General features: G+C 69.3%; 53 protein-coding genes and 1 riboswitch (1 of these 54 running past the window's edge). Of the genes, 23 read left to right on the top strand and 30 right to left on the bottom strand.

Features of this window, described 5'->3' with window-relative positions; translation table 11 throughout:
• On the top strand, positions 1-12 hold the final stretch of the coding sequence (locus tag ACFOSH_RS05760; protein ID WP_378237623.1) for a hypothetical protein. The gene continues 186 nt to the left of window position 1, outside the view; 12 of the gene's 198 nt are visible here — the last part of the coding sequence; its start codon lies beyond the left edge, outside the window; its stop codon occupies positions 10-12.
• Between the two features lie 98 nt (positions 13-110).
• The gene (locus tag ACFOSH_RS05755; RefSeq protein ID WP_378237622.1) at positions 111-980 is read left to right on the top strand and encodes a hypothetical protein; all 870 of its coding nucleotides are present in this window, start codon (positions 111-113) and stop codon (positions 978-980) included.
• Here the strand turns inward: ACFOSH_RS05755 and ACFOSH_RS05750 are convergent.
• Both ACFOSH_RS05750 and ACFOSH_RS05745 read right to left on the bottom strand, forming a co-directional pair.
• On the bottom strand, positions 977-1,534 hold the full coding sequence (locus tag ACFOSH_RS05750; RefSeq protein WP_378237621.1) for a hypothetical protein: 558 nt from the start codon (positions 1,532-1,534) through the stop codon (positions 977-979). The genes ACFOSH_RS05755 and ACFOSH_RS05750 overlap by 4 nt on opposite strands.
• 57 nt (positions 1,535-1,591) lie before the next feature.
• Positions 1,592-2,104, bottom strand: a complete 513-nt coding sequence (locus tag ACFOSH_RS05745) for a mycothiol transferase (protein WP_378237620.1) — start codon at positions 2,102-2,104, stop codon at positions 1,592-1,594.
• A 99-nt stretch (positions 2,105-2,203) separates the two neighbouring features.
• Here ACFOSH_RS05745 and ACFOSH_RS05740 point away from each other — a divergent pair, with 99 nt between their 5' ends.
• The 3 genes from ACFOSH_RS05740 to recQ are packed head-to-tail and all read left to right on the top strand — an operon-like array spanning position 2,204 to position 5,275.
• Positions 2,204-2,545, top strand: a complete 342-nt coding sequence (locus tag ACFOSH_RS05740; RefSeq protein WP_378237619.1) for an ArsR/SmtB family transcription factor — start codon at positions 2,204-2,206, stop codon at positions 2,543-2,545.
• A gap of 9 nt (positions 2,546-2,554) precedes the next feature.
• Positions 2,555-3,394 carry an SMI1/KNR4 family protein gene (locus ACFOSH_RS05735; protein WP_378237618.1) on the top strand — a complete coding sequence of 280 codons (840 nt, stop codon included), beginning with the start codon at positions 2,555-2,557 and terminating at the stop codon, positions 3,392-3,394.
• Positions 3,395-3,442: 48 nt separating this feature from the next.
• Positions 3,443-5,275, top strand: coding sequence for a DNA helicase RecQ (recQ, locus tag ACFOSH_RS05730; RefSeq protein ID WP_378237617.1), 1,833 nt, complete (start codon positions 3,443-3,445; stop codon positions 5,273-5,275).
• Here recQ and ACFOSH_RS05725 read toward each other — a convergent pair.
• A complete protein-coding gene (locus tag ACFOSH_RS05725) occupies positions 5,272-5,490 on the bottom strand; it encodes an antitoxin (protein ID WP_378237616.1) in 219 nt (72 codons plus the stop codon). The two genes, recQ and ACFOSH_RS05725, sit on opposite strands and share 4 nt — an antisense overlap.
• 152 nt (positions 5,491-5,642) lie before the next feature.
• Here ACFOSH_RS05725 and add point away from each other — a divergent pair, with 152 nt between their 5' ends.
• A complete protein-coding gene (gene add, locus ACFOSH_RS05720) occupies positions 5,643-6,617 on the top strand; it encodes an adenosine deaminase (protein ID WP_378237614.1) in 975 nt (324 codons plus the stop codon).
• Between the two features lie 69 nt (positions 6,618-6,686).
• Entirely contained in the window at positions 6,687-7,523 is an 837-nt protein-coding gene (locus ACFOSH_RS05715; protein ID WP_378237613.1) for a lytic murein transglycosylase, read from the top strand.
• A gap of 7 nt (positions 7,524-7,530) precedes the next feature.
• On the opposite strand, the gene ACFOSH_RS05710 is transcribed toward ACFOSH_RS05715, so the two are convergent.
• Genes ACFOSH_RS05710 through ACFOSH_RS05700 form a run of 3 tightly spaced genes read right to left on the bottom strand, consistent with a single transcriptional unit; the run spans position 7,531 to position 11,225 of the window.
• Complete coding sequence (locus tag ACFOSH_RS05710) at positions 7,531-8,880, bottom strand: vWA domain-containing protein (protein WP_378237612.1); 1,350 nt, start codon at positions 8,878-8,880, stop codon at positions 7,531-7,533.
• Positions 8,877-9,758, bottom strand: a complete 882-nt coding sequence (locus ACFOSH_RS05705; protein ID WP_378237611.1) for an AAA family ATPase — start codon at positions 9,756-9,758, stop codon at positions 8,877-8,879. Before ACFOSH_RS05705 ends, ACFOSH_RS05710 begins: the two co-directional genes overlap by 4 nt.
• 21 nt (positions 9,759-9,779) lie before the next feature.
• Positions 9,780-11,225 (bottom strand): MFS transporter, encoded by a 1,446-nt coding sequence (locus tag ACFOSH_RS05700; RefSeq protein WP_378237610.1) that lies wholly within the window; start codon positions 11,223-11,225, stop codon positions 9,780-9,782.
• A gap of 62 nt (positions 11,226-11,287) precedes the next feature.
• Between ACFOSH_RS05700 and ACFOSH_RS05695 the strand changes: the two genes are divergently transcribed.
• Positions 11,288-12,244, top strand: a complete 957-nt coding sequence (locus tag ACFOSH_RS05695) for a helix-turn-helix transcriptional regulator (RefSeq protein WP_378237609.1) — start codon at positions 11,288-11,290, stop codon at positions 12,242-12,244.
• 10 nt (positions 12,245-12,254) lie between these two features.
• On the top strand, positions 12,255-13,289 hold the full coding sequence (gene mgrA, locus ACFOSH_RS05690) for an L-glyceraldehyde 3-phosphate reductase (RefSeq protein WP_378237608.1): 1,035 nt from the start codon (positions 12,255-12,257) through the stop codon (positions 13,287-13,289).
• Here the strand turns inward: mgrA and ACFOSH_RS05685 are convergent.
• Positions 13,255-13,491 carry a hypothetical protein gene (locus tag ACFOSH_RS05685; RefSeq protein ID WP_378237607.1) on the bottom strand — a complete coding sequence of 79 codons (237 nt, stop codon included), beginning with the start codon at positions 13,489-13,491 and terminating at the stop codon, positions 13,255-13,257. The two genes, mgrA and ACFOSH_RS05685, sit on opposite strands and share 35 nt — an antisense overlap.
• An 81-nt stretch (positions 13,492-13,572) precedes the next feature.
• Here ACFOSH_RS05685 and ACFOSH_RS05680 point away from each other — a divergent pair, with 81 nt between their 5' ends.
• From ACFOSH_RS05680 to ACFOSH_RS05665, 4 genes are all read left to right on the top strand, one after another.
• Positions 13,573-14,331: a class I SAM-dependent methyltransferase gene (locus tag ACFOSH_RS05680; RefSeq protein ID WP_378237606.1), complete on the top strand. Its 759-nt coding sequence runs from the start codon at positions 13,573-13,575 to the stop codon at positions 14,329-14,331.
• Between the two features lie 133 nt (positions 14,332-14,464).
• Positions 14,465-14,950, top strand: a complete 486-nt coding sequence (locus ACFOSH_RS05675) for a hypothetical protein (protein WP_378237605.1) — start codon at positions 14,465-14,467, stop codon at positions 14,948-14,950.
• Positions 14,951-14,962: 12 nt separating this feature from the next.
• Complete coding sequence (locus tag ACFOSH_RS05670; protein WP_378237604.1) at positions 14,963-15,295, top strand: hypothetical protein; 333 nt, start codon at positions 14,963-14,965, stop codon at positions 15,293-15,295.
• Positions 15,296-15,368: 73 nt separating this feature from the next.
• The gene (locus ACFOSH_RS05665) at positions 15,369-16,247 is read left to right on the top strand and encodes an MFS transporter (protein ID WP_378237603.1); all 879 of its coding nucleotides are present in this window, start codon (positions 15,369-15,371) and stop codon (positions 16,245-16,247) included.
• Positions 16,248-16,280: 33 nt separating this feature from the next.
• Here ACFOSH_RS05665 and ACFOSH_RS05660 read toward each other — a convergent pair whose 3' ends face one another.
• The 4 genes from ACFOSH_RS05660 to sigC form a co-directional block, all read right to left on the bottom strand.
• Positions 16,281-17,522, bottom strand: coding sequence for a PucR family transcriptional regulator (locus ACFOSH_RS05660; RefSeq protein ID WP_378237602.1), 1,242 nt, complete (start codon positions 17,520-17,522; stop codon positions 16,281-16,283).
• A gap of 139 nt (positions 17,523-17,661) precedes the next feature.
• Positions 17,662-18,117 carry a (2Fe-2S)-binding protein gene (locus tag ACFOSH_RS05655; RefSeq protein WP_378237601.1) on the bottom strand — a complete coding sequence of 152 codons (456 nt, stop codon included), beginning with the start codon at positions 18,115-18,117 and terminating at the stop codon, positions 17,662-17,664.
• 26 nt (positions 18,118-18,143) lie between these two features.
• Positions 18,144-20,381, bottom strand: coding sequence for a xanthine dehydrogenase family protein molybdopterin-binding subunit (locus tag ACFOSH_RS05650; RefSeq protein WP_378237600.1), 2,238 nt, complete (start codon positions 20,379-20,381; stop codon positions 18,144-18,146).
• A 179-nt stretch (positions 20,382-20,560) separates the two neighbouring features.
• Positions 20,561-21,130 carry an RNA polymerase sigma factor SigC gene (gene sigC / locus ACFOSH_RS05645; RefSeq protein ID WP_378237599.1) on the bottom strand — a complete coding sequence of 190 codons (570 nt, stop codon included), beginning with the start codon at positions 21,128-21,130 and terminating at the stop codon, positions 20,561-20,563.
• A gap of 58 nt (positions 21,131-21,188) precedes the next feature.
• Between sigC and ACFOSH_RS05640 the strand changes: the two genes are divergently transcribed.
• The 3 genes from ACFOSH_RS05640 (at position 21,189) to ACFOSH_RS05630 (ending at position 23,773) form a co-directional block, all read left to right on the top strand.
• Entirely contained in the window at positions 21,189-21,917 is a 729-nt protein-coding gene (locus ACFOSH_RS05640; RefSeq protein ID WP_378237598.1) for a zf-HC2 domain-containing protein, read from the top strand.
• 230 nt (positions 21,918-22,147) lie between these two features.
• Positions 22,148-23,350, top strand: coding sequence for an ROK family transcriptional regulator (locus ACFOSH_RS05635; RefSeq protein ID WP_378237597.1), 1,203 nt, complete (start codon positions 22,148-22,150; stop codon positions 23,348-23,350).
• Positions 23,351-23,419: 69 nt separating this feature from the next.
• Positions 23,420-23,773: a nuclear transport factor 2 family protein gene (locus tag ACFOSH_RS05630; RefSeq protein ID WP_378237596.1), complete on the top strand. Its 354-nt coding sequence runs from the start codon at positions 23,420-23,422 to the stop codon at positions 23,771-23,773.
• On the opposite strand, the gene ACFOSH_RS05625 is transcribed toward ACFOSH_RS05630, so the two are convergent.
• The gene (locus ACFOSH_RS05625) at positions 23,770-24,276 is read right to left on the bottom strand and encodes a PaaI family thioesterase (protein ID WP_378237595.1); all 507 of its coding nucleotides are present in this window, start codon (positions 24,274-24,276) and stop codon (positions 23,770-23,772) included. The two genes, ACFOSH_RS05630 and ACFOSH_RS05625, sit on opposite strands and share 4 nt — an antisense overlap.
• A gap of 72 nt (positions 24,277-24,348) precedes the next feature.
• Between ACFOSH_RS05625 and ACFOSH_RS05620 the strand changes: the two genes are divergently transcribed.
• The 3 genes from ACFOSH_RS05620 to ACFOSH_RS05610 are packed head-to-tail and all read left to right on the top strand — an operon-like array spanning position 24,349 to position 28,030.
• Positions 24,349-24,927, top strand: a complete 579-nt coding sequence (locus ACFOSH_RS05620) for a TetR/AcrR family transcriptional regulator (protein ID WP_378237594.1) — start codon at positions 24,349-24,351, stop codon at positions 24,925-24,927.
• Positions 24,928-24,938: 11 nt separating this feature from the next.
• Positions 24,939-25,673 carry an HAD family hydrolase gene (locus ACFOSH_RS05615; RefSeq protein WP_378237593.1) on the top strand — a complete coding sequence of 245 codons (735 nt, stop codon included), beginning with the start codon at positions 24,939-24,941 and terminating at the stop codon, positions 25,671-25,673.
• Between the two features lie 56 nt (positions 25,674-25,729).
• Positions 25,730-28,030, top strand: a complete 2,301-nt coding sequence (locus tag ACFOSH_RS05610; RefSeq protein ID WP_378237632.1) for a glycoside hydrolase family 65 protein — start codon at positions 25,730-25,732, stop codon at positions 28,028-28,030.
• A 17-nt stretch (positions 28,031-28,047) separates the two neighbouring features.
• Here ACFOSH_RS05610 and ACFOSH_RS05605 read toward each other — a convergent pair whose 3' ends face one another.
• The 5 genes from ACFOSH_RS05605 to ACFOSH_RS05585 all read right to left on the bottom strand — a co-directional run bounded on the left by ACFOSH_RS05605 (position 28,048) and on the right by ACFOSH_RS05585 (position 34,641).
• Positions 28,048-28,227, bottom strand: a complete 180-nt coding sequence (locus ACFOSH_RS05605; protein WP_378237592.1) for a hypothetical protein — start codon at positions 28,225-28,227, stop codon at positions 28,048-28,050.
• A 39-nt stretch (positions 28,228-28,266) separates the two neighbouring features.
• Positions 28,267-29,223, bottom strand: a complete 957-nt coding sequence (locus tag ACFOSH_RS05600; protein WP_378237591.1) for a Ppx/GppA phosphatase family protein — start codon at positions 29,221-29,223, stop codon at positions 28,267-28,269.
• Between the two features lie 202 nt (positions 29,224-29,425).
• Positions 29,426-30,466 (bottom strand): LLM class F420-dependent oxidoreductase, encoded by a 1,041-nt coding sequence (locus ACFOSH_RS05595; protein WP_378237590.1) that lies wholly within the window; start codon positions 30,464-30,466, stop codon positions 29,426-29,428.
• Between the two features lie 32 nt (positions 30,467-30,498).
• Entirely contained in the window at positions 30,499-31,287 is a 789-nt protein-coding gene (locus ACFOSH_RS05590) for a class I SAM-dependent methyltransferase (protein ID WP_378237589.1), read from the bottom strand.
• Between the two features lie 39 nt (positions 31,288-31,326).
• Positions 31,327-34,641 carry a DUF885 domain-containing protein gene (locus ACFOSH_RS05585; RefSeq protein WP_378237588.1) on the bottom strand — a complete coding sequence of 1,105 codons (3,315 nt, stop codon included), beginning with the start codon at positions 34,639-34,641 and terminating at the stop codon, positions 31,327-31,329.
• 134 nt (positions 34,642-34,775) lie between these two features.
• On the opposite strand from ACFOSH_RS05585, the gene ACFOSH_RS05580 reads away from it, so the two are divergent.
• On the top strand, positions 34,776-35,780 hold the full coding sequence (locus ACFOSH_RS05580) for an AsnC family protein (protein ID WP_378237631.1): 1,005 nt from the start codon (positions 34,776-34,778) through the stop codon (positions 35,778-35,780).
• Positions 35,781-35,827: 47 nt separating this feature from the next.
• Here ACFOSH_RS05580 and ACFOSH_RS05575 read toward each other — a convergent pair whose 3' ends face one another.
• From ACFOSH_RS05575 to ileS, 9 genes are all read right to left on the bottom strand, one after another.
• Positions 35,828-36,754: an RluA family pseudouridine synthase gene (locus ACFOSH_RS05575; protein ID WP_378237587.1), complete on the bottom strand. Its 927-nt coding sequence runs from the start codon at positions 36,752-36,754 to the stop codon at positions 35,828-35,830.
• Positions 36,751-37,359, bottom strand: a complete 609-nt coding sequence (lspA, locus tag ACFOSH_RS05570; protein WP_378237586.1) for a signal peptidase II — start codon at positions 37,357-37,359, stop codon at positions 36,751-36,753. Before lspA ends, ACFOSH_RS05575 begins: the two co-directional genes overlap by 4 nt.
• Positions 37,360-37,383: 24 nt before the next feature.
• Entirely contained in the window at positions 37,384-37,980 is a 597-nt protein-coding gene (locus ACFOSH_RS05565) for a hypothetical protein (RefSeq protein WP_378237585.1), read from the bottom strand.
• A 19-nt stretch (positions 37,981-37,999) separates the two neighbouring features.
• Positions 38,000-39,364 (bottom strand): aminotransferase class V-fold PLP-dependent enzyme, encoded by a 1,365-nt coding sequence (locus ACFOSH_RS05560; protein WP_378237584.1) that lies wholly within the window; start codon positions 39,362-39,364, stop codon positions 38,000-38,002.
• A 33-nt stretch (positions 39,365-39,397) separates the two neighbouring features.
• A riboswitch (SAM riboswitch) is annotated at positions 39,398-39,512 on the bottom strand.
• Between the two features lie 128 nt (positions 39,513-39,640).
• A complete protein-coding gene (locus ACFOSH_RS05555) occupies positions 39,641-40,324 on the bottom strand; it encodes a M23 family metallopeptidase (RefSeq protein WP_378237583.1) in 684 nt (227 codons plus the stop codon).
• Positions 40,325-40,466: 142 nt separating this feature from the next.
• Positions 40,467-41,945 carry a potassium/proton antiporter gene (locus ACFOSH_RS05550; protein ID WP_378237581.1) on the bottom strand — a complete coding sequence of 493 codons (1,479 nt, stop codon included), beginning with the start codon at positions 41,943-41,945 and terminating at the stop codon, positions 40,467-40,469.
• A 111-nt stretch (positions 41,946-42,056) separates the two neighbouring features.
• Entirely contained in the window at positions 42,057-42,740 is a 684-nt protein-coding gene (locus tag ACFOSH_RS05545; RefSeq protein WP_378237580.1) for an ArsR/SmtB family transcription factor, read from the bottom strand.
• Positions 42,741-42,783: 43 nt separating this feature from the next.
• Positions 42,784-44,388 (bottom strand): penicillin-binding transpeptidase domain-containing protein, encoded by a 1,605-nt coding sequence (locus tag ACFOSH_RS05540; RefSeq protein WP_378237579.1) that lies wholly within the window; start codon positions 44,386-44,388, stop codon positions 42,784-42,786.
• A gap of 210 nt (positions 44,389-44,598) precedes the next feature.
• The gene (gene ileS / locus ACFOSH_RS05535) at positions 44,599-47,769 is read right to left on the bottom strand and encodes an isoleucine--tRNA ligase (RefSeq protein ID WP_378237578.1); all 3,171 of its coding nucleotides are present in this window, start codon (positions 47,767-47,769) and stop codon (positions 44,599-44,601) included.
• 334 nt (positions 47,770-48,103) lie between these two features.
• On the opposite strand from ileS, the gene ACFOSH_RS05530 reads away from it, so the two are divergent.
• Positions 48,104-49,831, top strand: a complete 1,728-nt coding sequence (locus tag ACFOSH_RS05530) for a hypothetical protein (RefSeq protein ID WP_378237577.1) — start codon at positions 48,104-48,106, stop codon at positions 49,829-49,831.
• A gap of 161 nt (positions 49,832-49,992) precedes the next feature.
• On the opposite strand, the gene ACFOSH_RS05525 is transcribed toward ACFOSH_RS05530, so the two are convergent.
• From ACFOSH_RS05525 to ACFOSH_RS05515, 3 genes are all read right to left on the bottom strand, one after another.
• The gene (locus tag ACFOSH_RS05525) at positions 49,993-50,244 is read right to left on the bottom strand and encodes a hypothetical protein (RefSeq protein ID WP_378237576.1); all 252 of its coding nucleotides are present in this window, start codon (positions 50,242-50,244) and stop codon (positions 49,993-49,995) included.
• The gene (locus ACFOSH_RS05520; RefSeq protein ID WP_378237575.1) at positions 50,235-50,693 is read right to left on the bottom strand and encodes a transposase; all 459 of its coding nucleotides are present in this window, start codon (positions 50,691-50,693) and stop codon (positions 50,235-50,237) included. The genes ACFOSH_RS05525 and ACFOSH_RS05520 overlap by 10 nt, the downstream gene beginning before the upstream one ends.
• Positions 50,694-50,957: 264 nt before the next feature.
• Positions 50,958-51,764 carry an SDR family oxidoreductase gene (locus ACFOSH_RS05515; protein ID WP_378237574.1) on the bottom strand — a complete coding sequence of 269 codons (807 nt, stop codon included), beginning with the start codon at positions 51,762-51,764 and terminating at the stop codon, positions 50,958-50,960.
• 66 nt (positions 51,765-51,830) lie between these two features.
• On the opposite strand from ACFOSH_RS05515, the gene ACFOSH_RS05510 reads away from it, so the two are divergent.
• Positions 51,831-52,616, top strand: coding sequence for a helix-turn-helix domain-containing protein (locus ACFOSH_RS05510; RefSeq protein ID WP_378237573.1), 786 nt, complete (start codon positions 51,831-51,833; stop codon positions 52,614-52,616).
• Between the two features lie 372 nt (positions 52,617-52,988).
• Positions 52,989-54,806 (top strand): FUSC family protein, encoded by a 1,818-nt coding sequence (locus tag ACFOSH_RS05505; RefSeq protein ID WP_378237572.1) that lies wholly within the window; start codon positions 52,989-52,991, stop codon positions 54,804-54,806.
• Positions 54,807-54,814: 8 nt separating this feature from the next.
• On the opposite strand, the gene ACFOSH_RS05500 is transcribed toward ACFOSH_RS05505, so the two are convergent.
• Positions 54,815-55,927, bottom strand: a complete 1,113-nt coding sequence (locus ACFOSH_RS05500; RefSeq protein ID WP_378237630.1) for a transposase — start codon at positions 55,925-55,927, stop codon at positions 54,815-54,817.
• Between the last annotated feature and the right edge of the window lie 121 nt (positions 55,928-56,048).

Raw genomic sequence — 56,048 nt, 5'->3', positions numbered from 1 at the left:
CCGAAAAGGTGAAAGCTCTGGATTCTCGTGGGATCATCGTAAGACGCGTGCCGCCGGGGCGAAACGGCAGCACGGCCACCTGCTCAGGCTACCGAATCCTGCGGAGGACGATGGACTTCGACGAGGTCGCGGACGCGCTCTACGCCGGCGATCCGGCCGAGTTCGTTCCGGTGCGCAACCAGCGGGCGAAAGAGGCCAAAGCGGCGGGCGAGCCCGCGTTGGCCGAACGCATCCGCGCGCTCAGGAAACCCACGCTGGCGGCCGCGATCCTCAATCGCCGGGCGGGGTCTCCCGAGCTGGCGGAACTGGCCCGGCTGGGTGACGATCTGCGAAAGGCGCATTCGGCGCTGGCAGGCGCGGAACTGCGCAAGCTCACCCGGCGGCGTCAGGAACTGGTGAACCGGATCCTGCAGGACGAGCGCTCGATGAGCGATCCTGTCACTCGCGAAGTCGAAGCGACGCTCGAAGCCGTCGTGGCCGATCCCGAGGTGGCGGCCCTCGCGCTGGCCGGCCGGCTGAGCAGTGGCACCGGCAGCGCCGGCGACCAGTGGCTGACCAGCGGTTTCATTCCGCCACCGAATCGGGAACCCGTGCCGGACCGGGAAAAGCCCGCCACCGTGTCGCATTTGGACGATCGGCGGAAGGCGAAACGGGAGGCCGCCGAGAAGGCCGAGCAGGAGCGGATCGACAAAGCCCGGGAGGAGGCCGAACGCGAACAGAAACGGGTGGCGGAGTTCAACCGGCTCCGGCGCGAAGCGGCCGATCTCGCGAAGGCCTGCAGGCAGGCGGAAATCGAACTCGCCCGAGCCGAACGCCGGACCGAGAAGGCCACGGAAAAGGCGAACGACCTCCGGCGTCGGCTCGCCGACGCCGAACTCGAGGAGGAGGCGGCGAACGGCGAGACCGCCGCCGCCCAGAGCACCTTGACCGACCTGCGCACCGAGGCCGGGCGGATCGACGAGGCCCTCGAACAGTTCTAGACAGGCTGGCGAACCCGCGTGGCTGCCACCCGGCGTCCGTAAGCCGTCTTCCCGCCCGGCTTGTACACCGACAGCACGGTCATCGTCAGGTACATCGTCGTGGACACGATGATCGGGTAGAACCCGTCCACGCGGCGGCCCGCCGGCACGAGCACACCGTCCATGGTGGACTCGGCCGCCGCCGCCAGCTCCCGAAGCCCCGGCAGCAGGGAGAACAACGTCAGCCCGGCGGCGATCAGGGTCAGCAGCAGTTTGACCGCGACCCACTTGTACCGGATCAGTCCCCATTTCGTGCCGAGGCTGAGCACGATCCCGCTGATCAGGGCGGTCAGGCTCACCGGCAGCAGGAGGTAGCCGCCGATCTGTCCCATCATCAGGATGGCCGCGTGCTGGCGCCGGGCGTCGTCGGTGAACACCGAGGTGAAGGTCAGGACCGTGTTCACCATGGTGATCCCGAGCCAGCCGAGTGACGAGACGACATGGACGACGAGGACGAGCTTCCGCCAGCGCGGGGTGAGCGTCATCGGCGGTCGCCGCGCCGTGGAGGTACTCATGCGCCCAGTGTTTCGGCGGACGGGGCTCCCGTCGTCCGTCGTGGAGCGGCACCTGGCCTACGTAGCGCGGAGTACGAGTCCCCGGAGATACGCTGCCTGCCCGGCGTGCTGGAGGTCGTCGGACAGCACGCTGACCAGGCGAACCCCGAGGGTGACGGGTGGGTCCCACGCGTCGTCGACGATACGGTCGAGGTCGGCCTCGCCGAGTCCGGCGACCCAACCCGCCGTCGCCTCGTGCACCGCGTCGTAGTACCCGGTCAGCAGCTCGGCGGAGCCGACCCGGACCGCGTCGACGTCCTCGGGGCGATGCCCGTACCCGATGTCGGCCGCCGGGAGCGGCAGGGCGAACCGGTCCAGCCAGCCCTGCGACGTCCAGAGCTGCTCGGTGCCCATGAGGTCGGCGACGTGATCGTCCTGGACCCGGGTCAGATGCCAGACCAGCCAGGCGATCGTGTTCGCGCCCGGCGCCGGGCTCGCGGCCAGCTGCTCGGCGCTCAAGCCCTCGACGGCCGCGTGCACGACCTCCTGGACGCGGCCGAAGCCGTCGGCCATCACCTCGGCCAGTTTCATCGATTCCCCTTCCGGCGTCTCCCGCCCACGATGCCACCACGAGGTGACCCCTGCCTTGCAACCTTGACTTATATAAGCCCAGGCCGTGATAGTTGCCGGATGCACGCGTTCGACGTCCTGGGGGATCCGGTGCGCCGCCGGATCCTGGAACTGCTGACGGGCGGGGAACTGAGTTCCGGTGACGTGACCGCGGTGGTGCGCGCCGAATTCGGGATCTCGCAGCCCGCGGTCTCCCAGCATCTGCGCGTCCTGCGCGAAAACGGCTTCACCACCGTCCGCGCCGAGGGCACGCGCCGGCTGTACTCGGTGGATCCGGGTCCTCTCAAGGAGATCGACGGCTGGCTGGAGCAGTACCGGCGGTTCTGGACCGGGCCGCTCGACGCGCTCGCCACCGAGATCGCGCGCGGCCGCCGCGAACGGCGGAAGGCCGCCGAGGACTAGGCTCCGCCCATGCGCAAGCAGTGGGGGCGCGCCTTGGTGATCGCCGTCGCGAGTGTCGTCATCGTGCTGGGCCTCGTTTTCGCGGTCACGACGCGGAGCGGGAAACACGACGGTACGCGGTGGCTCTCGGCCGAGCAGGGCCCGCTGATGATGCTGACGACGCCACAGACGCCGTATTACTCCACCGCCGCGCCCGCGCCCACGACACGGCCGACGTTGACCGTCGACAGCGGCTGCCGCGTCGGCCAGGGGCCCGCCACGCTCGACCCGGTCCCCGCGGCCACCACCCGCCGGGTGAACGCCGCCTGGGACCGCGTCGAACGCTGGCTCAAGGCCAAAGCCCCGACGACGGCCGCGACGCTCCGACCGCCCGCGACGATCGAGCGAATCGCCCAGGCCCAACGACAGAGCGGCGTCGCCTTCCCCGCCGAACTCGTCGCCTCCCTGCTGCGGCACGACGGTGTCTCGGGCATCGGCGACAGCTTCGCCCTCCCCCCGTTCCACCATCCGGCCTCCGCGGAAGGCATGGAAAGCCAGGCGAAGGTCATGTGCGACGTGCTGACCTCGAGCGGAGTAGACGACAGCGTCGGTTCCTGGTGGCACGGGCGGTTCGTGCCGATCGCCGTCAACGGCGGTGGCGACGGGCTGTTCCTCGACCAGCGCACCGGGACCGGGCGGCTCGGCGAATGGGACCACGAGGGCTCGGTGAGCTTCGACAGCTGGCCCGCCACCCTGACCGAACTGCTGGAGCAGACCGCGACAGCGCTCGAGACCGGCGGGACGATCATCGGCGGCTACCGGCCGGTCGTCACCGGAAACCGGGCGCTGGACTGGGACTTCCCGCGCTGAGGTGCGCGGGCGCGTCGACTGTCGGACCCCGCCCCTAGAATCGTCCGGGTGGCAGCCCCCGACATCGGTACCTCGGAAGCCCTCGAAACGCTGAACCGCGTTTTCGGCTACGACGACTTCCGCGGCGATCAGCACGCGATCGTCGAACACGTCATCGCAGGCGGTGACGCGCTCGTCCTCATGCCCACCGGCGGCGGCAAGTCGCTGTGCTACCAGATCCCCGCGCTGGTGCGGCCCGGGGTCGGCGTGGTGATCTCACCGCTGATCGCGTTGATGCAGGACCAGGTCGACGCGCTGCGCAACGTCGGCGTGCGCGCGGGTTTCCTCAACTCGACGCAGGACTACGCCGAGCGGAACCGGGTCGAGGCCGCGTTCCTCGCCGGCGAGCTGGACCTGCTGTACCTGGCGCCGGAACGGCTTTCGGTCGAGGCGACCGTCCGGCTGCTCGACCGCGGCAAGATCTCGCTGTTCGCGATCGACGAGGCGCACTGCGTCTCCCAGTGGGGTCACGATTTCCGGCCCGACTACCTGATGCTGTCCGCGGTGCACGAACGCTGGCCGGACGTGCCGAGGATCGCGCTCACCGCGACGGCCACCAAGACGACGCACGCCGAGATCGCGTCCCGGCTCAACCTCGAGGACGCGCGGCACTTCGTCGCGAGCTTCGACCGGCCGAACATCCAGTACCGGATCGTCGGCAAGAACTCACCCCAGCGCCAGCTGCTGGAACTGCTGCGCACCGAACACAAGGGCGACGCGGGGATCGTCTACTGCCTGTCGAGGAACTCCGTGGAGAAGACCGCGGACTTCCTGGTGGAGAACGGGATTCCGGCGGTGCCCTACCACGCCGGGCTGGACGCGCGGACACGCGCGAAACACCAGTCGCGGTTCCTGCGCGAAGACGGGCTGACAGTCGTCGCGACGATCGCTTTCGGCATGGGCATCGACAAACCGGACGTACGGTTCGTCGCCCACCTGGACCTGCCGAAGTCCGTCGAGGGCTACTACCAGGAGACAGGGCGCGCCGGCCGTGACGGACTGCCGTCGACGGCGTGGCTGGCGTACGGCCTCCAGGACGTCGTCCAGCAGCGCAAGATGATCGACATGTCGGAGGGCTCCGAGGCGCACAAGCGGCAGCTGAGCGCCCACCTCAACGCGATGCTGGGGCTGTGCGAGACGGTCGAATGCCGCCGGGTGCAGGTGCTGAGCTATTTCGGGCAGAAGAGCGAGCCGTGCGGCAACTGCGACACGTGCCTGGCGCCGCCGGAGACCTGGGACGGCACGGTTCCGGCGCAGAAGATCCTGTCCACCATCGTCCGGCTGCAGAACGAGCGGCGGCAGAAGTTCGGCGCCGGGCAGATCGTCGACATCCTGCTCGGCAAGACGACGCCGAAGGTGACCCAGCACGGGCACGATTCGCTGAAGGTGTTCGGGATCGGCACGGAGCTGAAGGAGCCCGAGTGGCGGGGCGTGGTCCGGCAGCTGCTGGCGCAGGGGCTCGCCGCGGTCGAGGGCGACTACGGGTCGCTCGTGCTCACCGAAGGCAGCTCGGAGGTGCTCAGCGGGCAGCGGAAGGTCCAGCTGCGGCGTGAGCCGGAGCGGGCGGCCAAGGCCGCGGCCCGGTCGAGTGCGAAGAAGGCGGCTGTCGCCGACATGCCCGCCGAGGCGGCGCCGGTGTTCGAGCTGCTGCGTTCGTGGCGAGCCGCGGCGGCGAAGGAGCAGGGAGTGCCCGCGTACGTGATCTTCCACGACGCGACCCTGCGCCAGATCGCCACCAAACGGCCCGCCACGCTGCAGGAGCTGGGTACGGTCAGCGGCGTCGGTGAGAACAAGCTCGCGAAGTACGGCGAGCAGATCCTCGAGACGCTGGCCGACGCCTAGGACTCGTAAGGGCGGCGCGGCGGCCGACCGGTCATCCCGTCGACCTTGCGCACCGCGCCGTCGATCTTGCCGTGGTACTTGCCCTTGGTCTTTTGGTCGACGAAGGTCGCGGCCTTGTTCACGGCCTTGGAGACCTTCTCGGGGTTCTTGCGCACGTAGGCGCGCACGGCCCCGGCGGTGCCGGCCAGGGCGGTCAACTTCCGCAGTAGAGCCACGATGGTCCCTTTCCTCGGGGTCGTCTGGTTGCCTGCTCAACGACCGGTGGTGGCCCCTGGGTTCCCCGGAGCGCGCCAAATCACTCATTTCGGATATCGGATGTCGGAAAACGGGGCGCGCGAGCGGGGCCGAGGCCGCTAAGTTCGGGCTCATGCGGGATCTTTCGCTGCTTCCCAAGGCCCATCTGCACGTCCACCTCGAAAGCACCATCCGCCCGGACACGCTCCGTGACATCGGGGAGGCGAACGGCATCGCCGTACCCGCCGAACAACCCGTATTCGACGGGTTCCGGGCGTTCGGTGACTACAACGGGCTGTTGCGCTCCTGTCTGCGCAAGCCCGAGGACTTCGAACGGGTGGCGCGCGAGTTCTGCGAAGACCAGGTCGCGGACGGCGTCCGCTACGCCGAGGTCACCTTCACGGCGGCGGCGCACGGTGAGCGGCTGGGCGAGCCGGACATGCCGCTGGCCTCCGTCCTCAAAGGACTTTCCGCGGGCGCGGCCGAGCACGGACTTCACTGGCGGGTGATCCTGGACCATTCGCGCCGCCGGCCGGTCGAACGCGCCCGGCTCACCCTCGACCTCGCCCGCCGCTACACCCGGGACGGGGTGTTCGCGATCGGCCTCGCCGGGGAGGAGAAGTACCCGCTCGCGCCGTTCGCCGGGATCTGCGACGAGGCCGAGGAGGCGGGGCTGCGGCTGATCCACCACGCCGGGGAGGACGCCGGCCCGCCCAGCATCCGCGAAGCGCTCGAGATCGGCCACAGCGAACGGATCGGGCACGGCATCCGGATCCTGGAGGACGTCGCGCTGGTCGCCGAGGTGCGGGAACGCGGCATCGCGCTGGAGGTCTGCCCGTCGTCGAACGTGACGCTCGGGCTCGTGCCGTCGTTCGAAGAGCACCCGCTCCCCCGGCTGGTCGACGCCGGGCTCGTGGTCACCCTCAGCACCGACGTCCCGTCGATCACCGGGACGACGGTGACCGACGAGTTCCTGCGCACGCGGGAGGCGTTCGCCTACGACGACCTCGCGCTCGCCAACCTCGCCCGGGCGTCCGTCGACGCTTCCTACGCGCCCGCCGACCTGAAGCGCTCCATCCACGCCGAGATCGACGCCTGGCTCGCCTGACGGGTGGTTCAGCTCACCCGGTCGGTGGGCCACACAAGTTCTCCACAACCGTCACGTACCGTGGATCCGGTGACCGCTTCGTCCCCTTCGGCACTGGACCTGATGGACCAGTGGCAGCCCCCGCCCAAGAAACGCGGCCCCCGAGGCTGCGTGATGCTCGCGCTCCTGGTCGTGGGCGCCTTGGTGGCCGGTGCCGTCTGGGTCGTGGTCAGCCTCAACGACCGCGAGCCGGTACCGGTCAAACCGGTGTTCACCGTGCCCGCGCTCAGTCCCGCGCCGCGTTCGACGATCCCCGGCGACGCCGGACCGCTGCCCGCCGAGCCCGCGAAGGACGCCTGGATCGCGAAGGTGTCGGAGAACACGGACATCCCTTCGCGCGCGCTGCGGGCGTACGTGAACGCGGCCGAGAAGACCGCGAAGACAGCGCCGCGCTGTGAAATCACCTGGGCGACCATCGCCGGGATCGGCCGGACCGAGTCACAGCACGCCCGCCACGACGGCTCGCGCGCCGGTGAGGACGGCATCGTGACGCCGCCGATCATCGGCATCCCGCTCGACGGCTCCCCCGGTGTGATGGCGGTCGTCGACACCGACAAGGGCGCCCTCGACGGTGACGCGAAATGGGACCGCGCGGTCGGGCCGATGCAGTTCCTGCCCGCCACCTGGAAGCGGTACGGCGTCCGCGCGAGCGGTGACGGCGTCGCGCCGGACCCGCAGAACATCGACGACGCCGCGATGACGACGGCGCGGTACATGTGCGCGAGGGGTGGCGACCTCGGCCAGCCCTCCGGCTGGTGGACCGCGGTGCTGACCTACAACAACTCCACCCAGTACGGGCAGGAAGTGTTCAGCAACGCCGACGCGTACGGGAAAGCGGCGCTGAAGCCGGAACCGGCTCCGCGCTGAGCGCCGCCTAAGCGGGCAGAAGCCTGGTCACCAGCCGGGTCAGCTGGTACACGTTCCGGCATTCGTGCATCTCGACGACCTCCGCATAGGCGTGCGCCTCGGAGTCTCCGGTGGACCACAGCGCCGTCCGCTCGGGGTTGAGCCAGTACGTATGCCTTGCCGCGGAAGCGATCCCGCGCACCGCGGCCAGGTTCGGGTCGCCACCGTTGGTCCTGGCGTCACCGAGGATGAGCATGGACGTCTTGGGGCCGACGGCGTCCGAGTACCGCTCGACGAATTCACCGAGCGCGTGCCCGTAATCGCTGTGCCCGTCCCAGCGCGTCAGCTCGGCGTCGGCAAGGATGCGCGCGCCGAGGTCCTCCGGGTCCGCCGCGCCGGTGTCGACGAGGTGGGTGATCTCGTCGCAGGCGTCGATGAACGCGAACACCCGCACCTTGCTGAACTGATCGCGCAGGGCCTGCACCAGCAGCATGGTGAAGTTCGCGAATCCGGCCACCGAGCCCGACATGTCGCACAGCAGTACGATTTCCGGCCTACCCGGCCGGTGCCTCCGGTACGACGGCCGCATCGGGACACCGCCGGTGGACAGCGAACGCCGCAACGTCCGGCGCAGGTCGATCTGCCCGCGCGCGTGCCGCCGTCTGCGGGCGGCCAGCCGGGTGGCGAGCTTGCGGGACAACGGTTGCACGACCCGTCGGAGTTCGGCGAGTTGCGCGCGGCTGGCGAGCAGGAAGTCGACGCGATCGGCGGCCGGCGGGACGGCGTGCCGCGAAACCCTTTCCCTGCCACGGACTTCCGCCACCCGGCGGCGTGCTTCTGTCCGCACCAGGCCGCGGAAGCCTTCGACGCGACGCCGGACGTCGTCGCGCTCCAGTCTGTCGGTGAAGTCCTCAGGCACGCCCGCGCGGATCGCTTCGAGCACGCGGACCACGAGCGTCTGCGGCTGAAGCCGTTCCAGCGTCTGGTGCGCCGACCAGCCACCGGCACCCGCCGTGCCGCCGTACTCCCCCAGCATGTCGACGGCGAGCCCGGCCAACTGCGTCAGGTCCGTCCGGTCGTTCGCGGCGAGCGCGGTGGCGAGCCGATCGCGTAACGCGGCCAGGTCGTCGACGGGGTCCTGCGTCGGCGCGCCGACGCCGAGCGGGAAGTAGATGTCGAACGTCGCGTCGAACACGGCGCGCTGGCCGCCGCGCCGGACCAGCGCCGCCGCGAGCCCTTCCCGCATCTGCTCGCGGGAGGCCAGGCCCAGCACTTCGAGGGCCGCGGCGGCGTCGACCGTCTCGCTGGGGCCACACGGGATCCCGTGTTCCCGCAACGCTTCCACGAATTCGACGAGCCTGCCCGGCACGCCGCTCACGAGTCGAGGACCTTGCCGAGTTCCAGCCGCGCGTCCGCTTTCACGATGTCGTCCTGGTGCTTGAGGATGACGCCGAGGCTCGCGCGGACGACGTCCTCGCCGAGGCTGTCCGCGCCGAGTGCCAGCAGGGTCCGGGCCCAGTCGATGGTCTCGGCGACCGACGGCGCCTTCCGCAGTTCCATCGCCCGCAGCGCGGTGATCACCTTGACCACCGAAGCCGCGAGCGCGTCGTCGACACCCGGGACCTTGAGCCGCACGATGCGCTGTTCCAGCGCCGCGTCGGGGAAATCGATGTGCAGGAAGAGACAACGCCGCCTGAGCGCCTCGGAAAGTTCCCGCGTCGCGTTCGACGTCAGGACCACGAACGGCTTGCGCCCGGCGGTGATCGTGCCGAGTTCCGGGACGGTGATCTGGAAGTCGCCGAGCACCTCCAGCAGGAGCCCCTCGATCTCGACGTCGGCCTTGTCGGTCTCGTCGATGAGCAGGACGGTCGGCTCGTCGCCCTTGATGGCCGTCAGCAGCGGGCGGGCCAGCAGGAACTCTTCACCGAAGATGTCGTTGCGGGCTTCGTCCCACGTCTCGTCCTTGCCGGCTGTAATCCGGAGAAGCTGCTTCGCGTGGTTCCACTCGTACAGCGCGCGAGACTCGTCGACGCCTTCGTAGCACTGCAACCGCACCAGCCGGGAGCCGCTCGCCTGCGCGACAGCCTTCGCCAGCTCGGTCTTGCCGACCCCCGCGGGGCCCTCGATCAGCAACGGCTTGCCGAGGGCGTCCGCGAGGAACACCGTGGTGGCGACGGCCGCCGAAGCCAGGTAGCCGGTGTCGGCGAGCTTCGCCGTCACGTCTTCGACGGATGTGAAGTACCCGGTCCCAGCCACGCGGCCTCCCAGCTCGATCGCCTACCCGGCCGACTCTACGTCGCGGATCCGCTTGGGCAGCAGGAACCCGACCGCGAAGGTGAGCATCACCATCACAGCGACCACCCAGAACGTCCGCTGGGCGGCGTCGGCCGGGTCGGTGGTCCCGGCGTCGAAGAACACCGTGCCCAGCAGCGCCATCCCCAGCGCGCCGCCGACCTGCTGGAGCGAGGTCAGCGCACCCGACGCCGATCCGGCCTCCGACGGTTCCACTCCGGACAGCGCGATCTCGAAGTACGGCCCCATGATCAGCCCGGATCCGATCCCGACCACCAGCAACGCCGGGGCGAGCTGCCACGGGCCGGTCTCCGGGCCGAGGATCAGCAGCAGAGCCACCACTCCGGCGGCCATGATCAGCGCGCCGATGTGCAGCACCTTGCGGCCGTGTTTGCGCACCACCTGCACCAGGCCCATCCCGACGATCATGCCCAGCGACATCGGCACCCCGGACAGTCCGGCCTTGAGCGGTGAGAAACCGAGTCCGAGCTGCAAGTACAGCGCGAACACGAAGCCGAAGCCGGAGAACGCCGCGAAGTAGATCGTGCCGGTCGCCATCCCGGCGAGGAAGCTGCGCTTGCGGAACAGGCCGGGCTCGATCAGCGGGTCACCGCCGCGACGGCTCTTGCGCTTCTCGAACCAGGCGAACACCCCGAACACCACGACCGCGGCGGCCATCATCGCGAAAATCCACAGCGGCCAGCCGTATTCACGCCCCTGGACGAGCGGGAAGACGATCAGCAGCGCACCGGTGGTGGCGAGCAGCGCGCCGGGGATGTCGAGCTTGAGCGAACCGCCGGGACGCGACTCGGGCAGGAACTTCAGCGCGGCGGCCACGGCAAGCGCGCCGATCGGGAGGTTGATCAGAAAGATCATCCGCCAGCCGGTGCCGAAGAGGTCGGCGTCCACCAGCCAGCCCGCGAGGATCGGGCCGCCGACCGCGGCGAGCCCCATCACCGGCCCGAACATGCCGAACGCGGACTGCAGTTCCTTGCCCGCGAACATCTCCTTCATCATGCCGAGGCCCTGCGGGACCATCGCGGCACCGAACAGACCCTGCACCACCCGCGCGGCGATGATCATCTCGGGGCTCACCGAGACCGCGCAGAGCAGCGAACCGGCGACGAAGCCGATCGCGCCGATCAGGAACATGCGCTTGCGGCCGAAGATGTCGCCGAGCCGTCCGCCGGTGAGCAGGCCGGACACCATCGCGAGGGTGTAGGCGACGCCGAGCCACTGGATCATCGCCGTACCGCCGCCGAGCGAGGCCCGCATGACCGGCCCCGCGATGCTCGTGACCGTCATGTCGAGCAGTTCCATCACCGAGCCGGTCAAGATCACGAACAGCGCGGGCCAGCGCCAGCGGTACTGCTTCTCCGTGAGGGCGTTTTCCGAGGTCACGCCGCTCGGGGTGTCCAGTGTCATCGTCATGGGGACAACGCTAAAGTCAATTCCGGCCACTTTCTGACCGGAATCGGAGCGAACCTGGATTCATGGCGAATACGAGTGCGCGGATGCTGCGGCTGCTGTCCCTTCTGCAGACACACCGCTTCTGGACCGGGATCGAACTGAGCGACAAGCTCGAGGTGAGTGAGCGGACGCTGCGGCGTGACGTCGAGCGGCTCCGCGAGCTGGGCTATCCGGTCAACGCGAGCCGCGGCGTCGCGGGCGGCTACCAGCTGAGGTCGGGCACGGTCATGCCGCCGCTGCTGCTGGACGACGAGGAGGCCGTGGCGATCGCGGTCGGCCTGCGGACGGCGGCGGGCGGTTCGGTGGAGGGCATCGAGGAGACGTCGGTCCGGGCGCTGACGAAGGTCGTCCAGGTGATGCCGCCCCGGCTGCGCAGGCGTGTCGACGCGCTCCAGGCGTACGCGACACCGGCCGCCGTCACCGGTCCCCGGGTCAGCGCCGCCGGCCTGACGGTGATCGCGCAGGCGTGCCGGGACGACGAGCGGCTGAAGTTCGGCTACGCGGCCCGTGACGGCGAGGAGTCCGCGCGGCTGGTCGAGCCGCACCGGCTCGTCTCGCTCGGACGGCGCTGGTACCTGGTGGCGTGGGACCTCGACAGGGTGGACTGGCGCACCTTCCGCGTCGACAGACTCAGCGACCCGCGCACCACCGGCGCCCGCTACCGGCCGCGCGAGATCCCCGGCGGGGACGCGGTCAAGTTCGTCGAGGCCCAGATCAAGGCCAGGCCGACCACGCACACGCTGGTCGTCCGCGTCGAGGCGCCGAAAGCGCGGGTCGAGGCGGCGGTGCGGTACGTCGGCGGCATGCTCGAAGCGATCGACGAGACGTCCTGCCTGCTGAAGATGAACGTCGACACCTTCGACTGGCCCGTGCTGATCCTCGCCGCCATCGGGGCGCCTTTCGAGGTCGAGAGCCCTTGCGCGTTCAAAGATCACCTCGGCGCCCTCGCCACCCTCTTCTCCCGCGCCTCCGGCGGCTAGCATCGGGCCCGTGAGCACCTATGTCGCGGCCGAGGGCCGATACGAGAGCATCCCCTACCGCCGCACCGGGCGCAGCGGCCTGAAGCTGCCCGCGATCTCGCTGGGCCTGTGGCACAACTTCGGGAACGACAAACCGCTGGGCACGCAGCGGGACATCGCGCGGCGCGCGTTCGACCTGGGCATCACCCATTTCGACCTCGCCAACAACTACGGCCCGCCCTACGGTTCGGCCGAGGAGAACTTCGGCAGGCTGCTGGCCTCGGACTTCAAGCCGTACCGCGACGAGCTGGTCGTTTCGACGAAGGCGGGCTACGACATGTGGCCGGGCCCGTACGGCGAATGGGGCTCGCGCAAGTACCTGCTGTCCTCTTTGGACCAGTCGCTCGGCCGGATGGGCCTGGACTACGTCGACATCTTCTACTCGCACCGCTTCGACCCCGAGACGCCGCTCGAAGAGACCGTCGGCGCGCTCGACACCGCCGTCCGCTCCGGACGCGCGCTGTACGTCGGCATCTCGTCGTACTCGTCGGAGAAGACCGCCGAGGCCGCGAGGCTCCTGCGGGAGCTGGGCACGCCGCTGCTGATCCACCAGCCGTCGTACTCGATGTTCAACCGGTGGCTCGAAGGCGACAAGCTGCTCGACACGCTCGAAACCGAAGGCGCGGGCTGCATCGCCTTCTCGCCGTTGGCACAGGGGCTGCTCACCAGCCGCTACCTCGACGGCGTTCCCGACAATTCCCGTGCGGCGCAAGGGAAGTCACTCAACCCGGACACGATCACCGAGAACACCGTCGGCAAGATCCGGGCGCTGAACGAGATCGCGCAGCGCCGTGGCCAGACGCTGGCGCAGCTCGCGCTCGCGTGGGGCCTGCGCGACCCGCGGATGACGTCGGTGCTGATCGGCGCGAGCAGCGTCGCCCAGCTGGAGGACAACGTCGGCGCGCTGAAGAACCTGCACTTCACCAACGAAGAGCTGGCCGAGATCGACCGCTACGCCACCGAAGCCGACATCAACCTGTGGAAGCGGTCGACCGACGGCGTTTGATCGCGCGCAGCACGAGGAAGCCGACGTAGATCGCCGAAAGCAGGAAACCGAACAGGTAGGACAGGACGGAATTGCCGAGGAACATCCCGACGATGACACCCACGATCAGGGTGCCGACGACCAGGATGAGCATCGCGCCGGCCACCCAGCCGAGCACGCTCGCCGGTGTCCAGACGGGCTTCGGTTCGGTTTCACGCTCCATCCGCCCAGTGTGGCCGCCACGTTCGGGGACAGGTCCCGAAAACGCGTTGCCCCATCCGGCTGCGGGACAGAGACTGCGGACATGACGTTCGAGGAGCTGCTCGCCGAAGGAGAGGCCGTCCCGGTCGAAGGCTGGGACTTCTCCTGGTTCGAAGGCCGGGCCACGGAGGAACGGCCGCCGTGGGGCTACTCGCGGCTGCTCGGCGAACGGATGGCGGCGGCTTCGGCGGGGCTGGACCTGCAGACCGGCGGCGGAGAGGTGCTCGCGGGTATCCCGAAACCGCCGCCGGTCCTCGCCGCCACCGAAGGCTGGCCGCCCAACGTCGCGGTGGCGCGGAAAACCCTCGCGCCCCTGGGCGGCGAAGTGGTCGAGGCGGAGCACGACGCGCCTTTGCCCTTTCCCGACGAATCCTTCGACGTGGTGAGCAGCCGCCATCCGATCGAGAACCCGTGGCGGGAGATCGCCCGCGTTCTGCGTCCGGGCGGATCCTTTCTGTCGCAACAGATCAGCGCCGGCACCGTCCGCGAGCTGAAGGAGTTCTTCATCGGCCCGCAGGACTACGGCGACTGGACGCCGGAAGTGCTGCGCGCCGAGGCGGAGGCCGTCGGGCTGCGGGTGGACCGGCTCGAACCGGCGAAACTGCGGATGGAGTTCTTCGACCTCGCCGCGGTCGTCCACTTCCTCCGGAAGGTGATCTGGATCGTGCCGGGGTTCGAAGTGGGCAAGTACCGCGACAGGCTCGCGGAACTCCATCGGATGATCGAGACCGATGGGATGTTCGTCGCGCATTCGCGGCGGGTGCTCGTGGAGGCCGTCAAGCCCGGCGACACGTTCGAGTGATTACCGGCTCGATGTTGCGATTTTCGATATTACGGAACACGTTTCGCAAGTCCTTAAATTGTTGTCACGCCATCGCGCGATTTACACCGAAATATCTTCACCAGACCACATTCAACCAGCAGCGTCGGGCTACGTGATCAATCGAACGCACTCGATGATTTTCGCGGCTTTCGCTCTCGCCCCGCTCCTTCTCACGCCGGGAGCTGCCGCCGCTACAACAGAAGCCACTCACACCGTTACCTTCACCGGCCTCATCGGCAACGCGACTCCCGCGCCGCACTGCGAGCTCAAAACTGGAAACACCTGCCTACGCACTTCAGGAGCCAAGAAAGTTGTCGGCTTCAAGCCGAAAATAACCTGCGCCGAGATCATGGACACCATCTCCTTGACCGGCCAGATGTACGCCGTTGTCGGCGGAACGACAACCGCATACGGTGATGCTCCGACCTCGACTAACGCCGGCCAGGTCTCCGTCGAGAACAAGCAGATCGGATACAACCGCGACGGCACCGGGAACACGGCCTGGTTCGGCAGGGCTTCAGTGAACGCGGTCTGGCGCGGCATTCCCCAAGCCGCGGTCGTGGACAGCCCGACGGCAACTCTTCCGTGCGGGGTATGACATCCTCCCGCAATGAAGGTGACCGACGGATACACGGGATCCGGGAACGTCGTCAGCACCGGCACGCCCAGCTACCTGGTCGAATTCTGGCGCGCCATCGCCGACGACACCGGGCAGGACACTTGGGACGCCGTGGAACACGAACTCACCGAATGCGACGTCCACGACGCACTGCGCTGGGCGCACGAGAACGCGCCCTCCGGCGGGACCGTCCACACCGTGATCTACGCCTGCTACCGGCAACCGGCGGGCTCCCCCGAATCCGACGTCCACCTCCTGCTGGCCGGCTCCGACCCGAGCACGACACCCACCTCGACCACCACGCTCACCTGGCCGACCGCCTGAACTGCTACACGTTCGGGTGATCACCGGCGCGAGATCTTGAGTGGACGCGCTCGTGGGTGCGATACCTGCGGGCGTGTCCAGCTCCGCACCGCGCCAGCTGGCGCTCACCTCCGCCGCCCAGATCCTTGCCATGGGGTTGTGGTTCTCCGCGTCGAGCGTCGTCCCCGCCCTCCGCGCGGAATGGGCGCTCTCCACCCAGGGCACCGTCCTGCTCACCGCTTCGGTGCAGGTCGGCTTCGCGGTGGGAGCGCTGGTGTCGGCCGTCGCCAACCTCGCGGACCGGCTCCGGCCCGAGCGGCTGCTGGCCGCGAGCGCCGCGACGGGCGCCGTGCTGACGTTGCTCTTTCCGTTGTGCGGCAACCAGTTCTGGCTCGCGGTGGCGCTGCGGTTCGGCACCGGGGTGGCGCTGGCCGGGGTCTATCCGGTCGGGATGAAGATCGTCGTCTCGTGGTTCCCGAACAGCCGGGGTCTCGCGCTCGGTGTGCTGCTGGCCGTGCTCTTCGTCCGCGTCGGCCCGGCCGCCCGGCGCTCGCCGCCGTGGGAGCCGAGATATCTGCTCACGATGGCGCGCGATCGGCGCCAGCGGCTGATCGCGTTCGGCTACTTCGGCCACATGTGGGAGCTCTACGCGTTCTGGACCTGGATCCCGGCCTACGCGGCCGCCGCGTCGAAGACTTCGCCGGGCACGGTGAGCCTGCTCGCGTTCACCGTCATCGGTGTCGGCGGGGCGATCGGTTGCCTGCTCGGCGGAGCGCTCTCGGACCGGTTCGGGCGGATCGACGTCGCGCTCGTGGCGCTGGCCGTCAGTGGGGCGTGCTGCCTGGTCTCGGTCTCCGTCTTCGGCGCTCACCCCGTGGTGCTGGGCACGCTGCTGGGCGTGGTCGCCATGGCGCGGCTCAGGTCCCATGACCCGCTCCCAGAGATGTCCCGAGCGCCACGCTTGAGACGTTGAGTGTCCCGGGCGTGGCGCTCGGGACACGAGCACCTAGCGCGGCGGATTCCTCGGTGAGGGCAGATGTGAGGTATCGGGGAACATGTGGAGCGCGCGCAGGGCGGCGCCGAGTTCGGCGATGTCGGCCGGGTCGGTCAGCGAACGGCCCAGTTCCTCGGAGATCCGCTTCAACCGGTGCCGGATCGTGTTGGGGTGGCAGAACATCCGCTCCGACGTCAGTTTCGTCGAGCCCTGGCATTCGAACCACGCCCGCAACGTCAGCAGCAGCACGTTCCGGTCGTCGCCGGGCAGGTCCAGGATCGGCCGCAGCACGTGGTGCGCGAGCTGCACCGACGCCTCCGGCGCGCTGGCGACGAGGCCGGCGAGCGGGGATTCGTTGAACTGCACCATTCCCGTCGTCCCCGGCAGCATGCTGGAGAGCGCGACCCGCGCCAGGTGCAGGGCGCGGGAGGTGTTCCCGAGACCGGTGAACACCGGGCTGACGCCGATCCGGCCGATCTGGTCTTCCCGCAGCAGCTCGATGATCACTTGGGACGCCGACGGGTCCCGCATGGACACGACGCCGACCTGCAGGTCGGGGGTGAGCCGCCAGGCGGACGCGTGATGCCGGTCGCGGAGCCGGTTTTCTATCTGGGGCAACGGTTCGTGCCCGACGCGCGGGGTCTCCGCCGCGACGACGACGTAGGTCCCGTCGAGCGAGAGTTCCAGCACGCGCGCGATGTCCCACAGCGTGCCTTCGGTGGCCGCGCCGCCGGCGAACAGCGCCTCGACCAACGCGGAACGCCTGCTTTGGTGCGCCAGCATGACTTCGGCGGTGGTGTCGCGGTAGGTCGTCGTCAGCGCTTCGGCGTAGTCGTCGATCAGCGCCCAGATCGCCGACGTCGCGGCGACGAGGCCGCGGAGGTCCTGCTGCTCACCCGAAGCGGTCAGTTCGACGAACCGGTTCCACACCTCGGTGAGCCCGATCCGGTACGCCCGTAGGAGTTCCGGCAGCGGCGCGCCCTGCAACGCCCGTGCGCGGCCGGTCGCCCGCGCCTGCGCGAGGTCGGGTTCCCCGGTACCGCGCAGGGTCCGCATGACGTATTCGAGGTTGTTCCGCACCGAAGTCCGCAGTTCGGCGAGGGTGACGAACTGCGCGTCGTGGTACACCGGCATTTCCGCGCGGATCTGCTCGACGGTGGTCTCGATGACGCCGGGCAGCTGCTTTTCGACCTCGACGGCCAGCTCGGCGACGATGACGGCCGAGCCTTCGCGGAGCACGGTTCGGTAGTGCATGGACGTCCTCCGGGCAGGGACACCTCGTCGAGCCCCTGGGGACGTCATCTAACACGACTCACCCGGAAGTGGCCTGTCGAAGCCACATGGGCCCGCCGGTGCGGTGAAAAATCGGGATTCTCACCGCACCGGCGGAATTTCACATCTTCGCGGCCGCGCTCTTGATGGCTTCGCGGATCCGGAAGTAGGTACCACACCGGCAGACGTTCTGGATCGCGTCGATCTCGGCGTCCGTCGGGTTCTTCGTCTTCTTCAGCAGCGCCACCGCGGCCATGATCTGCCCCGGCTGACAGTAGCCGCACTGCGCGACGTCCTGCTCCAGCCAGGCCTCCTGCACCGGGTGCAGGTCCTCACCGTCGGCGAGGCCTTCGATGGTGGTGATGTCCTTGCCCGAGCAGTCGGACACCGGCGTCACGCACGGGTTGAAGGCCTCACCGTCGAGGTGGCTGGTGCAGGCCTTGCAGACGTTGATCCCGCAGCCGTACTTCGGGCCGCGGACGCCGAGCTTGTCCCGCAGCGCCCACAGCGTGGGCAGATCCGCGGGCGCGTCGACGGTGACGGTCTTCCCGTTCACCGTGAAGGTGTAATTGGGCATCGGAACTCCTTGACGGGGAAGGAAAGTCAGCGGGGGAAGGGTTCGAAGTCGACCGGGAAGTTGATCGGGAAGCTGCGCGGTTTGATCCCGGTGGCCCGCGCGTAGGCGTTCCCGATCGCGCCGACCGGCGCGGGCACGCCGAGTTCCCCGGCGCCGCCGATCTCGCCCGTCTCCGGCATCACGTGCACTTTGACGTCCATCGGCGAGTTCTTCTGCCGCGCGTAGTGGAACTGCGAGTAGCTGCCCTCCAGCGGGAGCCCCTTGTCGATGTGCAGTCCCGCCGTCAGCGTCGTGGAGATACCGTCGGTCAGGCCGCCGAGCATCTGCGCCTCGATCCCGCGCGGGTTGATCGGCTTGCCGACGTCGACGGCGATGGTCGCCTTGGTGACACGCGGGTTCTTCGGGTCGCGGGCGTCCATTTCGACCAGGCAGGCGGTGTACGACTTGTACTCGCCGTGCACGGCGACACCCTGCGCGAAGCCCTTGGGCATCTTCTTGCCCCACTCGCCGAGTTCGGCGACCTTGTCCAGCACGGCGCGCTGCCGGTCGTTCTTGATGAACTCGCGCCGGAACGCCACCGGGTCCTTGCCGAGCTTCGCGGCGATCTCGTCGACCATGATCTCTTCCGCGCCGCGGGTGCTCGACGAGTACACCGACCGCCAGGCGCCGGTGTGGAAGTCCACCGGGACTTCGTTGAGCAGCTGCGTGGTGACGCCGAAGTTGTACGGCGACTTCACCGTCAGCAGGAACACCGTCTGCGCGAAGCTCAGGTTCCCGCCGACAGGCAGTTGCGCGGCGAAGGCGGTGAGGACCTCGCCGAGCCCGTGGCCCCAGTCGGTCTCGACGCTGGCGACCCGGTGTTCGAAGGTCAGGACCTGGCCCAGCGCGAAGGTGGCGCGGATCTTGTGGTGGCTCGCGGCGCGGGCGCGGCCGTGGCGCATGTCGTCGACGCGGCTCCACATCAGCCGCACCGGCCGCTTCATCGCCTTCGAGATCCGCGCGGCTTCGATCGCGCCGTCGGAGAACAGGCGACGGCCGAACGAGCCGCCCGCCTGCTGGACGTGCACGATGACCTTGTTGGCGGGCAGGCCGAGTTCCGCCGCGATGTTCTGCTTGGCGAGGATTGGGACCTTCATTCCCGACCAGATGGTCGCGCCGTCCTCGCGGACGTCGGCGACCGCCGAGTTGGTCTCCAGCGGCGCGTGGCTCGCGAAGGCGAAGTCGAACTCGCCGTCGACGTACTGGGTCAGCAGCGGCGGCACGACGAACGGCAGCGCCGCGGCCTGCAGCTTCTTCTTGATCGTCGCGTTGTTCTCGCCGTCGACGGTGCCGCTGTTCCAGGTGACGTCGAGGGCGTTCTTGCCGTCGAGCGCCTGGCCGAAGGTCTCGGCCAGCACCGCGACCCCGGTCTTGATGACGGCGATGTCGAGGATGCCCGGCATCGCGCGGACGGCGGCCTCGTTGTTGACCTTCTTGACCGTGCCGTTGATCGTCGGCGGGCGCCGGACCATGGCCGGCTTCGCACCGGGGATGTCCAGGTCGAGCGTGTACTTCAGCTGCCCGGTGACCATCGCGCGGGCGTCCTTGCGCGATTGCGGCGTGCCGACCAGCTGGTGCGAGGACTCGGCTTTCGGGGTCGCGGTGAGCTTGCCGAGGTCGGCGCGGGCGGCGGGCCGGGACAGCGCGCCGTAGTCCATCCGGCGGCCGTCGGGCGCGATCACCGCGCCATCCCTTGTGGACAGCCGATCGGCCTTGGCACCCCACTGCTTCGCGGCCGTGGCGACCAGGCGGGCCCGAGCGGCGGCGGCCGCGGTCCGCACCGGGGTGTAGAGCGAACGCATCGTGTTCGAGCCGCCGGTCAGCTGGTTGAACAGCAGTTCCGGGCGGGCGTCGGAGAGCACGACGTCGACGCGGTCGAGCGACAGGTCCAGCTCCTCGGCGACCAGCATCGCGTTCGCCGTCGTGATGCCCTGCCCGACCTCGGTCCGCGGCAGTTCCAGCCGCACCCGGCCGTCTTCGCGGACTTCGAGCACGAGCAGACCGGCGGTGGGGGCGTTCGAAAGGATCAGGACATCGCCGAGGTCGAGGATCTCGGCCGGGCCGGGCAGGGTCGGGATGACGGCTTCGGCCTCTTCGGGCGCGACGGTGTCGATACCGATCTTCGTGGCGATCGTGAGGGTGGGCGCCGCGACGAGGAAGGTCAGGAACCGGCGGCGGCCGACGCCGCCGGGGTCCTGACCCTCAGCTGTGGTGGGACTGGCCATCGGGAAGATCCCTTCGAGAGCGCGCGGTGAAGGCGGGGACCCTCGCGCGGCCTGGGGTTGGATGGCGACACGCTAGGCATCGGCATTCGGCCTAGTCAACGCGGAGTAGTCGTGTCAGCCCATCTGTGTGACGAGGTGACAGCGAAGGGCCCCGAATGTGTGACGCGCCACAGCCGGGGTCAGATGGAGTCGCGCTCCCGGCCCGCTTCGAGCAGGTCTTCGCGGGCGCGGGCGATCCGGGAACGCACGGTGCCGACCGGGCAGCCGCAGATCTCTGCGGCCTCGGCGTAGGAAAGCCCCAGCACCTGGGTGAGGACGAGGACTTCGCGCCGCTCCGGGTCGAGTCCGTCGAGCAGCATCCGCAGCTCCACGAGGTCTTCGAAGCCCGCGACACCTTCCGCCTGACGAGCGCCGCGACGCTCGGCGGTGGCTTCCCAGTCGACGTCGGCGAGTTTCGGACGGGCCGAAGCCGCCCGGATGCGGTCGACGACCACGCGGCGCGCGATCGACAGGAGCCAGGTCCGCGAGGACGACCGGCCGGCGAACCGGCGCAGGCTGCCGAACGCGCGCAGGTACGTCTCCTGGGTGAGATCGTCGGCTGCGCCGACGTCGGCGAGGTGCGCGACGAAGCGCCAGACATCGGCCTGAGTGGCACGCACCCAGTCCTCGAGCGCCCGCCGGTCGCCGCGGGCTGCGGCGAGAGCGAGCCCGGTCACCCGCTCGTCGTCGTGGTTGCGCGCCCCGGCCATACGAGAAACGTAGCAGCGTCCCGGGAACCGGGGCAGGCCCGCGCCCGACAAGTGAGACGTGAAGTGCGAGACCTGCCGCGAGGCCCTGTCGGCCCGGCTCGACGGCGAAACCGAACCCGCCCCGCCCGAGGTGGTCGACCGGCACGTGACCGGCTGCGCCGCCTGCCGGTCGTGGCTCGCGCGCGCCGAGCGGCTGCACCGGACGATGCTGTTGCGCCCGGCTCCCCCGGTCCCGGACCTCACCGCCGTCATCCTGGAACGCACCCCCGCCCCGCCGAGCGAGGGCTGGCCCGCCAGGATCGCCCTCGCCGTGGTCGCGATCGCGCAGCTCGGCCTCGCCTTCGCCCAGCTGCTGGGCGTCGAAGACCACACCGCGGGCCACGGCACGGAATCCCTGATCGGGCACCTTTCCCATGAGAGCAGCGCCTGGAACCTCGCCGTCGGCCTCGGGCTCGGCTGGGCGGCCTTCCGCACGAAGGCCGCGGCCGGGCAGCTGCCGGCGCTGACCGGTTTCGTCGCGCTGCTCCTGGCCTTGTCGGCGGGCGACCTCGTCACGGGCCAGGTCACCGCCGGGCGCGTGCTCACCCACGGCCTGGTCGTCGCGGGAGTGCTGTTGCTGTACGTGGTCAATCGGCAGCACCGCCTGCGCGACCGCCCGAGCCCCGCGACGACGGCCGACACCTCGGACGGCTACCCCACTGAAGCGGGCCACGAGACCGGCGAAGCCCCCGAGCGGCCCCGCCAGCACAGGGGTTTCCGGCGTCCGGCGAGCCGTCACGTCGCCTGACCCGGACTTCACCGACTTGGTCCAGCTTGGTCTAGACCATTGCCGGTCACTGGGAGCACGTGCCCGGATACCGGGTGATTCACCGGATTTCACGCGCGGCGTGCGCGGATCGCGGCCTGAGCACGGTTATCGTCGCCAGGGAGCCACCGAATGTAAACCTTCTTGCCCTTTTCGGGCCGGACCCGGATAACTTTGGTGGGGACACCTTGGTTCGACAGGAGGCGAAGCTCGTGGTTGGCGCAGAAAGTCCGCCCGTCGGCACCCCCGCCGGGATGCGGAAGATCAATCAGCGCGCCGTGCTGGACCTCCTGCGCCGCAGCGGCCCCGCCACGCGGCCGCAAGTCGCCAAGGACACCGGTCTCTCGAAACCCACGGTGAGCCAAGCGTTATTGGCCCTCGAAGCGGCCGGGCTCGCCAGGGCGACCGGGCACACCTCGACCGGCACCGGCCGGTCCGCCGTCCTCTACGAAGCGGACCCCACGGCCGGATACGTCCTGGGTGTCGACATCGGACGCGAGCACCTCCGCGTCGCCGTCTCGGACCTCGGCCACACCGTGGTCGCCCGCCGTGACGAGCGGAACACCTCGCGTTCGGGCACCGCGCTCGTCAGCGCCGTGGGCGCCCTCGCGGCGGCGACAGTGCGCGAAGCGGGACTGAGCCAGGCCGACATCGTCGTGCGCGTCCTCGGCTCCCCCGGCGTCGCGGATCCGGGCAAACGCTGCTTCCGGCACGCGCCGAACCTGCCCGGCTGGGGCAAGGCCGGCCTGCTCGACGAACTCGAAGGCGTCCTCGGCCCGGACCTCATGGTCGAGAACGACGCGAACCTCACCGCCGTCGGCGAATGGGAACGCGGTGCCGCGCGCGGCGCGTCCGTGTTCGGCTGCATCACCATCGGCACCGGCGTCGGCATGGGCGTGATGGTCAACGGCCAGGTCTTCCGCGGCGCGACGGGCGCGGCGGGCGAAATCGGCTACCTGCCCTACGGCCAATCGCACGCGGCGGGCGAGGGCGAAGACGCCCCGCCGGTCCGCGGCCACCTCGAAGAGGCGACGGCGGCACAGTCCGTCGTCCGCGGCGCGCGCGAACTCGGCCTCGGCACGGCGAAATCGGCCCGCGAAGTCTTCCGGCTCGCCCGCGACGGCGACGAACTCGCCATGCGCGCCGTCGAGGCGGAGGCGGACAGACTCGCGTACACGGTGGCTTCGGTGGCGGCCGTGATCGACCCCGAACTGATCGTGCTCGGCGGCGGTATCGGCACCGCGGCCGATCTGCTGCTCGACCCGATCGACCGCGCCCTGCGGTCGTTCACCCCGCTCGTCCCGTCGGTCGTCCAGGGCGAACTCGGTGACGACGGCGTGCTGACCGGCGCGATCAGCGTCGGGTTGCGCGCCGCCGAGGGCCTGGTCTTCGAGCGCAAGGTGGGCGCGGCCTGAACGGCGCGCCTTGAGCCATTCCCTCCGCGGTAATCGACGGCGTCGAACCGTCGCGGAACGATGGCTCCCATGACCACAGCCAAGAAGATCGTCCTCGACTGCTTCGAGAACATGTTCGTACACAAGGACTTCGACGCCGCGAGCACGAACGTGCATCCGGATTTCGTCACCCACAGCCCGGGTTTCCCGTCCGGCCGCGAGGCTTTCGCCGAAGCGATGCGGAATTCGCCGATGGCAGGCGCGGACGTCGCCGTCAAACGTGTGATCGCCGACGACGAGCACGTCGTCGTGCACCTGCACGTCGTCCGGCCGGGTGAGGAACTCGGCGCGGCCGTCGTCGACATCGTCCGCGTGGAGGACGGGCTCATCGTGGAGCACTGGGACGTCAAGCAGCCGGTGCCGCCCGGCGCCGAGATGTTCTAGGGCTTGATGATCAGGCAGGTGCTCGACGCGGTCGCGAGTACCTTGCCCTGCGGGTCGCGGATGTCGCCCTCGGCGAACGCGACCCGCGAACCGGCCTTCACGATCCAGCCGTGCGCGCGGATCTCCCCCATCGAACCGGAAATCGCGCGCAGGAAGTTCACCTTCAACTCGACCGAGGTGTACCCGACCCCGGCGGGCAGGGTCGAGTGCACCGCGCATGCCACCGCCGAGTCCAGCAGGGTCGCCGCGACACCGCCGTGCACGGTCCCGATCGGGTTGTACAGCGACTCGTCCGGCGTCGCGGCCAGCACGACGTCGCCCTCGGCCACGCTCACCCAGCGCATGCCGAAATGCGCCGAGATCGGCGCCGGCGGGATCCGCCCCTCCGCGATACCGGTCAGGTAGTCGAGCCCGGACAGCTCGCGGCCGAGCCGGGCGGTGGGCAGCGGATCCTGCCAGGTCACGGTCTTCTGCCTGGTCTCCGCGGTGGCGTCGACGGTCATACCTGCCTCCCAAGACGGTCGTCCTAGACTTTCCTAAGACGATCGTCCTAGTCAAGGGCTATGCTCGTGGACGTGTCCGACACCACCACCCGCGAGCGGATGATCTCGACCGCGATGACGCTCTTCCGCCGCGAGGGCTACCAGGCCACGTCGTGGCGGCGGCTGGTCGAACAGGCCGGGACGCCGTGGGGGTCGGCGTACCACCACTTTCCCGGCGGCAAGGAGCAGCTGGCCGTCGCCGCGATCGAACTCGGCACCACCGTCGTGGCGAAGACGGTCCGCCGCGCTTTCGAGCGCAACGAGACCGTCGAGGACGCCGTGAGCTGGTGGTACCGCAAGGCGGGCGAGGCGCTGGCCGCCGACGACTACCGCGGCGGCTGCCCGCTCGCCACGATCACGCTGGAGATGGCGCACGCCTCGCCCGCGATCACCAAGGCGTGCCAGGACGCTTTCGCCGCCTGGCACCGGCTGCTGGTGGAACTGCTCACCGGCCACGGCGCCCAAGACGCCGAAGACCTCGCGACGGCCATCGTGAACAACCTCGAAGGCGCCCTGCTGGTCAGCCGGATCCGCCGGTCACCCGATCCGCTGGACCGGGCCGCGCGGCACGTCGCACTCGTGATCCGCGCGAGTACCGGCGAGCGCGGGTAGCGTGGCCAGACATGATCGGTCTGCCCGACACCATCACGGCCTGCCTCTTCGACCTCGACGGCGTACTGACCGGAACCGCGGCCCAGCACCGCGAAGCGTGGAAGCGCACGTTCGACGACTTCCTGCGTTCCCGCGACGGTGACACGTTCTCTCCGTTCACCGACACCGACTACGCGGCTTACGTCGACGGAAGGCCGAGGGCCGACGGAGTCCGCACTTTCCTCACCTCGCGCGGGATCGAACTGCCCGAGGGAAAGCCGGACGACGGCATCGACGCCGCCACCGTCAACGGCGTCGGGAACCGCAAGAACCAGCTCGTGCTGAAGATCATCGACGACGAGGGTGTCACCCCGTATCCGGGTTCCGTGCGCTACCTGGAGGCGGCGAAGGCGGCCGGATTGCGCATCGGCGTGGTCACTTCGTCGGCCAACGGCGCGAAGGTGCTCGACGCCGCCGACCTGACCAGGTTCGTCGAAGCGCGGGTCGACGGGATCGTGCTCGCGGAGAGGGGCTTGCGTGGCAAACCCGCCCCCGACTCGTTCCTCGCCGGTGCCGAGGCGTTCGGTATCGCACCGGAGAACGCGGCCGTCTTCGAGGACGCGCTCGCGGGCGTGCAAGCCGGAAAAGACGGCGGATTCGGTTACGTGGTCGGGGTGAACCGCGCGCACCAGGCGGGCGAACTGCTCGCGCACGGTGCCGACGTCGTGGTGGACGACCTCGCCGAACTCCTGGAGGACCGCAAGTGACCGAATCGTTTCTCCGCGGCTACGAGGTCTCGCCCTGGGAGCTGCGCTGGCACGGCATGGACGTCGACGCGTTGCAGCGCACCGAATCGGCGTTCGCGGTGTCCAACGGGCACATCGGCCTGCGCGGCACGCTGGAGGAGGCCGAACCCCGCGGCCTGCCGGGCACCTATCTCAACGGTTTCTACGAGGAGCACGACCTCCCCTACGCGGAAACCGGCTACGGATACCCGGAAGAAGGACAGACCGTCGTCAACGTGACCGACGGCAAGGTCATCCGGCTGCTGGTCGAGGACGAACCGCTCGACATGCGATACGGGCAGGCGACGGACCACGATCGCGTCCTCGACTTCCGGAAGGGCACCCTCGCGCGCGACACCGTGTGGTCCTCGCCGACCGGGCGCCGGGTCAGGGTGAGGACCGAACGCCTGGTCTCCTTCACCCAGCGCGCCGTCGCCGCGATCCGGTACGAGGTCGAACCGCTCGACGACGAGCTCCAGCTGGTGGTGCAGTCGGATCTGCTGGCGAACGAACCGGTCGAGTCCGACACGCGTGATCCGCGGGTCGCGGCGGCACTGGAGTCGCCGCTGGTCGGGGAATACCACCATGCTGAGGCCTACCACGCCGTCCTGGTGCACCAGACCCGCCGATCCGGGTTGCGGATGGCCGCCGCGATGGACCACAAGATCGACGTCTCCGACGGTGTCCGCACGCATATCGGGGCCGAGGAGGATCTGGCGCGGCTCACCATCGCCGTCGACGTGCCGAAGGGCGGACGGCTGCGGATCACCAAGTTCCTCGCCTACGGCTGGTCCGCGCAACGTTCGGTGCCCGCCGTGCGCGCCCAGGTCGAGGCCGCGCTGGCCGGGGCCCGGCAGACCGGCTGGAAGGGCCTGCTCGCCGAACAGAAGCAGTTCCTCGACGACTTCTGGGAGACCTCGGACATCGAGATCGACGGTGATCCGGAACTGCAGCAAGCGGTACGGTTCGCGCTCTTCCACCTGTTGCAGGCCGGAGCCCGCGGTGAGACGAGGGCCTTGGCGGGCAAGGGATTGACCGGCCCGGGGTACGACGGGCACGCGTTCTGGGACACCGAGACCTTCGTCCTGCCCGCGCTCACCTACAGCATGCCGGACGCCGCCAGGGACGCACTGCGCTGGCGGCACTCCACTTTGGACAAAGCACGGGAAAGGGCGACACAGCTGGGTTTGCGCGGTGCGGCGTTCCCCTGGCGATCCATCAACGGCGCGGAATGCTCGGCGTACTGGCCGGCTGGCACGGCCGCGTTCCACGTCAGCGCCGACATCTCGGACGCCGTCGTGCGCTATCTCAACGCCACCGGCGACGACGAGTTCATGCGGACCTGCGGCGCGGAACTGCTCCTCGAAACCGCGCGGATGTGGCTGTCACTGGGGCATTTCGACCGGCGCGGCCGGTTCCGGATCGACGGCGTCACCGGACCGGACGAGTACTCCGCGGTGGCGGACAACAACGTCTACACGAACCTGATGGCTCGCCGGAACCTGTTCTACGCAGCCGAAATCTGCGGAGCGCACGCGGACGTGGCGGCCGCGTTCGAGGTCACCGAGGACGAGGTCGCGCTGTGGCGTAAGGCGGCCGACGCGATGCTGGTGCCCTACGACGAGGATCTCGGCGTCCACCCTCAGTCCGAAGGATTCCTCGAGCACGACGAGTGGGATTTCGAGGCCACGGAACCGGATTTCTACCCGCTGCTGCTGAACTTCCCGTACTTCGACCTGTACCGCAAGCAGGTGGTCAAGCAGGCCGACCTGGTGCTCGCGCTGCACCTGTGCGGCGATTCCTTCACCCCGGAAGAGAAGGCGCGCGACTTCGCCTACTACGAGGCACGGACGGTGCGGGATTCCTCGCTGTCGGCGGGAACGCAGGCCGTGGTCGCGGCCGAGGTCGGGCATCTCGACCTGGCCTACGACTACCTCGCCGAGGCGGCACTCACCGACCTGCACGACGTGCACAACAACGTCCGCAACGGCCTGCACCTGGCCTCACTCGCGGGCGCGTGGCAAGGCACCGTCGCCGGGTTCGGCGGCCTGCGTGACCACGGTGGACGGTTGACCTTCGCACCGCGGCTGCCACCGCGACTCCAGCGGATCGCGTTCCGGCTGACCTTCCGCGGCACCCGGTTCCAGGTCGAGTTCGACCGCGAGGCCGCGACGTACCACGTGCTCACCGGGGAACCGCTGGAACTGGCGCACCACGGCGAGACCTTCACGGTGACCTCCGAGCCGGTGCGGCTGCCGATCCCGGCGCTCGATCCGGGTCCGGCGCCGGTGCAGCCCGCGGGCCGCGCTCCGGTGCGGCGACGGCCGAAGGGCGCCTGACCGGTCACCTGGCGTGCTCAGTCCGGAGGTTCGATCGGCACTTCGCCGCTGCCCGGCACGCCGTCGACCTCTTCGGTGCCGTGCGGGCCCACATCACGGTTGGGCGCGCTCGGCACGTCGGTCTTCGGCTGGATTCCGCGAAGGTCGTCGAGGTCTTCTTCGTCGTCCTGCCCGAAGCTCTTCTTGCTTTCCCTCATATGTCCGGGGTACCCGTTCGCGGCCGGATACGCCAGCTTTCAGGCGGCTTTCGCCGGTTTTCCGTCCAGCGTGACCAGTCCGTCGAGCATGCCGAGCAGCAGCCCGTCCCGGGTGGACCACGGGCAGATGGCGACCTGGCCCCCGGAAAGCATCAGCAGCGCCTCGGCGACGATCGCGCCCGCGAGTGCCTGATGCGAGCGCTGCCGCGAGATGCCCGGCAGCTCGGCGCGGCTTTTCGCGGGCAGTTTCGCCAGCCGCGGGATCCACGCACGGAGGTCGTCGAGGTGCAGTTCCCGCGCGCGCGACGGCCTGTCGCCGGCCAGCCGGGCGAGTTGCCGCAACACCTTGGAACAGCCGACGGCGCGGTGGTCGCGGATGTGCGGAAGGACGTCCTGCATCGCGTCGCGGACCTCGTCGAGCACGTGCTCCCGCATCGCCCGTACGACCTTGGGCGACGGGCACTCGGTGGCGAACCAGTCCCGCGTCAGGGAGCGGGCCCCGAGCGGCAGTGAATGCGCGAACCCGGCCTCTTCGGCCTCCCCCGCGGCGAGTTCGACTGTCCCGCCGCCGATGTCGAGCACCAGCAACCCGCCGGCCGAAGCGCCGTACCACCGGCGCGCGCCGACGTAGGCCAGTTCGGCCTCGCGGCGGCCGGTGAGGAACCGCAATTTGACCCCGGTGGCCTTGGCGACGTCGCAGACGACCTGCTTCACGTTGGCCGCGTCGCGAATCGACGAGGTGGCGAGCGGGTACACGTCCTCGACGCCGTGCTTGGCGGCCATGGTCATCCCCGCCTCGACGGCGGAAGAGACCGCGTCGATGCCACGCCTGGTCAGGTTCCCGTCATCGTCGAGTTCCCTGTCGAGCCGCAGTCGTGTCTGGTGGCTCAGTACGGGATCGAGCGGCGAACCACCCTTGGCCAGAACCACCAGCCGTGCACTGAACGACCCGACATCCAGGACCGCGGCGGACGGCTCGCCGATCTGCTTGCGCACGCGAGGCACCTCACCTTCGTCGCGAACGTATTCCCCCGAGGTATCGCTTCCACTCCTGATAATGGCGGATTTTCCGGCCGTTCAGGCGTGGTTTACGTTCTCTTTTCACCGGAAGTCCGGTTTTTGATCGCGCAGGGGGTCTACCGACGCAGGTCAAGTATACCGTATCGATACAGGTGAGAGGTTCGACTCCTTCGCGTGGCTAACCAACGAGCTCACGAAGCTTCGAAACCTGGGCGACGCGGGCCTCGCGACCGGGCAGCATCGGGTTGACCACGAGCGTGGTCGCGCCGGCCTCACGGAAGGCGGCCAGCCGCTCCTTGACATACCCGTCGGGGCCGATCAGCGAGATCGCCTGGATCAGCTCCTTCGGCACCGCCGCGGCGGCCTCGTCCTTCTTCCCGTCCAGGTACAGGTCCTGGATGAGCTTGGCTTCGGCCTCGTAGCCGTACCGCTGGGCGAGGCTGTTGTAGAAGTTCTTGCCGCGGGCGCCCATGCCACCGATGTACAGCGCCAGCATGCCCCGCAGGTGGTCCAGCAGCCCGTCGACGTCGTCACCGATCGCCAGCGCGGTGCCGACGAAGGTGTCCAGCTCACCCAGCGACGGGTCGCGCTTCGCCTTGCCCTCGGCCAGCGACGCGCCCCAGACCTCGGAGGCCTTCTCGGGGTGGAAGAAGATCGGCTCCCAGCCCTCGGCGAGTTCGGCGGTGAGCGCGACGTTCTTCGGGCCGATCGAGGCCAGCAGGATCGGGATCCGCTGACGCACCGGGTGGTTGATCAGCTTCAGCGGCTTGCCGAGGCCCGTGCCCTGCTCCGGCGGCAGCGGGATCGTGTAGTGCGTGCCGGAGTGCACGACCTTCTCCCGCCGCCACACCTGACGGCAGATGTCGATGATCTCGCGGGTGCGGCCGAGCGGCGCGTCGTACTTCACGCCGTGGAAACCCTCGATGACCTGCGGACCGGACGCGCCGATGCCGAGGGTGAACCGGCCGTCGGAGACGAAGTCGAGCCCGGCCGCGGTCATCGCGGTCAGCGTCGGCGTCCGCGTGTAGATCTGGAAGATGCCGGAGGCGATCTGGACCCGCTCGGTCTTCGCCGCGACGTAGCCGAGCTGGCTGACCGCGTCGAACGAGTAGGCCTCGGGGACGAAGACGATGTCCAGGCCGGCCTTCTCCAGCTCGACGATGTCCGCCACGCTCTCGGCGAAACCACCGGCGTAGTTGATCGCGGTCCCGATCCTCATCCGCATCTCCTCGTAAGTTACTGAGCGTTCGCTTAGCGATAGTATGCCCGGTGCAGGGTCGCCGCGAACTCGAGGACGATGCCGCCTTCTTCGTGCATGTGCCGCGCACCCTCGAGGAACCGGCGTCTGAACTCCTCACCGCGCTCGGGCGGCAGCGCCGGGACCATCTCGGCGAGCCCTCGCGGCATCATCCAGTCCCACAGCGCGTCCGGTCCGGACAGTGGCTTGGGCAGCTCGACGGTTTCCCTGGTCACGCCCTCGAAACCGGCCTCGCCGAGCAGGGCGTCCAGCCGGTCGTGGGTCAGCGGGCCGGGCTGATCGGGCGGCGGCTCGGAAACACCCCCTGGAGCGAAGAACTCGATGCTCAGGTCCTGGAACCACCCCAGCCGGCCGACGGACTGCCGTTCCAAGGACAGCGCGACCGTGCCGCCCGGCGCCAGTACCCGCCGGAATTCGGTGAGCGCGGCAAGCGGGTCGTCGAGGACCTGCATCACGAAACCGGCGGTGACCAGGTCGAACGACCCGTCCGCGAACCCCGTCCGGTAGAGGTCTCCCTCGCTCGCGGAGATCTCCGGGTGCTCTTCGGCCAGCCGTCGCATCATCAGCGGCGACGCGTCGATGGCGGTGACGGCACAGCCCTTGGCGAGCGCCGCCCGCGCGACCGCCCCGCGCCCGGCCCCGACGTCGAGCAGCCGGGCGCCGGGCGCGGGATCCGCGAAAGCGACGAGGTCCCTCCCCACGTCGGCGACGTAGAAGAAGATGTCCTCGTAGCGGTCCACGAGCTGGTCGTACTTGGCCTTCGCCTGGGCTGCGGTCACCATCGGGCGAGGGTATTTACGGTCTCCGGCGCGGAGATACCGCTATTTGTGTGCGGACACCCACGCCTTCACCACGTTGTCCAGCACACGCAGCGGCAGGATCCCGTTGCTCAGCACGACCTCGTGGAAGCCCTTGATGTCGAAGCGGTCACCGAGGGCGGCCTCCGCTTCGGCGCGGATCCGCTCGATCTCCAGCCGCCCCACCATGTACGACAGCGCCTGCCCGGGGAAGGCGGCGTAGCGATCGATCTCGGCCTCGATCTCCACCTGGGCCATCGGCGTGTTCTCGGCGAGGTAGTCGACGGCCTGCTGGCGGCTCCAGCCGAGCGCGTGCATCCCGGTGTCGACGACCAGCCGCCCGGCCCGCATCGAATCCTGGGTGAGCATGCCGAACCTGGTCAGGTCGCTGGAGTACAGCCCCATCTCGTCGGCGAGGCGCTCCGAGTAGAGCCCCCAGCCTTCGACGTAGGCGTTGACGTCGGCGTGACCGCGCAGCATCGGCAGGCCCTTGAGCTTGTGCGCGATGCAGATCTGGAAATGGTGCCCCGGAACGGCTTCGTGGAAGGCGATCGCCTCGCTCGTGTGCTTCGGGCGCAGCTCGGCCTCGTAGGTGTTCGCGTAGTAGGTGCCCGGCCGCGAGCCGTCCAGCGCCGGCTCGATGTAGTACGCCAGCGTGCCGCCGGGCGCCTCCGCCGGCGGGACCGGCTCGACCCCGCACCGTTCCTCGGGGATGGCCGAGAACCACTGCGGGGCAACGGCTTCGGCGCGGGTGATGGCGTCACGCGCGGCGTCGAGCAGTTCGTCGCCGTCTCGCCAGCGCAAGGCCGGATCGGTGCGGAGCCGCTCGAAGATCTCGCCGAGATCCTTGGTGTCGAAGATCTTCTCGCCCAGCTCGCGGTACTGGTCGGCCAGTTTCGCGATCATGTCGAGCCCGGTGTCGTGCAGATCCCGCGCGGTGCGCTCGGTGGAGGTGTGCGCCCGGATCAGCGCGGCGTACTTCTCCTGCCCGCCGGGAAGCGCGCAGAGGCCCGGCTCCTTCTCGGTCCTCGCCACGGGACGCAGCTCGGTGGCGAGGAAGTCGCGGTACCGGGTGTAGCCGGGCCGGACGACCTCGGCCAGCAGCCGGTCCCGTTCGGCTTCGTAACCCTCCACGGAAACGGACGCGGTGAGCGCCAGCGGGTCACCCGCCTCGTCACCGAGATAGCGCTCCACGTAAGCGATTCCGCTTTCGACGAGGAAGTCCGGCGGGATCAGCCCTTCGGCCGCCGCCGCCCGCTGCCGCACGATCAGGGCGTCCAGATAGACGCCCATACCGCCCAGCCGCTTCAGATAACCCCGGACCCTCTCCTCGTCGTTCAGCGACAGCACCGCGAGTTCGTTGAGCATGAACAACGCGGGCGAGGCCAGCCCGTCGCTGACCGAGAACTCGTCGGCGCGGGCGTCGACCAAGTCGACCATCGCCCTCGCCTGCTGGATCACGACCTCGCGGGTGACCGCCTCGGCCGCGGAAAGCCCTTCGGTGCCCAAAGCTTCGGCCCGCTCGGCGAGGGCGACCGCCGACGCGCGCTGGTTGGCCGCGGCCTCCGCGCTCGGGTCCGGCATGGTCCCGTGGTCGCCGGGGAGCCCGAGCAGCGAACGCCACAGCGGGAGCTCCTCGAACTTGAGCTCCATCAGCTCTTCGGCGAGACCGTTCGAGGTGTCGCCATGACCGGCGACCCAGTCGCGGACCACGCCGTCCAGCACCGAAAGCGGCAGCGACCCCCCGCCGAGCACGACGTCGTGGAAGGCCTTGATGTCGAACCGGCTGCCCAGGGTGAGCTCGGCTTCGGAGCGGATGCGCTGGATCTCCAGCCGTCCCACCATGTACGACAGCGCCTGGCCGGGGAAGGCGATGTAGCGGTCCACTTCGGACTCGATCTCGACCAGCGCCATCGGCGTGTTCTCGGTGAGGAAGTCGATGGCCTGGCGGCGGCTCCAGCCCAGCGCGTGCAGCCCGGTGTCGACCACCAGGCGTCCGGCGCGCATCGAATCCATCGTCAGCATGCCGAGTTTCGCGACGTCGTCGGAGTACAGGCCCATCTCGTCGGCGAGGCGCTCGGTGTAGAGCCCCCAGCCCTCGGCGTACGCGGTGAAGTCGCCGATGCGGCGCAGCAGGGGGAGTTCGGTGAGGCTCTGCGCGAGGCTCAGCTGGAAGTGGTGGCCGGGGATGGCCTCGTGGAACGCCGTCGCCTCGGCCGCGTGCCGGAAGCGCTCCTCCGCCTTGTGGGTGTTGGCGAAGTAGATCCCCGGCCGGGAGCCGTCGACCGCGGGCCACATGTAGTAGGCGGCGGGCGCGCCGGGCGCGGATTCGGCGGGGACCGGCTCGACCGTCCACGGCTGCGGCGGGATCCGGCCGAACCACTTCGGCGCCTCGGCTTCGGCCCTGGTGATGGCCGCGCGGGCGGAGTCCAGCATCTCCTCGGCGTCGGACCAGCGCAGCGCCGGGTCGGTGCGGAGCTTGGTGAAGATCTCGGCGAGGTCGGCGGTGCCGAAGACACGGGAGCCGTACTCGCGGTACTCGGCGGCGAGGTTCGCGATCACGTCGAGCCCGGTCTGGTGCAGCTCACGCGGGGTTCGGACGGTCGTGGTGTGCATCTCGGCGAGCAGGGCGTAGATGCGCTCGCCGTCGGGCAGCCAGCAGACGCCGGGCTTGTCCTCGGGACGGCCGTGCGGCGCGATCTCCTTCGCGAGCACCTCGCGGTACTCCGCGATCGCGGGCCGGACGACGTCGCGCAGCAGGTCGGCGCGGCGGGTCTCGAAGTCGTCGTCGGGCGCGGGCTGGCGCAGCAGCGGATCGGCCGACGGCTCGGCGAGGTACCGGTCGAGGTACGCGACGGTCGAGTCGACCAGGTACGCGACCGGGACCAGGCCTTTGGCGACGCCGTCGCGATGCCGCTGCGCGGCCTGCCGCAGGTACTCCGGGATCGCGGCGATCCGCCCGAGGTGGGCCTCGGCCTGGGCACCCGTGCCGACCGACATCATCGGCAGCACGGTGAGCACCTCGGCGGCGGGCGAGATGAACAGGTCGCTGACGGTGAACTCGACGAACCGCGAGTCCAGCAGTGCGATCCTCCCCCGCGTCGTCGCGATCAGGACGTCGCGGGTGGTCTTCTCCTCCGCGCTCAGCCCGTCGGTACCGATGGCCTCGGCCCGCTCGGCGAAACCGGCCAGAGTCGCGCGGAAGGCGTCTCCGGCGGCCTCGCTGAGATCGGTGAGCCCGGTCGATTCCGGACGGAAGCCCTGCAAAGCGGGCGTGACCGGCTCGGCGTCGAAGAGGGCTTCGACGAACTCGTCGGCGAGGGCGGAGACTTCGCTCATGTTTCTTCCCCAGGGGTTCGGTGGAGGCGGTGACCCCGACCCTAATGGAGAGCGCGTCCTACCGAAGCGGGGTTTTGCGGCACACGGACGGCCTCTCCCGCGGCGCCGGGGGCGAGACGGTAGCGTTCCCGGACGTGGCCGTGACCGATCCCGTGGACATCCGCCTGCTCGCCGCCCTCGCGGACCTGGGCAAGGCGGCCGTGCACGAACTCGCGGCCAAGGTGGGGATGGATCCGCGCGAAGTCGCGTACCGCCTCGTCGCCCTCTCCGGCAGCGGATTGCCGCTGCTCGTGGGCGTGGAGAGCGACCCGAACGGGTTACGGGCCGCCATCGCCGGCTCGCCCCCCTCGTGGGCACAGCAGCCCCAGCAAGCCCCCCAGCCTCAGCAGCCCCCGCAGCCTCAGCGCCAGCCGGGTCAGGGGTCCGGGCCGTACAACGTCCAGGGCACGCCTTCCGGACCGTACAACGTCCAAGGGACGCCGTCGGGGCCGTACAACGTGCACGGCACGCCGTCGGGCCGGTACCCCGGTCCGCCGTCGGCCCCGGTGCGCCAGCCGATGGCTCCGCCTCAGCAGCGTCCGCCCGCCCCGCCGCAGCAGCAGTTCGCACCCCCGATGGCGCCCGCCGACCCGGTGATGAGCACCTGGGGTGTCCCGCAGACCGCGTCCTGGGCCCGCGGCGACGAGCAGCAGCCCGCGCCGCGGCCGGTCCCGGAGGGCAAGAAGGGCAAGACCGGCGACGTCATGGAGACCCAGGGCCTGGAGGGCGAGCAGCTCACCGTCCAGCTGCTCGAGGTCCAGGACCCGGCGGACTACCTGTTCAGCGCGGCGGGCTACTCGCTGGAAGCCGGGGAACGGTCGGTGGTGGTGCACACCGAGATCACCAACCGCGGGAACATCCCGTTCGTGTCGCTGCCGGACAACTACCTCGAACTGCTCAGCGCGGACGGCAAGCCGATCACGAAGGCGCCGGTCTCCTTGACCTCGCGGCCGCCGCACAAGATCGGCGTCCGGCCGGGCGAGACCCTCGGCGGCCACACCGTCTACGTGCTGCCGGACGCCACCCGCGTGGTCGCCGTGCGCTGGTCGCCGCGGCCGGAACCGGACGAACGCACGCTGACCTGGTCGATCGACGACTAGCGCGTCGCCCGTCCCCGTAGTCAGAGGACTGAACGCGGGACAAGCGGCTAGTTCTCGTCCTGCAGGATCCGCAGCGCGTTGGCCAGGTCGTCCGGGTACTCCGACTCGAACTCGACCCAGCGCCCGTCGGACGGATGCGCGAAACCGAGCGTCTTCGCGTGCAGCCACTGCCGGGAAACGCCGAGCTTGCGCGCGAGCACCGGGTCGGCGCCGTAGGTCAGGTCGCCGACGCACGGGTGCTTGAGCGCCGAGAAGTGCACGCGGATCTGGTGCGTGCGGCCGGTCTCCAGCTTGATGTGGGCCAGCGACGCGGCACGGAAGGCCTCGACGACCTCGTAGTGCGTGACGCTGGGCCGTCCGCCCTGGACGACGGCGAACTTGTAGTCGTGCCGCGGATGCCGGTCGATCGGCGCGTCGATGGTGCCGCGCGTCGGATCCGGGTGACCCTGGACGATGGCGTGGTAGCCCTTGTCGACGGTGCGTTCCTTGAACGCCCGCTTGAGCACGGTGTACGCGTGCTCGCTCTTCGCCACGACCATCACGCCGGTGGTGCCGGCGTCCAGCCGGTGCACGACGCCCTGGCGTTCGGCCGCGCCCGACGTCGCGATCCGCAGCCCGGCGGCGGCGAGACCGGCGACGACGGTCGGCCCGGTCCAGCCGGGGCTCGGGTGCACGGCGACGCCGACCGGCTTCGAGATCACCACGATGTCGTCGTCGTCGTGCAGGATCTTCATGCCCTCGACGGGTTCCGCGATGACCTCGATGGCCGAGACGGGATCGGGCAGCGTCACTTCGAGCAGCCCGCCGGCGGACAGCCGGTCGGACTTCCCGGCAGGCCTGCCGTCGAGGAAGATCTCGCCGGATTCGGCCAGTTCCGCCACGACCGTGCGGGAAAGTCCCAGCAGTTTCGCCAGTCCCGCGTCGACGCGCATGCCGTCGAGCCCGTCGGGTACGGGCAACATCCGCGCGCTCATTCGCTTGCCGCCTTCTTCTTGTCCTTTGTAGATGATCCGTCGTAGTCCTTGCCCAGCAAGGAGAGGATCACGATGAGCACACCGCCGACACAGATCGCGGAGTCGGCGACGTTGAAGATCGCCCAGCCCTGCCCGTTCGGCGCGAACGCGGAGATCATGTCGACCACGTGCCCCTGCAACGGGCCGGGGGCACGGAAGATCCGGTCGGTCAGGTTGCCGAGCGCGCCCGCCAGCACCAGGCCGAGGCCGATCGCCCAGCCGACCGAGCGCAGCCGCCGGGACAGCCAGACGATGGCGACCACGACGGCGACCGCGACCAGCGCGAGCACCCAGGTCAGCCCGGTCGCCATCGAGAAGGCGGCACCGGGGTTGCGCACCAGCTGGAAGTACACCAGCCCGCCGAGGAACTCGACCGGCTGCTTGCCCTCCAGCGTCGACACGGCGATCTGCTTGGTGAGGAGGTCGATCCCCCACAGCACCGCGGCGACGACGAACACCACGGCGACGCGCTTCTTGGGCAGCGGCGGCGACGGTGGCGCGGTCTCGGCCGGAGCGAGGTCCGGTTCCGCGGAGTCGTTCTGAGACGAGGGGGGCTCTGTACTCACTCCCCTATTGTCCACGGAGCGTGCTCAGGTCTCCTCGGCGGCCGCCTTCGGCCTGCTCAGCAGCGCCGCGAACGCCCCGGCGAGCGCGACCAGCGACGACAGCACCAGCGCGAGCGGCCCTTGCGCGAGCACGACGGCGCAGAGCACGAACGCGGCGGCCACGACCAGCACGAGCACGCTGCGGTCCAGCCAGGCGAGCCCGACCAGTCCCAGGGTCAGCAGGATCGCGCTGCGCGCGTCGCCGTCTATTTCGAATTCCCAGAAACCGACGAGATCCGCCAGCACGATGGCGACGAGTCCGCCGACGGCGATCGCGGCGACCTTCCACCACGGCATGGTCCGCGTCCGAATCGTGTAGAACAGCACCGTGCCGAGGTAGACGGCGAGGACGGCGAACAGCCAGTTGTCCAGCCGGCTCATGCCGACGACCGAGACGGCTTCCCCGGCCTCCCTGCTCATCTCCACGCCGTAGAGCGCTCGGTACCGCCCCGGGCCGGAGTTGGGCGCGTAGGCGAACCACCCCTCTGATCGGCTCGAACCGACGGACAAGGCCACTACCGCCAGTTGGGCGAATCCCAGTAGCGCCAGCGGAAACCAGTAACGCGGTCGCTCGTTCCCCATGCGGGGTGAGGGTAGTGGGTCAGGCGCAGAACGGGGGAAGCTCCCGCGGATCGTTCTCCGGCACCCAGCGGCCCTCCGGCTTCTCGTACTGCCAGCGCGCGCCGCGGGCGACGATCTGGCGCAGCGCCAGGACGAGCCTGTCGACGTGCTCGGTGGTGCTGCCGAGACCGAGGCTGACCCGGACGGCCTGCTGGCCGGTCGAGCCGGCGGCGGAGATCAGCCGCTTGGTCGCCACGTGCGCGCAGAACGCGCCGTCCCGGACGCCGATGCCGTACTCCGCGGACAGGACAGCGGCGAGCCAGCCCGGGTCGAAGCCGTCGACGACGAAGCTGAGTGTGCCGACCCTGTCGACAGGCGCGTCGAACAGCCGCAATTCGGCGAAACCGGGGATACCGGCGAGACCGCGACGCAGCCGCGCCAGCAGTTCGTCCTCGTGGGCGACGATCGCGTCCCAATTCCCGGCCAGTGTCTCGCAGGCGACGCCGAGCGCGTAGACGCCGACGGTGTTGGGGGAACCGGCTTCGTGCCGCTCGGCACCGGAATTCCAGACCACGCCGAGGTCTTCGGAGTCGCGGGTGACGAGCTTCGTCGCGCCGCCACCGGCGAGGTACGGCTGGGCGGCGCGCAGCCAGTCGGCGCGGCCGATCAGCGCACCGGCACCGAAGGGCGCGTACAGCTTGTGCCCCGAGATCGCGATGTAGTCGACGTCCAGTTTGCGCACGGAGATCTTGCGGTGCGGTGCGAGCTGCGCCGCGTCGAGCGCGATCCGGGCGCCATGCCGCCGCGCGACGGCGGCGATCTCCTTGACCGGCAACAGTTCCCCGGTCACGTTGGAGGCGCCGGTGATGACGACCAGTCGCGGACCCTGCGGGCAGTCCGCGAGCGCTTCGTCCACAGCGGACACCGCGGCCAGACGAGTACGCGGAGTCTGGATCCGGCGGACGTTCGGGCCCTTCCACGGCAGCAGCGCGGCGTGGTGGTCGGTGTCGAACACGACGACCGACGTGTGCTTCGGCAGGCTGCGCGCGAGAAGGTTGAAGGAATCGGTGGTGTTGCGGGTGAAGACGACGGAGTCGGTCGACCGCGCGTCGACGAAGTCCCGCAGGATTCCGCGCGTACGCTCGTAAAGCTTGGTGGAGATCTGCGAGGCGAACCCGGCGCCGCGGTGGACGCTGGCGTACCAGGGCAGGAACTCGTCGACAGCGTCACGCACCTTGTCCAGACAGGGAGCACTGGCCGCGTGATCGAGGTTGGCGTAGCCGATGTCGCCGCCGGTGACCAGCGGAACCCGCAGACCGGCACAGGCCACCGTCGGGATTTCGTGCTCCACAACGGTTTCCGTGACAGTGACGGGGGTGCTGGTGCGTTCGAGAGCGAGAGTCATCGTCAATCCTCCGGGCCAGGGGACCCGACGAGGATCCCGCGCTTGCCCGTCGCACCACGCGACGAGCCAGGTCCTCACCCGGGGCACCCCACCGCGGAAGGAGGGTTGCCGGTCAGCTAGCCGGGGCTTGACGCTGACACTCGTGACCTACGAACGAAGTTAGCGGATGGGCGGCCGATCAAGCCACCCCTTGTCCGCATCTTGAGACGCCGCTCACGTACTCCGCAAGCGAAAAGAACCGTTGCCCGGCGCCGCGCCGCGCCGGGCAACGGGAGGTCAGACGCGGAATCGCCCGGGAAGCGGGACGACGGAACGCGAAGAGACCTCGGTCGCGGAACCCGAGTACTGCTCGGTGCCCGCGGTGAACTGCCAGCCGCCGAAGGTCTTGCCGTCGACAACCTCGCCATGGGCCTCGGCGACCTTGGTCGAGACCTCGTCGTAGGAGAGGCCGCTCCAGTTGCCCGCACCGACACCGAAGTCGCGCGAGTCCCCGCCCTTGGCGGCGGCCGCGGGCAGGGTCCACAGGGTGAAGTGCACGTGGGCGCCGGTGCTGCTGCCGCCGCAGGGCAGCGCGTTGCCGGTCCGGCCGAGGAGGTCACCAGGGGCGACCTTCTGGCCGTCGGTGACCGAAATGTCTTCCATGTGGTAGTACCCGGTCCGCCAGCCGCCGTCGTGGTCGACGGTCACCCAGTCGCCGCCGCCGCAGTGCTGGATCCGGACGGTGCCCGCCAGCGGGGCGCGAACCTTCTTGTCGGCGGGGCTGAGGTCGATGGCGTTCTTCACGCCGGAGTTCCCGTTGTCGGAGTGGATCCCCGCCGAGTAGATCGACTGGCCCGTGTCGAAGGGCAACCCGAACGCCGGGAACGCGCCGGCCGCGGCTGCCGCCGGCGCGGAAAGAACCACCCCGACGAGCGCGGCAGCGGCCCCCAGACCGGCGAACCGTGCAGGAAGTTTCGTCACCTTGCGTACTCCTTACCCCGCGACACTCACCCATTCGATGGAGTCGATTGCGGGGAAAGTAATCCAAAAGGAGTACAAAAGGGAACAACACGTAAGAAAATTTCTGAGATCAACCGACGAAAGACTGGCGCCGGTTAGTGACCTAGTGGCCGGATTCGCCCTTCCACCTGGCGAGGCGTCCGGCGCGGTCGACGGCCCGCAGGCGTCGTTCGGCCGCGTCACGGACGTCGGCGGTGGTCACGACGAGTAACTGGTCACGTTCCTGGAGCCGGGTGTTCTTGTTCGGCGTGAAGCCGGTGCCGTCGCGGACGAGGAGGCTGATCGTCGCGCCCACCGGCAGCCGCAGTTCGGCCAGGTAGACGCCGTGCATCTTCGATCCGGAGTTGATCCGGACCTGCAGGAGTTCCGCGCCCATCTCGTCGAGCGGCGCGGAGTCGACGTCGATCTCGTGCGCTTCGGCGTGCTGGGCGAGCCCGAGCACTCTCGCGAGCGGGGTCAGCGTCGCGCCTTGGAGCAGCGTCAGCACGATGACCAGCACGAATACCGCGTCGACCAGCTCCTGCGCGCCGGGCACCCCGGACGAGAGCGGAATCAGCGCGAGCACGATCGGGACCGCCCCGCGCAACCCGGCCCAGGACAGGAACACCTGTTCTCGCCAGGGGATCTTGAACGGCAGCGCCGACAGCACGACCGACACCGGGCGGGCGAGCAACAGCACGACCGCGCCCGCGACCAGGCCCTGGACCAGACTCTCGAAGATCCTGCCCGGCGAGGCGAACAGGCCGAGCAGCACGAACAGCCCGATCTGGGCGAGCCAGCCGAGCCCTTCGGCGAAGGACAGCGTGTCCGACCGGTGCGGCAGCTTCGAGTTCCCCAGCACCAGCGCCGCGACATAGGTGGCGAGCAGGCCCGACGCGTGGGCGAGCTGACCGCTCGAATACGCCACGACGCACACCGCCACCGTGGCCAGCGGATACAGACCGGTCGCCGGGAGCGCGGCCCGTCGCAGCGCCTGCGCCCCGAACCAGCCGAAGGCCAGGCCGATCACCAGCCCGGCCGCGAGTTCGTAGACCACCAGCAGCGGCAGCGACCAGTCCACGGTCGTGCCCTCGGCGAGGACGACGACCGCGATGTAGGCCGGGGCGTCGTTGATCCCGGACTCGATTTCCAGCGCGCCGACGAGCCGCTTCCCGATGCCCGCCGATCTCAGCACCGAGAAGACCGCGGCGGCGTCGGTCGAGGCCAGCACCGCGCCCCACAGCAACGCCATCCGCCAGTCCAGGCCCAGCAGCCAGTGCAGCGCGGCGCCGGTGACCGCGATACTCACCACCACGGCCACTGTGGACAGTGCGATTCCGATGCCCAGCGAGGGTTTCACGGCCGCCCACCGGGTGGTGAGACCACCTTCGGACAGGATCATCACCAGCGCGGCGAGGCCGAGGGACTGGGTGAGCTCGGGGTTGTCGTAATGGATGCCGAACCCGGCTTCGCCGAGCAGGACGCCCATCCCCAGGTACAGCAGCAGCGAAGGAAGGCCGACCTTGATCGACACCCGGACGGCGATCACGGCGACGAGCAGCACGGCACCGCCGGTACCGAGGATGAGCGGGAGCTGCTCCATGTCGCCTCCCGTCCGGTCGCCGTGAGGGCTCCAGAATAGTGAGGCGGTGGTCGTCACTCGTTCGTGTACCGGTCGAAAACCGTCCGGTAAGCCTGTGTTACAGACTGTCCTTTACGGACTGCGCAGGGCCACCAGGTCGACACCGAGGTCCGCGAACGGTCTTTCCGCCGCGGGCAGGACCTTCACCGCGCGGTTGCCCTCACGGGACAACCAGCCGGCACTCACTCCGTGAGACAGTAACGCCGCGGGGACACGTCCCGCCAAATGATCACGGCGCACTGTCCAATCCAGACAGTCACGCAGCATCGGACGTCGGCCGTCGGCGATCTCCACCCCGAGCGTGCCGAGCACCTCGCGCCCGCGAGCGGTCAGCGTCAGACCGTCGGCCTCGTCGATCAGCCCGGTGGCGAGCATCCCCTCCCGCAGCGCGACGCCGACCGTCCCGGCGAGGTGGTCGTAGCAGGTCCGGGCGAATTCGAGCCGCTTCACCCGCACCGACGAGCGCAACCCCTTCACCGGGCGGTGTTCGGCGTGCTGCGCCAGATGCTCGATCAGCTCGGCCACCCGGGGGTCGGCGATCCGGACGTAGCTGTGCCGCCCCTGTTTGACCCGGACGACGAAGCCGGCATCGGTCAGCTTCGTCACGTGTTCGCTCGCCGTCGACGCCGCGACCTCGGCCGCTCCGGCCAGCTCGGTCACCGTCCAGGCACGCCCGTCGAGCAGCGCGAGGCACATCGACGCGCGGCTCGGATCGGCGAGCACGGCCGCGACCTCGGCCAAGGCGATCGTTTCCATGCGTTCACCGTAGAAGATCCATGGTTCGGCGAGGACCGAAACGTCAGCCGGCCAAGAACTTCGCAGCCAGCCCGACCGCGGGTTTGGAGTCGTTGGAACCCGCGAGCATGACCGCGAAAGCGACGTCCCCGCGATAGCCGACGAACCAGCCGTTGGCGTCGGCGCCCGAGCCGAACTGCGCCGTCCCTGTCTTGCCGAAGACGGCGCCGCTGCTCTTCAACGCCTTCGCGGTCCCTGTCGTGCAGACCTCGCGCATCATCGCGCGGACCTGGTTCAGCACCCCGGCGGGCGGGGCCTGGTAACCGGTGTTGACCTTGGTCTCCAGCCCCTGCCACAGCTTCGGCACCACCGGCTTCCCGGTGGCGACCGTGGCCGCCATGAGTGCCGCACCCAAGGGGCTGACCTGCACCTTTCCCTGCCCGATCCCGGCCTCGACCTGCTCGTCACCGCTGCTCGACGGCTCCACCTTCCCGGTCTCGGTGGTCAGCCCCGGGATCTCGAAGTCGGCGTTGAGGCCGAGCTGGGTCGCGGCCTTCGCGAGGCCGTCCGCGGGCAATGCCCCGGCGAGCCGCCCGAAGGTCGTGTTGCACGACGCGGCGAACGCGGTCTTCAGCGAAACTGTCCCCAGGTCGAACCCGTTCTCGTTCTTGAGCGTGCGGGTCCCGATCTGCTCACTGCCCGGACAGGCCACCGGCGCGTCGACGGAGACCCCGCCCTTCTGCAGCGCCGCGGTAGCCGTGGCGATCTTGAAGGCCGAACCCGGCGAATAGAGGCCGTTCAGCGCCGTCGGCTGGTTCCCTGCCGCGCCGTTCTGCGCGACCGCCAGGAGCTCGCCCGAAGTCTTCATCGCGACGATGATCGCGGGCCCCTGGAAACCGTCGACGGCCTTCTGCGCGGCGGTCTGGGAGGCCACGCTCAGGGTCGAGACCAGCGGTTTGTCGGTCTCGACAGGCTGGCCGAAGAGCGTTTCGACCGGTTTGCCGGAGGCGTCGAGCCGCGACACGGCGACGGTGGCGGGAGTACCGGTGCCGCCGTTCTGTTCGGACGCGACCTTGGCCAGCGCCCCTCGCAGAATCGGCGCGACGCCGGCCGCATCACCGCCAACAAGGGCCTTGCCGTCCCTGTCGGCCACGATCGGCTTGGCGGAAGCGCGCGCGACGGAGAGTTGCTGACCGGCTTCGAGCTTCGGGTGGATCACCGACATCGCCCAGCGGACCACCCACTTCCCGGCGTTGCGGACCAGCTCCAGCTTGCCTTCGTACCGCCAGACGCTGTCGCCGGGAAAGGACCACGCGACGTGGAAGGTGGCCGACGTCGTGGTCGCGTTCCCCGGCGTGGTCGGGACTTCGCCCAGGGTCGTCTTGACCGGCGCCGCACCGAGCGCGCCGCGCGTCACGGACAGGGCGGCCGTGGCCGCCGCCGGGTCGTCGACCGGCGCGCCGGTCAGGTCACCGGTGTCGAACTGCCGCAGGAACCGGGCGGCGACCTGGGCGGGGCTCTCTCGCGCGCTCTCGGTGGACTCCCCTGGGCCGCCGGAAGCGGCGGGCGCCTGGTCTTCCCTGACCAGCAGCACCACCGCGGCCACCACGACGGCGACGACCGCCAGCGCGGCGCCGATCAGGATCCCTCTTTTCCGGGCAGGACTCATGGACTCGCTCTCCCCCACGCGGCGCGCACCTCTCGCGCGCCCCCGGGCGCCAGCTTGCCGATTCCGCCCGCACCAGGTGAGCAGGCGGCGAGAAAGCGACGTTTCCGAATCCGTTTCGTGATCCCGCTGATCGGGACCCCCGGAATGCTATGAAAGGTCCTTTCCTTGCAAAATTTGCGAGGAAAGGACCTTTCATAGCGCTTGCGCGGGTCAGGCCTTGGCGACCGCCACGGTCACCTTGGTGCCCTCGCCGACCGTCCCGGCCGAGCCGTCGGCGACGTCGCCGTAAGCCACCGAAGTCGCCAGCGTCTCCGAAGCGATGAACCCCTCGTGCGCCTTCGCGGCCGTGACCACGTCTTCCGGCGCGTCGACCGTCAACGAGATCCTGTCGGCGACGTCGAGTCCGGCGTCACGGCGGGCCTGCTGCACGACCCGGACCAGGTCGCGGGCAAGGCCCTCGGCTGCCAGCTCGTCGGTCACCTCGGTGTCGAGCAGCACCAGCCCGGCACCGCCGGGCAGTTCCGCGGCCGCGCCGCCGCCCTTGGCGACCAGACGCCGGTCGTACTCGCCTTCGACGAGCTCGATCCCGGCTGCCACGACGGCGCCGCTCTCCGACGTCGTCCACTCGCCCGCCTTGACGGCCTTGATCACCGTCTGGACATCCTTGCCCAGCCGCGGTCCGGCGGCGCGGGCGTTCACCGCGACCTCGAAACCGCCGTGGGCGGCGACGTCCGTGGTCAGCTCGACGGACTTGACGTTGACCTCGTCACGCAGGATGTCGGTGAACTCGCGCAGCGAGTCGGCCTCGTGCGCGGCGACGACCAGCTTGGCCAGCGGCAGCCGCACCCGCAGCTTGTTCGACTTCCGCAGCGAAAGCGCCGAAGACGCCACCTGGCGCACCCGGTCCATCGCCGTCACCAGCGCCGCGTCGGCGGGCAGGTCCAGCGAGTTCGGCCAGTCGGCCAGGTGCACCGAACGGCCACCGGTCAGTCCGCGCCAGACGACCTCGGTGGTCAGCGGCAGCAGCGGCGCCACCACCCGCGACGTCACCTCCAGCACGGTGTGCAGGGTGTCGATCGCGTCCTGCTCCCCCGCCCAGAACCGGTCGCGCGACCGGCGCACGTACCAGTTGGTCAGCACCTCAAGGAAGTCACGGACGCCTCCGCAGGCACCGGCGACGTCGTAGGTGTCGAGCGCGTGCTCGACGTCGGTCACCAGTTCGTGCGTCTTCGCCAGCACGTATCGGTCGAGGACGTGCTTCGAATCCGTGCGCCACTGGCCTTCCACGCCCTCGGCGTTCGCGTAGAGCGCGAGGAAGTAGTACGAGTTCCACAGCGGCAGCACGGCCTGGCGGACGGCGTCGCGGATGCCCCTGTCGGTGACGACCAGGTTCCCGCCGCGCAGGATCGGGCTCGCCATCAGGTACCAGCGCATCGCGTCGGAGCCGTCGCGGTCGAAGACCTCGTTGACGTCCGGGTAGTTGCGCAGCGACTTGGACATCTTCTGGCCGTCCGAGCCGAGCACGATCCCGTGCGAGATGCAGGTGCGGAACGCCGGCCTGTCGAACAGCGCGGTCGCCAGCACGTGCAGCAGGTAGAACCAGCCGCGGGTCTGCCCGATGTACTCGACGATGAAGTCGCCCGGGTAGTGGTGCTCGAACCATTCGGTGTTCTCGAACGGGTAATGCACCTGGGCGTACGGCATCGACCCCGAGTCGAACCAGACGTCGAACACGTCCTCGATCCGGCGCATGGTGGACTTCCCGGTCGGGTCGTCCGGGTTGGGCCGGGTCAGCTCGTCGATGAACGGCCGGTGCAGGTTGTCCAGCCGGACACCGAAGTCGCGCTCGATCTCTTCGAGCGAGCCGTAGACGTCCGTGCGCGGGTACGCCGGGTCGTCCGACTGCCACACCGGGATCGGCGTGCCCCAGTACCGGTTTCGGGAGATCGACCAGTCGCGGGCGTTCTCCAGCCACTTGCCGAACTGGCCGTCCTTGACGTTCTCCGGGTACCAGGTGATCTGCTGGTTCAGCTCGATCATCCGGTCCTTGAACTCGGTCACCGCGACGAACCACGACGAGACGGCGCGGTAGATCAGCGGGTTCCGGCAGCGCCAGCAGTGCGGGTACGGGTGCTCGTAGGTCTCGTGGCGCAGCAGCACCGCGCCCTGACGGCCGGCCGATCCGGTGCCGTTCTTGAGATCCTTGATGATGTTCGGGTTGGCGTCGAACACCTGCTGGCCCGCGTAGTCCGAGACGGTGGCGTCGAACTTGCCCTGCGCGTCGACCGGGGTGACCGGGACGATGCCGACCGCGTCGGTGACGGCCTTGTCCTCTTCACCGTAGGCGGGCGCGATGTGGACGACACCGGTGCCGTCCTCGGTGGTGACGTAGTCCGCGGACAGCACGCGGTGCGCGTTCTCGTGCCCGGTGAAGTACGGGAACGGTGGGGCGTAACGGGTTCCGAGCAGTTCGGTACCGGTGTAGTGCCCGACGACCGTCGGCTCTTCACCGAGCTCGCGGGCGTACGAGGCGACACGGGCTTCGGCGAGCAGGAATCGCTTGCCTTCCTGCTCCTCGGATTCCACCACGACGTAGCGCACGTCGGGGTGCACCGCGGTCGCGAGGTTGGACGGCAGCGTCCACGGGGTCGTGGTCCAGATCAGCAGGTAGGTGCCGTCGAGCTCGTTGTCGTTGCCCTCCATGCGGAAACCGACCGTGACGGCCGGGTCCTGACGGCTGGCGTAGACCTCGTCGTCCATGCGCAGCTCGTGGTTGGACAGCGGGGTCTCATCGCGCCAGCAGTAGGGCAGGACGCGGTAGCCCTCGTAGACCAGGCCCTTGTCCCACAGCTGTTTGAACGCCCAGATGACCGACTCCATGTAGGACAGGTCGAGCGTCTTGTAGTCGTTGTCGAAGTCGACCCAGCGGGCCTGGCGGGTGACGTATTCCTGCCACTCACCGGTGTAGCGCAGCACGGATTCGCGGCAGGCGTCGTTGAAGACGTCGATGCCCATCGCGTCGATCTCGGACTTCTCGGTGATCCCGAGCTGGCGCATGGCTTCGAGTTCGGCGGGCAGGCCGTGCGTGTCCCAGCCGAAGCGGCGCTCGACGCGCTTGCCCTTCATGGTCTGGTAACGCGGCACCAGGTCCTTCACATACCCGGTGAGAAGGTGACCGTAGTGCGGGAGACCGTTGGCGAACGGCGGGCCGTCGTAGAAGACGTACTCGTTCGAGCCGTTGACGCCGGGGTCGCGAGCGTCGATGGAGGCCTGGAAGGTCCGATCGGATTCCCAGTACGCGAGGACGCGCTTTTCCGACTCGGGGAACGAAGGCTGGGACGGGACTCCGGTCTCGCCGTCCACCTGTGCCTTGGGATACATCTTCGGTGCTCCTCGCGGTTCGTCTCTCTCGTACGGGCTTTCACCCACACGGGGACGAGACGGCCGTTTCCGGCGCGTTCCGCGGTACCACCCCGCTTGCCCGGCCGGTGGTGTTCCGGCTGGGCCGCTCATTCGACGGCTGTGACGGGCCGTACCCGTCCGGTTCTACTGAGGGTGTGAGCCCTGTTCTTCCGGAGGCTCCCCGGTGATCGCCGGATCGGTGCCAGTTGGGTCAAGGGTAGCGCGCGAGGGCAACCGGGTTGTCCGGGGTGGGGTTGAAACTCGGAGGCGGCGGGCGGGGGCCGCGATTAGGCTGCCGCCCGGCGGGAGGGTGATGGACACCGAAGAACAGTTGTGGCGCCAGATCCGCGTCACCGACCGGATGTGGGAGGGCGCGGGGCAGATCGCCGCGCTCGAGAAGGTGACGCGTCGCGTGGACGCGCTGGGGCTCGCCGGGCACCGGTACGAGGCACGCGTCCGGCTCGCCACCGCGTATGTGCTCGGCGGCGAGCCCGCGAAGGCGTTCGAGCCGCTCTCCTGGTGCCTGGCCGGCGGCGACCCCGACCTGCGGCCGGTGTTCGACTACCTGGCCGTAGCGTTCACGGAAGACCCGAGTGTTCCGCTCGCGGACACCCTCACCGCGCTCGACGAGGGCGAACGTCTCTTCGGCCCGATGCCCGACAACCGCCTGATCGTCGCCTCGCATCTCGGCGCCGACGCGGACGTCCGATACGAAGCTCCCCCGGAAAGCTCGCGGTGCGCTCAGTGCGACACCGGCCTGAGGATCGACCACCTGCTCCGGATCGGTCACTTCGAGGAGGCCGCCGGGCTCTTCTCCGACGAGGACTACTGCTCCCGGCAGCCTCATGCGATGCGCGCCGCGCTGATGCTTCCGTTCGTCCGGCTGGGGCGGCTCGACGACGCGGTTGAAGCGTTCCGGCAGTCCTATTCGGCCTTCTGGGACAAGCAGGCCGAACTCGGCTCGCTGGCCCGGCACGTCGAGTTCTGTGCGCGCACGGGAAATCACGCGGCGGCGCTGAAACTGGTGGACCGGCATGGCGGATGGCGATCGACTCCGTCCGCCGAAATGGACTTCCACGCCGCTGCGGCCCTGGCGACGGGGCCCGCCTCGGGCCACACTTCCCGCGCGCTGGAGATCGCGGCGCGGTTCGACGCCCGCAACGGGAACTCCGCCCAGAGCGACCGGATCCGAGCGCTGCTCGCCGCGGAGCAGGTGCGGGACTCCCTGGATCTGTGCGCCGCACTGCTGCCCCGCACCAAGCGGATCGGCTCGAGGATCGTGATCTACCCGGAGACCGTGGAGGAACTGGCGTCCCGGGCCGAACGCAACGCGGACGATCCGGAGTTCGCGGCCACGATGTGGGACCGGTTCGACGAACTCCTGCCGAACCCCGAAGGCGTTCTGCTCGCCCGCCGTCTCGCCGGCTCCGGCGACCTCGTCAGGGCGGCGGACCTGTTCGGCTCACTGGGCGACGAAGTACGCCGACAGGCCGTGCTCTCGCGGATCACGCCCACTGCTGTCTCTGAACCTGTCTCCGAACCACAAGCGTGCGTCGACCGGATGGCCACGCTGAGCTTGGCGCTGGACCCCTTGCCCGCCTTGACGTTCGCCCGCGAGGCCGTCGACCGCTTCCAATCGGAGTTCGACTACGTGAGCGCCGCCCGCGTCCGGTTGATGGCGGTGTGGATCTTGGCCTTCACCGGCGACTCGAAAGCCGCGTTCGACCTGAGCAGCGAGTGCGACGCCGTCGGCGGGAACCATGAGGTGCAGGCCGAGATGCTGTACACCCACGGAAAGCTTTCCCAGGCGCTCGGCGATCTCGACGAGGCCACGTTCAGGCTGCTCATGGCCGCTGAAAGCTTCGAATCCGCCGGGAACACCGCCGCACTCGGCTGGGTCCGTGCCGATCTCGCGGAGCTCTTCCTGACACTGGAGCGCTTCGAAGACGCTGCCGATGCCGCCGAAGCGGCTGTCGCGCTGGCTCCTGCTTCGCTGCGGGCGCGCGAGTTACAGGAACGGGCTTACCGGTTGCGAGTTTAGTCTTCAGGGATCAAGCCGCTTTCGACCAGCACAGATCCTCGGCACGACTCATGCACACGTGTGTAGGTCGTTATACGACCATCAGGTCGGCCTATGTCCTGAGATGCATGATGTTGCGCTTCGGTTGGCCGGTGGGGTCGAGATAGGCGGGAGCGGCGAATTCAGGGAGTCCGTCTTGGGCGATCTGGACTTTCCATTCGCTGCGGTGGATGAGGCGGTGGTGAGTCGGCGGCGGGAAACTTCTCGGCCGTGCGATCGTGAGGAATACGCACCGGCATGACGAATCGAGTGCGCCGCTCGACCAAGGTCGCGATCCGTGACTGATTGTTCGCGCCGACGATCAGATCGCCTTCCCGGAAGCACGGCACGGCACGGTCCTCGACCTCGGCCGGCCGCTCACCGATCAGGACCATGTCCTTGATCCTGCCCCGCGGCTCCGCCCCTCGCGACCGGGTCCGTCGCTTGATCCTGCCCTGACGCAACCCCTCGGCCACCTCCGCCCGCAACGTCCCCTTCGCCAGCATGAACAACGCTGGTAAATCGCTTCATGTGACACCCAGCGAGAATGATCCATCGGATGGTCGAGCCGCAACCTGTACGCGATCTGCATCGGTGACCACTTCTTCCGCAACCCCTCATGCACCACGCGAGTCAGAAACGGCGATTTCAGCACCTTGCGTTCCTTTGGACGCTTCCGTAGTCGACCAGCCCGCCGCTGCGCAACCAACGGCGAATACACCTCCCGCCCACCGTTACGGTCAACCTCGCGGGACACCACCGAATGATCCCGTCCAATCCAGCCCTCGATCTCCCGAAACGACTTCCCCTGCCTCAATCCGAACGCGATCAACTCGCGCTCCACCGACCGCAACGGAACACCACGCGACACGAAACACCCCTTCGCTACCCAGAACGATCATTGTCCCAGCCGGTGCACTGACCATCTGAGCCCAAGACACGGCCGGAAGAAATGGTGGTCGTTGTAATGAGAGGCGATAGTCTGGCGCTCAAGCCGCCTCAGGCGCTCCACCTTGACGATGCCCGGACCCGTACTCGGGTTCATGATGGGGGTGAGTGCCAACTTGCCCCTGCTACGTCCCCCACGCTGGCGGGGCGGCAGGGTAGGTCATGCCGTCTCGGCCAGTTCGCGCCATTGTTGCCAGGTGGCGAGCCGCTGCCGGTAGACCTGCTCGGCGACCGGGTACGGGTAGCTGCCGCGGAACAGCCTCAGCGGCGGTTCCGGCAGGTCGACCAGCCTGAGGAGGACGTCCGCGGTGACCGACGGGTCGCGCGGTGCGCGGGCGGTGGCGCCGGCCCGGCGGGCCTGCCTGATCGGGTCGTAGGCCGCGATCGGGTCGGTGTGTGCCGCCGACGCCCCTGCCCAGTCGGTGCCGTACGGCCCTGGCTCGAGGATCGTCACCTTGATACCGAGTGGGCCGACCTCCTGAGCAAGGGCCTCGCTCATCCCCTCAAGGGCCCACTTGGAGGCGTTGTAAAGGCCCAGTGTGGGGAAGGCGGCGATCCCGCCGATGCTGGAGACTTGGAGGAGGTGCCCGCTACCCTGCGTCCGCATGATCGGCAGAGCGGCTTGGGTTACCCAGAGCGGGCCGAACAGGTTGGTCTCGATCTGGGCTCGGGCCTGCTCCTCGGTTGTCTCCTCGATCATGCCGAACAGGCCGTAGCCGGCGTTGTTGACGACCACGTCCAGGCCGCCGAAGGCTTCCGCGGCGCGGTCAACCGCGGCGAAGACCTGGGCGCGATCGGTGACGTCGAGCGCGATCGGCAGGAGGCGGTCGCCGTAGGTCTCGGCCAGTTCTCGGAGCGTCTCGGGCCGGCGCGCCGTCGCGGCGACCCGGTCACCGCGCTGGAGTGCCGCCGCTGCCCACGTGTGTCCGAAGCCGCGTGAGGCCCCGGTGATGAACCATGTCTTCATGGCCTCGACCATGCCGCGGCGCAGAGCCGCCAGCCAGCACCCTGGCAGGGGTACCCTCGACAATCGATGAGACGTGACAACCTTCTCGGAGAGTTCCTCCAGGCGCGCCGGGCCCGGGTGCGGCCGGGTGAGGTGGGGCTTGCGGCCTACGGTCGGCGCCGAGTGCCAGGGCTGCGCCGCGACGAGCTCGCGCGGCTGGCCGGCGTGTCCGTGCAGTACCTGACAAGGCTGGAACAAGGCATCGACGGGAATCCGTCCCCACAGGTCGTGGACGCGTTGGCGACGGCGCTGCGCCTCGATCCGGACTCCGCTGCCCACCTGCGCACCCTGGCCGCCCCGTCATCCCAGCCGCACAAGCCCAGCGGGGCCCGCGTCGAAGTACAGCAATTGCTCGACTCGTGGGGCAGTACTCCGGCATACGTCCGCGACGGCTGTTTCGATGTGCTGATGGCCAACAAGGCAGCCCTGATGCTCGCCCCGATGTACCACCCCGGTCGCAATCTGGTCCGTGACGTGTTCTGCGACCCCGCCGCCCGCAGGTTGTTCCCGGACTGGCCGGAGATCGCCGAGCAGACTGTCGCGGCCCTGCGGGCGGCGGCCGATCCGCGCGCCCCCCGGACTGCCGCACTCGTGGCCGACTTGCAGGCCCACGACGAATTCCGCTCGTTGTGGGGCCGACATGACGCACGCCCGTCCCGCGACGAGATCAAACGGTTCGACCACCCCGACGCCGGCCCTCTCACCCTGCGCCGCCAGACCCTCACCATCGCCGGAGCCGAGGATCAGGTGATCATCGTCTACCAGCCAGAGCCGGGCAGTTCCTCGGCCGACGCCCTGACAAGGCTGCTCTAGCCAGCGGCCTCAGCCCCGTCATCTTCTGCCGCGAAGCGCGGCGTGGGCCGGGTCGCAGCAGTGGGCAACTGTTACCGACCATCGTCGATTCGCTTCACAGGTGATCGCCGCAAGGTGGACCCGCTCGGGATCCCTGCCGGTGCGTCGGCCATTCGAAGACGACCCGACCGGTGACCGTCTCCTTCCACAAAGGACCCACAACACCAACGGAATTCGCCCCCTTCACGGGGATGAGCGCCGCGGAACGGCGGCAGGTCATCGCCTTGCCGTCCACGATCGCGAAGCTGACCGCGGGCACACCACAGCCTGGGCCCGAGTTGCCGTCCCCGCCATCGCCTCTAGGTTGACGGGTATGTCGATCTACGGGGCCCGATGAAAGGGCCCGGACTCCTCGTCGTCCTGCTGGTGGTCCTCGGCGGCGTCAGCGGGCTCGGATTCCTGGCGGGACTGGGCAACGCGGCCGTCCTGGCGGCCCTCACCGCGCTCTTCTGCCTCATGGCGGCGGTCGGCGGGCCGCTTTGGGCGGATCTGCGGCTGCTGGCGTGGTTCGCGCCCGCGTTGATCCTCGCGGTCGGCGTGCCGCGGCTGCTGGGGGCGGTGTCGCAGTGGGCGGCGATCGGGCTGCTGGTGGTGATCGTGGTCGTCGCCGGGCTGCTGCCCGCGCTGGGGGCGCGGTTCGTCACGGTCGGGCTGGGACTCGGGATGGCGTCGCTGTTCGGCTACGGCTTCCAGCTGACGGGGACGGCGTCGGTGGGGCAGATCCTGGGCGCGCCCGCGCTCGCGGTGGGCGTCGTGCTCCTGCTGCGCGTGGTGATGGGCGCGAAGGACCCGGCCAAACCGACGCGTGACGCGCTGGCCGACGCGCTCGCGTCGAGCACCTCCGAAACGCAGGAGCGCGCGGCGAAACTGTGGCTCGCGGACCGGCCCCGTCGCTGGACCGGCAGGGTTCTCGGCGGAACGTTCCGGTACCGGGCGGCCACGGGGTTGCTCGAGATCCGCCGGAAACGGCTGAACCACGAGGGAATCGGCGAAATGCTCGACGCGGCCAGGGAAGAAGCCGTCAGGCTCGCCGATGCCGTCCGGAACCCGGCGGCGCCGGACGACGTCGAGCCGGTGCGGCGCGAGGAACCCGCCGGACTGCCCGGCGCCACGGCAAGGCTCGTCACCGCGCTTTGGGACTCCCTCGAAACCATCCGGACCGCGGCGACCGAACGCGACGAGTCGCGTGTGGACGTTCCGAAAGGACTCCGGAAGGAACTGCGCCGGATCGAGCTGAGCGGCGCGTTTTCCTGGCAGTCACCGCAGTTCCGGCACGCGCTCCGCTGCGGGCTCGGGGTGGCGCTGGCGCTCGTGGTCGCGAGTTTCCGGCCCGGCGACCCGCTCACCGTGTCCTTCCTGCTCGGCACTTTCGCCATCATGCAACCGGAATGGCGCGACAGCCTCAGCAAGGCCTGGCAGCGGATCGGTGGCTCACTCGGCGGCGCCGTCGTACTCACCCTCGTCCTTTGGCTTCTGCCGCAAGGGTTTCTGCTGCCGATCGGGCTCGTGGCGCTGCTCGGCGGGTTCTCGTTCATGCAGACAGAGCCCGCGGTGTTCAACGGCTGCATGGTCCTGATGTCGGTCGGCATGAACACGACCACCAGGCATCTCGACCCGCGTTACGTGCTCGTCGAGTACCTGCTCCTGATGGTCCTCGCGGGCGCCATCGCCCTGCTGTTCGGTTTCGCCGCTATCCCCGGCGTCGCGAAACCCGGCCCGGTGGAACGGTTCGAGAGCGCCGTCGGCGCCACCCGCGCGCTACTCGGCTCGGTGGGGCGGAAACTGCGTGGTGAGGACGTCGATCCGCGGACGCTCGGCCGCGAGTTCCGTACCGCCGCTGTCGCGCAACACGGCCTGGTCGCCGCGGAGCCGGGCACCAAGGTGCCTACGCCCGGGCACCAGAACGCGTTGGAGAGCGCCGCCGAGGCCCTGCGCGGCCTGTCCGTCACGGCGTCGTCACTCTTGCTGCTGTCCGGATCGGCCGACGCGGCGGACGCCGTCGACGAGGCGGCGCGCACACTCGGAACCGAGGAGGCCGCGGAAATTCCGGTGCCGCGAGACGCCGACGAGGAACAGCGCCTGGTGCTCGACACGATCGCCGCCGACGTGGTCGCGGTCGACGAAGCGGCCCAGACGCTCAGAGACGCCTAGCTTGAGTTTTAACCTGGTTTTCGGGGTTGTGGGTTGCTTGGCTTGGTTTTCTTGTTGTGGCTGGGTTTCTGTCTGTTTGGGCTGGTGACGGTGTGGACGTCGTGGTGTGGCGCGGGTTGGTGGTTGGGTGTTCCGGCGGGGCGTCCTGGGCCGGGTCGTGAGGGTTTCGGGACACGGGCCGGGGAGGCGAGTTGTGGACGGAGGTTCCGAAACCCCCGGCGGATGCGTGACGGGCTGAGTCGTTGGGATGGTCGGGGTTTCTCCCAGGGGCGGCGCAGGTCGGCGGTGAGTTCGCGGGCGAGGCGGAGCTGGGTGTAGGCGGTGAGCAGTAGCCAGGTCCAGCGGTCGGCGGCGTCGGGTGAGCGAAGTTTCGGGGTGGTCCAGCCGAGGGTTTGTTTGAGCATGCGGAAGGTGTGCTCGATGTCGAACCGGCGCAGGAACGCCTGCCAGGCCAGATCGACTTCGGTGTGGGGGAGGCTGGTGTGGGAGTGCCAGAGCCACACGGGTTTCGGGATAGCGCCCGAGGGCAGGCGCTCGACCTGCAGCCGGATCACGGTGCCTTCCAGGATCGGGAGGTTCCCGTCGTGGCCGGCCCAGGCGATGCGGTGGGTCAGGCGGGGATGCAGCCGGTCCCAGGCCCGGATCAGCGCGGGACCGTAGAGCCGGGTCGTGGTCTCGATGGTGATGTCCGGCTCGCCCCACGTGTCTGGGTCGCCGAAGGCGAACTCGTCGCCGTGGCGGCGGGGACGTCCCATCGTGCCTGGTGATGGCGCGGGCGCGGGGCGGCGCAGGACCCGGTCCGAGCGCATCCGCACCAGCACGATGATCGGAAGGTCGGCCAGCATGTGCGCGAGCCGGGGCCCGTCGTAGCCGGCGTCGGCGACCAGCAGGATCTCCGGATCCCCTGGGTGCCACTGCCCGGCGCGGATCAGCCTGTCCACGACGTCACGGATCTGGCGGGCGGTGACGCTCGCGGCGTCGTCCCCGGGAGCGAGCCGGACCGCGTCCAGCGGCGCGGTCCACGAGTGACGTCCTGTCTCCAGGGCGACGACGACGGAGTAGGGCCAGCCCGGCACCATGATGTGCTGGTCCTTGCCCCGGCCATAGGTGTGACACAGGATCCGTTGCGGGCACGTGTGGAGCCTGTCACGATTTTTGTGTAAGCCAGAGGTGATTTGCTTACATTTGTAGGTTATCAGAAAAGTATGCGTCCCGGGAAGATGTTGATCAGTGTGTTGAGTG

Source organism: Amycolatopsis speibonae, assembly GCF_042647925.1.
Taxonomy (GTDB): Bacteria; Actinomycetota; Actinomycetes; order Mycobacteriales; family Pseudonocardiaceae; genus Amycolatopsis; species Amycolatopsis speibonae.
This window is presented reverse-complemented; position numbering and strand designations above follow the sequence as displayed.

Excerpts from the sequence above, each read along its gene's own strand:
- ACFOSH_RS05755 (WP_378237622.1), top strand. The coding sequence starts at position 111 with ATGGACTTCGACGAGGTCGCGGACGCGCTCTACGCCGGCGATCCGGCC.
- ACFOSH_RS05750 (WP_378237621.1), bottom strand. The coding sequence starts at position 1,534 with ATGAGTACCTCCACGGCGCGGCGACCGCCGATGACGCTCACCCCGCGC.
- ACFOSH_RS05745 (WP_378237620.1), bottom strand. The coding sequence starts at position 2,104 with ATGAAACTGGCCGAGGTGATGGCCGACGGCTTCGGCCGCGTCCAGGAG.
- ACFOSH_RS05740 (WP_378237619.1), top strand. The coding sequence starts at position 2,204 with ATGCACGCGTTCGACGTCCTGGGGGATCCGGTGCGCCGCCGGATCCTG.
- ACFOSH_RS05735 (WP_378237618.1), top strand. The coding sequence starts at position 2,555 with ATGCGCAAGCAGTGGGGGCGCGCCTTGGTGATCGCCGTCGCGAGTGTC.
- add (WP_378237614.1), top strand. The coding sequence starts at position 5,643 with ATGCGGGATCTTTCGCTGCTTCCCAAGGCCCATCTGCACGTCCACCTC.
- ACFOSH_RS05700 (WP_378237610.1), bottom strand. The coding sequence starts at position 11,225 with ATGACGATGACACTGGACACCCCGAGCGGCGTGACCTCGGAAAACGCC.
- ACFOSH_RS05695 (WP_378237609.1), top strand. The coding sequence starts at position 11,288 with ATGGCGAATACGAGTGCGCGGATGCTGCGGCTGCTGTCCCTTCTGCAG.
- ACFOSH_RS05685 (WP_378237607.1), bottom strand. The coding sequence starts at position 13,491 with ATGGAGCGTGAAACCGAACCGAAGCCCGTCTGGACACCGGCGAGCGTG.
- ACFOSH_RS05680 (WP_378237606.1), top strand. The coding sequence starts at position 13,573 with ATGACGTTCGAGGAGCTGCTCGCCGAAGGAGAGGCCGTCCCGGTCGAA.
- ACFOSH_RS05670 (WP_378237604.1), top strand. The coding sequence starts at position 14,963 with ATGAAGGTGACCGACGGATACACGGGATCCGGGAACGTCGTCAGCACC.
- ACFOSH_RS05660 (WP_378237602.1), bottom strand. The coding sequence starts at position 17,522 with ATGCACTACCGAACCGTGCTCCGCGAAGGCTCGGCCGTCATCGTCGCC.
- ACFOSH_RS05655 (WP_378237601.1), bottom strand. The coding sequence starts at position 18,117 with ATGCCCAATTACACCTTCACGGTGAACGGGAAGACCGTCACCGTCGAC.
- ACFOSH_RS05650 (WP_378237600.1), bottom strand. The coding sequence starts at position 20,381 with ATGGCCAGTCCCACCACAGCTGAGGGTCAGGACCCCGGCGGCGTCGGC.
- sigC (WP_378237599.1), bottom strand. The coding sequence starts at position 21,130 with ATGGCCGGGGCGCGCAACCACGACGACGAGCGGGTGACCGGGCTCGCT.
- ACFOSH_RS05630 (WP_378237596.1), top strand. The coding sequence starts at position 23,420 with ATGACCACAGCCAAGAAGATCGTCCTCGACTGCTTCGAGAACATGTTC.
- ACFOSH_RS05625 (WP_378237595.1), bottom strand. The coding sequence starts at position 24,276 with ATGACCGTCGACGCCACCGCGGAGACCAGGCAGAAGACCGTGACCTGG.
- ACFOSH_RS05615 (WP_378237593.1), top strand. The coding sequence starts at position 24,939 with ATGATCGGTCTGCCCGACACCATCACGGCCTGCCTCTTCGACCTCGAC.
- ACFOSH_RS05610 (WP_378237632.1), top strand. The coding sequence starts at position 25,730 with ATGGACGTCGACGCGTTGCAGCGCACCGAATCGGCGTTCGCGGTGTCC.
- ACFOSH_RS05605 (WP_378237592.1), bottom strand. The coding sequence starts at position 28,227 with ATGAGGGAAAGCAAGAAGAGCTTCGGGCAGGACGACGAAGAAGACCTC.
- ACFOSH_RS05595 (WP_378237590.1), bottom strand. The coding sequence starts at position 30,466 with ATGAGGATCGGGACCGCGATCAACTACGCCGGTGGTTTCGCCGAGAGC.
- ACFOSH_RS05590 (WP_378237589.1), bottom strand. The coding sequence starts at position 31,287 with ATGGTGACCGCAGCCCAGGCGAAGGCCAAGTACGACCAGCTCGTGGAC.
- ACFOSH_RS05585 (WP_378237588.1), bottom strand. The coding sequence starts at position 34,641 with ATGAGCGAAGTCTCCGCCCTCGCCGACGAGTTCGTCGAAGCCCTCTTC.
- ACFOSH_RS05575 (WP_378237587.1), bottom strand. The coding sequence starts at position 36,754 with ATGAGCGCGCGGATGTTGCCCGTACCCGACGGGCTCGACGGCATGCGC.
- ACFOSH_RS05565 (WP_378237585.1), bottom strand. The coding sequence starts at position 37,980 with ATGGGGAACGAGCGACCGCGTTACTGGTTTCCGCTGGCGCTACTGGGA.
- ACFOSH_RS05560 (WP_378237584.1), bottom strand. The coding sequence starts at position 39,364 with ATGACTCTCGCTCTCGAACGCACCAGCACCCCCGTCACTGTCACGGAA.
- ACFOSH_RS05550 (WP_378237581.1), bottom strand. The coding sequence starts at position 41,945 with ATGGAGCAGCTCCCGCTCATCCTCGGTACCGGCGGTGCCGTGCTGCTC.
- ACFOSH_RS05545 (WP_378237580.1), bottom strand. The coding sequence starts at position 42,740 with ATGGAAACGATCGCCTTGGCCGAGGTCGCGGCCGTGCTCGCCGATCCG.
- ACFOSH_RS05540 (WP_378237579.1), bottom strand. The coding sequence starts at position 44,388 with ATGAGTCCTGCCCGGAAAAGAGGGATCCTGATCGGCGCCGCGCTGGCG.
- ileS (WP_378237578.1), bottom strand. The coding sequence starts at position 47,769 with ATGTATCCCAAGGCACAGGTGGACGGCGAGACCGGAGTCCCGTCCCAG.
- ACFOSH_RS05530 (WP_378237577.1), top strand. The coding sequence starts at position 48,104 with ATGGACACCGAAGAACAGTTGTGGCGCCAGATCCGCGTCACCGACCGG.
- ACFOSH_RS05525 (WP_378237576.1), bottom strand. The coding sequence starts at position 50,244 with ATGGTCCTGATCGGTGAGCGGCCGGCCGAGGTCGAGGACCGTGCCGTG.
- ACFOSH_RS05515 (WP_378237574.1), bottom strand. The coding sequence starts at position 51,764 with ATGAAGACATGGTTCATCACCGGGGCCTCACGCGGCTTCGGACACACG.
- ACFOSH_RS05510 (WP_378237573.1), top strand. The coding sequence starts at position 51,831 with ATGAGACGTGACAACCTTCTCGGAGAGTTCCTCCAGGCGCGCCGGGCC.
- ACFOSH_RS05505 (WP_378237572.1), top strand. The coding sequence starts at position 52,989 with ATGAAAGGGCCCGGACTCCTCGTCGTCCTGCTGGTGGTCCTCGGCGGC.